At 63.2% G+C, this 53,350-nt stretch carries 59 protein-coding genes and 1 riboswitch (2 of these 60 running past the window's edge); of the genes, 25 read left to right on the forward strand and 34 right to left on the reverse strand.

Annotation, left to right across the window (positions count from 1 at the left end; translation table 11 throughout):
* The 5 genes from phrB to AC788_RS13980 form a co-directional block, all read right to left on the reverse strand.
* Positions 1-1,009: the 5' portion of a deoxyribodipyrimidine photo-lyase gene (gene phrB / locus AC788_RS13960; RefSeq protein WP_049861192.1), read on the reverse strand. The gene continues 413 nt to the left of window position 1, outside the view; 1,009 of the gene's 1,422 nt are visible here — the first part of the coding sequence; its start codon is at positions 1,007-1,009; its stop codon lies off the left edge, out of view.
* 20 nt (positions 1,010-1,029) lie between these two features.
* The gene (locus AC788_RS13965) at positions 1,030-1,941 is read right to left on the reverse strand and encodes a MerR family transcriptional regulator (protein ID WP_049861193.1); all 912 of its coding nucleotides are present in this window, start codon (positions 1,939-1,941) and stop codon (positions 1,030-1,032) included.
* Positions 1,931-2,893 carry a YbgA family protein gene (locus AC788_RS13970; RefSeq protein ID WP_049861194.1) on the reverse strand — a complete coding sequence of 321 codons (963 nt, stop codon included), beginning with the start codon at positions 2,891-2,893 and terminating at the stop codon, positions 1,931-1,933. Before AC788_RS13970 ends, AC788_RS13965 begins: the two co-directional genes overlap by 11 nt.
* Positions 2,894-3,018: 125 nt before the next feature.
* Complete coding sequence (locus tag AC788_RS13975; RefSeq protein WP_049861195.1) at positions 3,019-3,243, reverse strand: TIGR02450 family Trp-rich protein; 225 nt, start codon at positions 3,241-3,243, stop codon at positions 3,019-3,021.
* On the reverse strand, positions 3,240-4,271 hold the full coding sequence (locus tag AC788_RS13980; RefSeq protein WP_049861196.1) for an NAD(P)/FAD-dependent oxidoreductase: 1,032 nt from the start codon (positions 4,269-4,271) through the stop codon (positions 3,240-3,242). Before AC788_RS13980 ends, AC788_RS13975 begins: the two co-directional genes overlap by 4 nt.
* 207 nt (positions 4,272-4,478) lie before the next feature.
* Here AC788_RS13980 and AC788_RS13985 point away from each other — a divergent pair, with 207 nt between their 5' ends.
* Both AC788_RS13985 and hemH read left to right on the forward strand, forming a co-directional pair.
* Positions 4,479-5,381, forward strand: coding sequence for a TIGR01777 family oxidoreductase (locus tag AC788_RS13985; protein ID WP_049861197.1), 903 nt, complete (start codon positions 4,479-4,481; stop codon positions 5,379-5,381).
* 34 nt (positions 5,382-5,415) lie between these two features.
* Entirely contained in the window at positions 5,416-6,441 is a 1,026-nt protein-coding gene (gene hemH / locus AC788_RS13990) for a ferrochelatase (protein ID WP_049861198.1), read from the forward strand.
* Positions 6,442-6,489: 48 nt separating this feature from the next.
* Here the strand turns inward: hemH and AC788_RS13995 are convergent, their stop codons facing one another.
* Complete coding sequence (locus AC788_RS13995) at positions 6,490-7,752, reverse strand: uracil-xanthine permease family protein (protein WP_049861199.1); 1,263 nt, start codon at positions 7,750-7,752, stop codon at positions 6,490-6,492.
* Positions 7,753-7,755: 3 nt separating this feature from the next.
* Positions 7,756-8,394 carry a uracil phosphoribosyltransferase gene (gene upp / locus AC788_RS14000; protein ID WP_049861200.1) on the reverse strand — a complete coding sequence of 213 codons (639 nt, stop codon included), beginning with the start codon at positions 8,392-8,394 and terminating at the stop codon, positions 7,756-7,758.
* A 172-nt stretch (positions 8,395-8,566) separates the two neighbouring features.
* Between upp and AC788_RS14005 the strand changes: the two genes are divergently transcribed.
* From AC788_RS14005 to AC788_RS14015, 3 genes are all read left to right on the forward strand, one after another.
* On the forward strand, positions 8,567-9,124 hold the full coding sequence (locus AC788_RS14005) for a hypoxanthine-guanine phosphoribosyltransferase (protein WP_049861201.1): 558 nt from the start codon (positions 8,567-8,569) through the stop codon (positions 9,122-9,124).
* A gap of 272 nt (positions 9,125-9,396) precedes the next feature.
* Entirely contained in the window at positions 9,397-9,876 is a 480-nt protein-coding gene (locus tag AC788_RS14010; RefSeq protein WP_049861202.1) for a hypothetical protein, read from the forward strand.
* Positions 9,877-9,943: 67 nt separating this feature from the next.
* Positions 9,944-10,231: a PA4642 family protein gene (locus AC788_RS14015; RefSeq protein WP_049861203.1), complete on the forward strand. Its 288-nt coding sequence runs from the start codon at positions 9,944-9,946 to the stop codon at positions 10,229-10,231.
* A 279-nt stretch (positions 10,232-10,510) separates the two neighbouring features.
* Here the strand turns inward: AC788_RS14015 and mqo are convergent, their stop codons facing one another.
* The gene (gene mqo, locus AC788_RS14020) at positions 10,511-12,022 is read right to left on the reverse strand and encodes a malate dehydrogenase (quinone) (protein WP_049861204.1); all 1,512 of its coding nucleotides are present in this window, start codon (positions 12,020-12,022) and stop codon (positions 10,511-10,513) included.
* A gap of 596 nt (positions 12,023-12,618) precedes the next feature.
* Entirely contained in the window at positions 12,619-12,852 is a 234-nt protein-coding gene (locus AC788_RS14025) for a hypothetical protein (protein ID WP_049861205.1), read from the reverse strand.
* 170 nt (positions 12,853-13,022) lie between these two features.
* Here AC788_RS14025 and AC788_RS14030 point away from each other — a divergent pair, with 170 nt between their 5' ends.
* A complete protein-coding gene (locus tag AC788_RS14030) occupies positions 13,023-13,616 on the forward strand; it encodes a YajG family lipoprotein (RefSeq protein WP_049861206.1) in 594 nt (197 codons plus the stop codon).
* 76 nt (positions 13,617-13,692) lie between these two features.
* Here the strand turns inward: AC788_RS14030 and AC788_RS14035 are convergent, their stop codons facing one another.
* Together AC788_RS14035 and AC788_RS14040 are read right to left on the reverse strand one after the other, a co-directional pair.
* Positions 13,693-13,899 (reverse strand): hypothetical protein, encoded by a 207-nt coding sequence (locus AC788_RS14035; RefSeq protein WP_043192943.1) that lies wholly within the window; start codon positions 13,897-13,899, stop codon positions 13,693-13,695.
* A 110-nt stretch (positions 13,900-14,009) separates the two neighbouring features.
* Positions 14,010-15,176, reverse strand: coding sequence for a 1-acyl-sn-glycerol-3-phosphate acyltransferase (locus tag AC788_RS14040; RefSeq protein WP_049861207.1), 1,167 nt, complete (start codon positions 15,174-15,176; stop codon positions 14,010-14,012).
* 130 nt (positions 15,177-15,306) lie between these two features.
* On the opposite strand from AC788_RS14040, the gene AC788_RS14045 reads away from it, so the two are divergent.
* The 4 genes from AC788_RS14045 to AC788_RS14060 all read left to right on the forward strand — a co-directional run bounded on the left by AC788_RS14045 (position 15,307) and on the right by AC788_RS14060 (position 17,411).
* Positions 15,307-15,489, forward strand: a complete 183-nt coding sequence (locus AC788_RS14045; protein WP_049861208.1) for a CPXCG motif-containing cysteine-rich protein — start codon at positions 15,307-15,309, stop codon at positions 15,487-15,489.
* The gene (locus tag AC788_RS14050; RefSeq protein WP_049861209.1) at positions 15,489-15,749 is read left to right on the forward strand and encodes a putative signal transducing protein; all 261 of its coding nucleotides are present in this window, start codon (positions 15,489-15,491) and stop codon (positions 15,747-15,749) included. Before AC788_RS14045 ends, AC788_RS14050 begins: the two co-directional genes overlap by 1 nt.
* Before the next feature lie 22 nt (positions 15,750-15,771).
* Positions 15,772-16,392 carry an SOS response-associated peptidase gene (locus tag AC788_RS14055; RefSeq protein WP_049861210.1) on the forward strand — a complete coding sequence of 207 codons (621 nt, stop codon included), beginning with the start codon at positions 15,772-15,774 and terminating at the stop codon, positions 16,390-16,392.
* A gap of 197 nt (positions 16,393-16,589) precedes the next feature.
* A complete protein-coding gene (locus AC788_RS14060; RefSeq protein ID WP_049861211.1) occupies positions 16,590-17,411 on the forward strand; it encodes a M48 family metallopeptidase in 822 nt (273 codons plus the stop codon).
* Between the two features lie 110 nt (positions 17,412-17,521).
* Here AC788_RS14060 and AC788_RS14065 read toward each other — a convergent pair whose 3' ends face one another.
* The 3 genes from AC788_RS14065 to AC788_RS14075 form a co-directional block, all read right to left on the reverse strand.
* Positions 17,522-18,106 carry a TMEM165/GDT1 family protein gene (locus AC788_RS14065; protein ID WP_049861212.1) on the reverse strand — a complete coding sequence of 195 codons (585 nt, stop codon included), beginning with the start codon at positions 18,104-18,106 and terminating at the stop codon, positions 17,522-17,524.
* A 22-nt stretch (positions 18,107-18,128) separates the two neighbouring features.
* Positions 18,129-18,314: riboswitch (yybP-ykoY riboswitch) on the reverse strand.
* A 42-nt stretch (positions 18,315-18,356) separates the two neighbouring features.
* A complete protein-coding gene (locus AC788_RS14070) occupies positions 18,357-19,352 on the reverse strand; it encodes a class I SAM-dependent methyltransferase (protein ID WP_049861213.1) in 996 nt (331 codons plus the stop codon).
* A 48-nt stretch (positions 19,353-19,400) separates the two neighbouring features.
* Complete coding sequence (locus tag AC788_RS14075) at positions 19,401-20,360, reverse strand: 2-hydroxyacid dehydrogenase (RefSeq protein ID WP_049861214.1); 960 nt, start codon at positions 20,358-20,360, stop codon at positions 19,401-19,403.
* Positions 20,361-20,504: 144 nt separating this feature from the next.
* Between AC788_RS14075 and AC788_RS14080 the strand changes: the two genes are divergently transcribed.
* From AC788_RS14080 to AC788_RS14095, 4 genes are all read left to right on the forward strand, one after another.
* Positions 20,505-21,134, forward strand: coding sequence for a LysE family translocator (locus AC788_RS14080; protein ID WP_049861215.1), 630 nt, complete (start codon positions 20,505-20,507; stop codon positions 21,132-21,134).
* A 96-nt stretch (positions 21,135-21,230) separates the two neighbouring features.
* On the forward strand, positions 21,231-23,105 hold the full coding sequence (locus tag AC788_RS14085) for a DUF1302 domain-containing protein (RefSeq protein WP_049861216.1): 1,875 nt from the start codon (positions 21,231-21,233) through the stop codon (positions 23,103-23,105).
* Positions 23,106-23,130: 25 nt separating this feature from the next.
* Entirely contained in the window at positions 23,131-24,495 is a 1,365-nt protein-coding gene (locus AC788_RS14090) for a DUF1329 domain-containing protein (RefSeq protein WP_049861217.1), read from the forward strand.
* A gap of 143 nt (positions 24,496-24,638) precedes the next feature.
* A complete protein-coding gene (locus tag AC788_RS14095) occupies positions 24,639-25,349 on the forward strand; it encodes an OmpA family protein (protein WP_049861218.1) in 711 nt (236 codons plus the stop codon).
* Between the two features lie 54 nt (positions 25,350-25,403).
* On the opposite strand, the gene AC788_RS14100 is transcribed toward AC788_RS14095, so the two are convergent.
* Together AC788_RS14100 and pta are read right to left on the reverse strand one after the other, a co-directional pair.
* Positions 25,404-26,297: an acyltransferase gene (locus AC788_RS14100; protein ID WP_236690525.1), complete on the reverse strand. Its 894-nt coding sequence runs from the start codon at positions 26,295-26,297 to the stop codon at positions 25,404-25,406.
* 10 nt (positions 26,298-26,307) lie between these two features.
* Complete coding sequence (gene pta / locus AC788_RS14105) at positions 26,308-28,404, reverse strand: phosphate acetyltransferase (protein ID WP_049861220.1); 2,097 nt, start codon at positions 28,402-28,404, stop codon at positions 26,308-26,310.
* 226 nt (positions 28,405-28,630) lie between these two features.
* On the opposite strand from pta, the gene AC788_RS14110 reads away from it, so the two are divergent.
* A complete protein-coding gene (locus AC788_RS14110; protein WP_049861221.1) occupies positions 28,631-29,116 on the forward strand; it encodes an FKBP-type peptidyl-prolyl cis-trans isomerase in 486 nt (161 codons plus the stop codon).
* A 148-nt stretch (positions 29,117-29,264) separates the two neighbouring features.
* On the opposite strand, the gene AC788_RS14115 is transcribed toward AC788_RS14110, so the two are convergent.
* Both AC788_RS14115 and cysZ read right to left on the reverse strand, forming a co-directional pair.
* Positions 29,265-30,449, reverse strand: coding sequence for a glycosyltransferase family 4 protein (locus AC788_RS14115; RefSeq protein ID WP_049861222.1), 1,185 nt, complete (start codon positions 30,447-30,449; stop codon positions 29,265-29,267).
* Positions 30,450-30,554: 105 nt separating this feature from the next.
* On the reverse strand, positions 30,555-31,283 hold the full coding sequence (gene cysZ, locus AC788_RS14120; RefSeq protein WP_049861223.1) for a sulfate transporter CysZ: 729 nt from the start codon (positions 31,281-31,283) through the stop codon (positions 30,555-30,557).
* Positions 31,284-31,601: 318 nt separating this feature from the next.
* On the opposite strand from cysZ, the gene trxB reads away from it, so the two are divergent.
* Positions 31,602-32,564, forward strand: a complete 963-nt coding sequence (gene trxB / locus AC788_RS14125) for a thioredoxin-disulfide reductase (RefSeq protein WP_049861224.1) — start codon at positions 31,602-31,604, stop codon at positions 32,562-32,564.
* Positions 32,565-32,755: 191 nt separating this feature from the next.
* Here trxB and AC788_RS14130 read toward each other — a convergent pair whose 3' ends face one another.
* The 5 genes from AC788_RS14130 to AC788_RS14150 form a co-directional block, all read right to left on the reverse strand.
* Positions 32,756-33,097: a HopJ type III effector protein gene (locus tag AC788_RS14130; protein WP_049861225.1), complete on the reverse strand. Its 342-nt coding sequence runs from the start codon at positions 33,095-33,097 to the stop codon at positions 32,756-32,758.
* Complete coding sequence (locus AC788_RS14135; RefSeq protein ID WP_049861226.1) at positions 33,090-33,386, reverse strand: DUF1244 domain-containing protein; 297 nt, start codon at positions 33,384-33,386, stop codon at positions 33,090-33,092. Before AC788_RS14135 ends, AC788_RS14130 begins: the two co-directional genes overlap by 8 nt.
* A gap of 27 nt (positions 33,387-33,413) precedes the next feature.
* Entirely contained in the window at positions 33,414-33,785 is a 372-nt protein-coding gene (gene folX / locus AC788_RS14140) for a dihydroneopterin triphosphate 2'-epimerase (protein ID WP_049861227.1), read from the reverse strand.
* 59 nt (positions 33,786-33,844) lie between these two features.
* The gene (folM, locus tag AC788_RS14145; RefSeq protein WP_049861228.1) at positions 33,845-34,546 is read right to left on the reverse strand and encodes a dihydromonapterin reductase; all 702 of its coding nucleotides are present in this window, start codon (positions 34,544-34,546) and stop codon (positions 33,845-33,847) included.
* Positions 34,547-34,613: 67 nt separating this feature from the next.
* Entirely contained in the window at positions 34,614-35,180 is a 567-nt protein-coding gene (locus tag AC788_RS14150) for an antibiotic biosynthesis monooxygenase (RefSeq protein WP_049861229.1), read from the reverse strand.
* 206 nt (positions 35,181-35,386) lie between these two features.
* Between AC788_RS14150 and AC788_RS14155 the strand changes: the two genes are divergently transcribed.
* Positions 35,387-36,334: a MerR family transcriptional regulator gene (locus tag AC788_RS14155; protein ID WP_049861230.1), complete on the forward strand. Its 948-nt coding sequence runs from the start codon at positions 35,387-35,389 to the stop codon at positions 36,332-36,334.
* Positions 36,335-36,345: 11 nt separating this feature from the next.
* Here AC788_RS14155 and AC788_RS14160 read toward each other — a convergent pair whose 3' ends face one another.
* Together AC788_RS14160 and AC788_RS14165 are read right to left on the reverse strand one after the other, a co-directional pair.
* Positions 36,346-36,951, reverse strand: a complete 606-nt coding sequence (locus AC788_RS14160; RefSeq protein WP_049861231.1) for a PilZ domain-containing protein — start codon at positions 36,949-36,951, stop codon at positions 36,346-36,348.
* Between the two features lie 57 nt (positions 36,952-37,008).
* The gene (locus tag AC788_RS14165) at positions 37,009-37,476 is read right to left on the reverse strand and encodes a PAS domain-containing protein (RefSeq protein WP_049861232.1); all 468 of its coding nucleotides are present in this window, start codon (positions 37,474-37,476) and stop codon (positions 37,009-37,011) included.
* A 135-nt stretch (positions 37,477-37,611) separates the two neighbouring features.
* Here AC788_RS14165 and AC788_RS14170 point away from each other — a divergent pair, with 135 nt between their 5' ends.
* Entirely contained in the window at positions 37,612-38,064 is a 453-nt protein-coding gene (locus tag AC788_RS14170) for a flavodoxin (protein WP_049861233.1), read from the forward strand.
* Between the two features lie 3 nt (positions 38,065-38,067).
* On the opposite strand, the gene AC788_RS14175 is transcribed toward AC788_RS14170, so the two are convergent.
* Complete coding sequence (locus tag AC788_RS14175; protein ID WP_049861234.1) at positions 38,068-38,343, reverse strand: YebG family protein; 276 nt, start codon at positions 38,341-38,343, stop codon at positions 38,068-38,070.
* Between the two features lie 227 nt (positions 38,344-38,570).
* Here AC788_RS14175 and AC788_RS14180 point away from each other — a divergent pair, with 227 nt between their 5' ends.
* A complete protein-coding gene (locus AC788_RS14180) occupies positions 38,571-39,011 on the forward strand; it encodes a phosphate-starvation-inducible protein PsiE (RefSeq protein ID WP_049861235.1) in 441 nt (146 codons plus the stop codon).
* A gap of 16 nt (positions 39,012-39,027) precedes the next feature.
* Here the strand turns inward: AC788_RS14180 and AC788_RS14185 are convergent, their stop codons facing one another.
* The 5 genes from AC788_RS14185 to AC788_RS14205 all read right to left on the reverse strand — a co-directional run bounded on the left by AC788_RS14185 (position 39,028) and on the right by AC788_RS14205 (position 44,143).
* Positions 39,028-39,363 carry a DUF3509 domain-containing protein gene (locus tag AC788_RS14185; protein WP_049861236.1) on the reverse strand — a complete coding sequence of 112 codons (336 nt, stop codon included), beginning with the start codon at positions 39,361-39,363 and terminating at the stop codon, positions 39,028-39,030.
* 219 nt (positions 39,364-39,582) lie between these two features.
* A complete protein-coding gene (locus tag AC788_RS14190) occupies positions 39,583-39,993 on the reverse strand; it encodes an HPF/RaiA family ribosome-associated protein (protein ID WP_049861237.1) in 411 nt (136 codons plus the stop codon).
* A 239-nt stretch (positions 39,994-40,232) separates the two neighbouring features.
* On the reverse strand, positions 40,233-42,593 hold the full coding sequence (gene fecA, locus AC788_RS14195; protein WP_049861238.1) for a TonB-dependent Fe(3+) dicitrate receptor FecA: 2,361 nt from the start codon (positions 42,591-42,593) through the stop codon (positions 40,233-40,235).
* Between the two features lie 105 nt (positions 42,594-42,698).
* Complete coding sequence (locus tag AC788_RS14200) at positions 42,699-43,607, reverse strand: FecR domain-containing protein (protein WP_236690526.1); 909 nt, start codon at positions 43,605-43,607, stop codon at positions 42,699-42,701.
* A gap of 41 nt (positions 43,608-43,648) precedes the next feature.
* On the reverse strand, positions 43,649-44,143 hold the full coding sequence (locus AC788_RS14205; RefSeq protein ID WP_049861326.1) for a sigma-70 family RNA polymerase sigma factor: 495 nt from the start codon (positions 44,141-44,143) through the stop codon (positions 43,649-43,651).
* Between the two features lie 220 nt (positions 44,144-44,363).
* Between AC788_RS14205 and AC788_RS14210 the strand changes: the two genes are divergently transcribed.
* From AC788_RS14210 to AC788_RS14220, 3 genes are read left to right on the forward strand one after another with little or no spacing between them, the layout of a single operon-like run.
* Complete coding sequence (locus tag AC788_RS14210) at positions 44,364-44,669, forward strand: DUF3649 domain-containing protein (RefSeq protein WP_049861240.1); 306 nt, start codon at positions 44,364-44,366, stop codon at positions 44,667-44,669.
* Positions 44,666-46,246: a PepSY-associated TM helix domain-containing protein gene (locus tag AC788_RS14215; protein ID WP_049861241.1), complete on the forward strand. Its 1,581-nt coding sequence runs from the start codon at positions 44,666-44,668 to the stop codon at positions 46,244-46,246. The genes AC788_RS14210 and AC788_RS14215 overlap by 4 nt, the downstream gene beginning before the upstream one ends.
* Complete coding sequence (locus tag AC788_RS14220; protein ID WP_049861242.1) at positions 46,246-46,572, forward strand: DUF3325 domain-containing protein; 327 nt, start codon at positions 46,246-46,248, stop codon at positions 46,570-46,572. Before AC788_RS14215 ends, AC788_RS14220 begins: the two co-directional genes overlap by 1 nt.
* Before the next feature lie 35 nt (positions 46,573-46,607).
* On the opposite strand, the gene AC788_RS14225 is transcribed toward AC788_RS14220, so the two are convergent.
* The gene (locus tag AC788_RS14225; protein ID WP_049861327.1) at positions 46,608-47,480 is read right to left on the reverse strand and encodes a helix-turn-helix domain-containing protein; all 873 of its coding nucleotides are present in this window, start codon (positions 47,478-47,480) and stop codon (positions 46,608-46,610) included.
* A 134-nt stretch (positions 47,481-47,614) separates the two neighbouring features.
* On the opposite strand from AC788_RS14225, the gene AC788_RS14230 reads away from it, so the two are divergent.
* Positions 47,615-48,562: a DMT family transporter gene (locus AC788_RS14230; RefSeq protein WP_049861328.1), complete on the forward strand. Its 948-nt coding sequence runs from the start codon at positions 47,615-47,617 to the stop codon at positions 48,560-48,562.
* Here the strand turns inward: AC788_RS14230 and AC788_RS14235 are convergent.
* Both AC788_RS14235 and AC788_RS14240 read right to left on the reverse strand, forming a co-directional pair.
* A complete protein-coding gene (locus AC788_RS14235) occupies positions 48,552-49,526 on the reverse strand; it encodes a 2-hydroxyacid dehydrogenase (RefSeq protein ID WP_049861243.1) in 975 nt (324 codons plus the stop codon). The two genes, AC788_RS14230 and AC788_RS14235, sit on opposite strands and share 11 nt — an antisense overlap.
* Before the next feature lie 70 nt (positions 49,527-49,596).
* The gene (locus tag AC788_RS14240) at positions 49,597-50,544 is read right to left on the reverse strand and encodes a LysR family transcriptional regulator (RefSeq protein WP_049861244.1); all 948 of its coding nucleotides are present in this window, start codon (positions 50,542-50,544) and stop codon (positions 49,597-49,599) included.
* 177 nt (positions 50,545-50,721) lie between these two features.
* Here AC788_RS14240 and AC788_RS14245 point away from each other — a divergent pair, with 177 nt between their 5' ends.
* Positions 50,722-52,224, forward strand: coding sequence for an efflux transporter outer membrane subunit (locus AC788_RS14245; protein WP_049861245.1), 1,503 nt, complete (start codon positions 50,722-50,724; stop codon positions 52,222-52,224).
* Positions 52,221-53,350, forward strand: partial view of an FUSC family protein gene (locus AC788_RS14250; protein ID WP_049861246.1) — the 5' portion only. The gene runs 1,036 nt beyond the window's last position; 1,130 of the gene's 2,166 nt are visible here — the first part of the coding sequence; it begins with the start codon at positions 52,221-52,223; the stop codon falls past the right edge of the window. Before AC788_RS14245 ends, AC788_RS14250 begins: the two co-directional genes overlap by 4 nt.

Consider the following 53,350-nt stretch of genomic DNA (forward strand, 5'->3'; position numbering starts at 1 on the left):
GCTGGCGCATGGCCACATCGACGATGGGAATGCCTGTGCGGCCTTCCTTCCACGCCTGCAACTCACCGGGTGCATTGCGCCAGGGCAGGGCGGCGTACTCTTCGCGGAACGGCCGGTGCATCGACACTCGCGGATAGCCGACCATGATGTGCCGGTAGAACTCGCGCCAGATCAGCTCGCCGATCCAGGTCACGGCGCCGACGTTGCCGCTCTCGAACTCGCCACGGTTGCTGTTGAGCGCCGCATGCAGACACTGGCGCGGGGAAACCACGCCTGAGGTCAGGTACGCCGAGATCTGGCTGGTCCCAGGGTGGGCCGGTAGATCACGCTCGACCTTGTAGTCTTCGATCGGTTGGTCGGTGAAGGTGTCCAGGCGCTTGTGCGCTTCCTTTTCACCGGCAGGCCACCGCTTGCGCAGTGCTTCGTCGGGCGTGGCGAACCCTTTGATCTGGTCGGGAACCTTGTCTGCGGCGATGTGCACCGGCTTCTGCGCGCGAGGCTTTTTTGCCAGCGCCGGGACGGACTGATGCAGGCGTTCGTAGCAGACCTTGCGGAACTGGCTGAAGACCTGGAAGTAGGTGCCGCCTTTGGTCAGCACGCTGCCCGGTGTAAACAATGCTTGATCGAGGTAGCGGTGCAGGGGGATGTCTGCCTTGGCCAAGGCGGCTTCCACTGCTTCGTCGCGGCGGTTTTCATTGACGCCGAATTCGTCGTTGCAGTGCACGGCTTCGATCTTGTGCTCGGCGCACAGCGCGGCAATCACCTTGGGCGCCTTGTCCCAGGTATCTGCCTCACGCAGCAGCAGTGGAATGTGCAAGGCCTTGAGGCTGGCACTCAATTCCTTGAGATTGCGCAGCCAGAAATCGACCTTGTTCGGCGAGTCATCGTGTTCCAACCATTGCTTGGGGCTCAACAGGAACACGGCCACGGTCGGGCCCTGCTCGCAGGCGGCCGCCAGGGCGGGGTTGTCGTGCACTCGCAGGTCGCTGCGCAGCCAGATCAATTGCATGGGGGCCTCATCGTTCGAATTCAGGGTTGCCAGTCGGCCAATACGCCGGACGCCTGCAGCGATTGCTGGGCGTGCAACGGATCGGTCGCCAGGTTCAGGTCGGCCATCGGGGGAGGGCTGTCTCCGGTAGCGGCGCGATGGATGAGCACGGCAGAGCCCACCAGCCATTTGGGGCAGGCGCAGCCGACCAGCAGTCGACCCAGCGTGGCCAGGTTGAGCGCCTTGTCGGCGTAGACCATCAGGGCGCGGGCTTGGAGTTTGTCGCAGGCCAAGGCCAGTTCACCTGCCGGCAGCGGCGCGTCGAACACCTGCACCGGGCAATCGCTGCTGCTGACGAGCCAGGCGCCCAGCCACAGGTACGGGTCCGGCGTGACGTCGGCCTGATTGACCAGCACCACGGGCGCACCGCCGAGTTGGCGGTTGTTGTGATAGATCCGCGTGCCCAACTTGCTGCGCAGCCAGCCGTGGAAAAACACCTTCTCCATCTGCCCACCGAACTGGCCGGCCCAGCGTTGCTCGAGATCGTTCAGCAACGGCAGCAACAGCTGCTCGCACAGGGTTGCCGGTGGATACAGCGCCATGGCCTGGTTGAACAGATCATCCAGCGGCCGCTCGGCCATGTCGCTGATGGCCTGGGCCAGTGTCTGGCGCAGTTGCTGCCAGTCGTTCTGCACCTCGGGCCTTGCATCGCGCGGCGCGTCGAGCAACTGTTTGACCTGGCTGACGGCGACGCCCCGGTTGAGCCAGGTCAACACATGGTGGATCCGGGCGATCTGCGCTGAGTCGTACAGACGATGGCCCTTCGCCGTGCGGTGCGGCACGATCAGGCCGTAGCGCCGTTCCCAGGCGCGCAGGGTGACCGGGTGCACACCGGTCTGCCGGGTGACCTCACGGATCGGCAGCCAGTCGGTGCCGTTGGCGTCAAATGGCATTGCGCAGGCTCAGGTTTTCGGGGTGCGGCTGCAGGTAGGTCTGCTGGGCAATGTAAGGGTCCGGATGAATACGGAACAGGTGCTTGAGCAAGGTCATCGGCACCACAAGCGGAACGATGCCCTCGCGGTACTGATTGATCAACTGTTGCAGCTCCTGCTTGTCCTGCGCATCGATATCGCGCTTGAGGTAGCCACTGATGTGCTGCAAAGCGTTGCTATGGGTGCCACGCGTGGCACAGCGTTTGAGCGCCTGCATCAGCTCGCTGAAATAGCGCGGGCCGATCTGCTCGGCGTCACCGCGGCCCATGCTGCCCAACAGTTTGCCCAGCACCTTGTATTGCAGCGGGTTGTTGGCCATCAGTTGGTATTTGAAGCGCGAGTGGAATTCCGTCAGGCCACGGCGCGTCAAGCCTTCAGTCAGCAGCGCTTGCCATTGGGCATAGGCGCCTACACGCACCAGGAAATTTTCCCGCAGCACCGGGTCGCACAGGCGACCTTCTTCTTCCACCGGCAGGTCCGGGTGGCGCGCACAGAAGGCCTGGGCATAGATGCCACGACCACCTTCGCGCTGGGGGGCGCCGTTGTCGCGGTAGATCTTCACCCGTTCGAGGCCGCAGGAGGGTGACTTCTGCATGAAGATGTAGCCGCACAGATCGGTCAGCTCACCGGCCATCTGTTCGCCGTAGGCAGCCAACGGGGCGGTGACGTTGATGTCACGGTGCACGGTACCGACCGCTTGGGTGTGATCCTTGTCACCGACCAGGCGAATCGGCTCGCGGGGCGTCCCCAGACCGATGGCAACCTCGGGGCAGACCGGGACGAACTCGAAGTGCTCGACCAGAATCCGGCTGCACCAGCGCGATTCCTTGTGCCCGGCGTTATAGCGCACAGGCGCACCGAGCAGGCAGGCACTGATACCGATCTTGGGTTTGCTGACGCTGGGCTCTTGCATGACGGACCTCTTCTGAAACCTGTACATACTGACAACGCTGTACAGCATAGTTTCATCATAAATCCGGATTTGTACAGGCTAAATTCTTTGTACAGGTATTCGCAGGCGGAAAGCGGGGCTGCCTCTCACCGCCAGCCCATCTTCCAGGTCTGCATGTCCTGCAGCGCTTGCCACGGCAAGCGCTGGCCACGGTGGGTGAGAACCGCTTGCAATTCCACTTCCAGCACGACGCCGTCGTCGTCGCAGAACACTTCGCTGACCAGAAAGTGTTTCTCGCGGTTGACCGGGCGTACGGCGGTCCACTTCGACAGCATCAGCTTGCGCGGATTGAGCCGGTGTCGAGCGTTCATTGCAGATGCTCGAGCAGGCGCCGCGCGGCCTCCTGGCCGCTGAGCCAGGCGCCCTCGACGCGGCCCGACAGGCACCAGTCGCCACAGACGTACAGGCCCAGGTCGGGATCGGCCAATGCACCCCATTCATGGGGCTGGGCCGGGCGCGCGTAGAGCCAGCGATGGGCCAGGCTCAGGCTGGGTGGGGGCATCGGGCAACTGACCAGTTCGGCGAAGGCACCGTGCAGCTGTTCGATGACTGCCTCGCGGGACAGGTCGATATGCTGCTTGCTCCATGCGCTGGTGGCATGCAGCACCCAGGTGTCGCTGCTGTCCTCGCGTCCTGGCTTGCTGCCACTTCGCGCCAGCCAGTCCAGCGGGCTGTCCTGCACAAAGCAGCCTTGCATCGGGGTATCCAGCGGCGTATCGAAGCTCAGTGCCACCGACCAAGTCGGGTCCATCTTGACCCCGGCCACCTGCGTGGCGAGCTTCGGTGCGCTGGCCAGTAAGGCAGTTGCCTGAGGCGCGGGCACAGCGAGCACGACGTGGCTGTAGGGCCCATGGCTGGTGCCCTCGGCATCGAGCAGTTCCCAGAATTCTTCGCCCTTGAACACCTCGGCGATTCGGCAGGAAAAGAACGCGGGGAGGTCGGCAGCCATGGCTTTAGTAATGGCGCTCATGCGTGGTGCACCGACCCAACGAACCTGTTCGTCGGGCGATGGGCTCAGGCGACCTTGCTTGGCGTTGTACAGCGAAGGTGACCACGGCTGTACGCAGCCTTCGGCCTGCCATTGCTGGACCTGCGCCACGAAGCGCCTGTCGCGAGCGGTGAAATACTGTGCGCCCAGGTCGATAGAGCCCACATCGCTGCGCTTGCTCGACATGCGGCCGCCCACGCCCCGTGCCTTGTCGAAGAGATGCACGGTATGACCGGCCTTGCGCAAAGCCTGCGCAGCCGACAGCCCGGCCATGCCGGTGCCGATGATCGCGATGGGGACAGGCGCGGCAGATGAACTTCCAGCAGATAAACTCCCAGCAAATAAACTCATAGTGCCCTCGTAACAGCTTCGTAAGCGCTATGCACATGTGTGTTCGGAACAAACAAACCTGTACAAAAGTCTTAATAAGTATAAGTTAACGGGATCCTTTTCGCTCAGGTGTCCTATGGTTCATGAGAGAGCCCCGTGTAGGGAAAGTGCCTCTCTCTTGAAAATAGACTAGCGCTGCAGACGCAACGCCACATTGGAGAAAACCTTATGCACATATTGCTGACCGGCGGCACCGGGCTCATTGGCCGCAAGCTTTGCCAGCACTGGGTGGGCCAAGGGCATCAGCTGACCGTGCTCAGTCGCCAGCCGGGGCAGGTCAAACAGCTGTGCGGGGCCAGTGTGCGCGGCGTGGCGCAGCTTGAAGAAATCGGCGACGAAACGGTCGACGCGGTAGTCAACCTGGCCGGCGCGCCGATTGCCGATCGGCCCTGGACGGCCAAGCGCCGTGCGTTGCTGTGGAGCAGCCGGATCACCCTGACCGAGCGTCTGTTGGCCTGGCTGGAAAGCCGCGCGCAACGCCCCGAAGTGCTGATTTCCGGCTCGGCGGTAGGCTGGTATGGCGACGGCGGCGAACGCGAGTTGAATGAGACGTCGCAACCGGTCAAGGAAGACTTTGCCAGTCACCTGTGCATCGCCTGGGAAGAAACCGCCCTGCGCGCCGAAGCCTTGGGTATCCGCGTGGTGCTGGTGCGTACCGGGCTGGTATTGGCCAGCCAGGGCGGCTTTCTCAAGCGTCTGACACTGCCGTTCAAACTCGGGCTCGGTGGCCCGATCGGCAGTGGTCGGCAATGGATGCCGTGGGTTCACATCGACGATCAAATCGCCCTGATTGATTTTCTCTTGCACAAGATTCAGTGCCGCGGTCCCTATAATGCCTGCGCGCCGGAACCGGTACGCAATCGCGAATTCGCTCGGCAACTGGGACGTGTGCTGCATCGACCGGCTTTTCTGCCGCTGCCATCGCTGCTGCTCAAGGCCGGACTCGGCGAGCTGTCGGGACTGCTGCTCGGCGGCCAGCGTGCGCGCCCGGTGGCGTTGCAGGCGGCCGGGTTCACGTTTCGCTACAGCGAACTCTCTGCCGCGCTGACCGAACTGTCCCGACGGCTTTGAGCTCTAACCACAGAATCTGGAAATAGGATGCTGCATGACCGATCACGCCCTGCTGCTGGTCAACTTGGGATCGCCCGCATCGACCCAGGTGGCCGATGTACGTAGCTATCTCAACCAGTTCCTGATGGACCCCTATGTCATCGACGTGCCCTGGCCGGTGCGGCGGCTGATCGTGTCGCTGATCCTGATCAAGCGCCCCGAGCAGTCAGCCCATGCCTATGCCTCGATCTGGTGGGACGAAGGCTCGCCACTGGTGGTGCTGACCCGGCGCCTGCAAGCGATCATGACCGAGCAATGGCGCCATGGCCCGGTGGAGGTCGCCATGCGTTATGGCGAGCCCTCGCTGGACACGGCATTGTCGCGTCTGGCCGGGCAGGGTGTGCAGAAAGTGACCCTTGCGCCGCTTTATCCCCAGTTCGCCCAGAGCACCGTGACCACGGTGATCGAGCAGGCTCGCAAGGTGGTGCGCGAGCGCAAGCTGGCGATGCAGTTCAGCGTGTTGCAGCCGTTCTATGACCAGCCCGAATACCTGGATGCACTGGTGGCCAGTGCCAAGCCCTACCTGGCGCAGCCCCATGATCATCTGTTGATGAGCTTCCATGGCTTGCCCGAGCGGCACCTGACCAAGATCGACCCGACCGGCAGCCACTGTCTACGTACCGCCGACTGCTGCCAGAATGCTCCACCTGAAGTGCTTGCCGTCTGCTACCGCGCCCAGTGCCTGCGCACGGCCAGCGCTTTCGCCGAGCGCATGGGGCTGGCCGAAGGCAGCTGGTCGGTGTCGTTCCAGTCCCGATTGGGCCGGGCCAAGTGGATCGAACCGTACACCGAGGCACGTCTCGACGAATTGGCCAAACAAGGCGTAAAGAAGCTGCTGGTGATGTGCCCGGCCTTCGTTGCCGACTGCATCGAGACCCTTGAGGAAATCGGCGACCGTGGTCGCGAGCAGTTCTGCGAGGCGGGCGGCGAGGAGTTGGTGCTGGTGCCGTGCCTCAACGATCACCCGCAATGGGGTGAAGCCTTGAATACCCTGTGCGAACGGGCGCCGTTGATGCTGTAACGAAGGAATGGAAAGCCGGGAGCGCCGCTGCGGTGCTCCCGGCCAGGCTCAGGCTTGAGGTGTCTTCTTCCAGTCGCCGTGCCCTGGCAATAGCAGGTTCAAGGCAATGGCCACCACGGCGCACAAGGCAATGCCCTTGAGGCCGAAATCGTCAGGCCCGGTCCCGGTGCCGACCAGCACGCCACCGATACCGAATACCAACGTCACCGAGACGATCACCAAATTGCGTGCCTCGGCCATGTCGACCTTGTGGCGAATCATGGTGTTCAGGCCCACAGCGGCGATGGAGCCGAACAGCAGGCACAGGATGCCGCCCATCACCGGCACCGGAATGCTCTGCAGCAGCGCGCCGAATTTGCCCACGAAGGCCAGGCTGATCGCGAAGATCGAGGCCCAGGTCATGATCTTGGGGTTGTAGTTCTTGGTCAGCATGACCGCGCCAGTCACTTCCGCGTAGGTCGTGTTGGGCGGGCCGCCGAACAGCCCGGCAGCGGTGGTGGCGATGCCATCGCCGAGCAGGGTACGGTGCAGGCCGGGCTTCTTCAGATAGTCACGTCCGGTCACACTGCCTACGGCGATCACGCCACCGATATGCTCGATGGCCGGCGCCAGCGCTACCGGAACGATGAACAGGATGGCCTGCCAGTTGAACGCCGGCGCAGTGAAGTGCGGCAGCGCCAGCCACGAGGCTGCAGCGATCTTGGCCGTATCGACCACACCGAAGGCGAACGACATGCCGAACCCGACCAGTACCCCGGCGATGATCGGCACCAAGCGAAAGATACCCTTGCCGAATACGGCCACGATGATGGTGGTGAGCAGCGCCGGCATCGAGATCCACATGGCGGTGGTGTAGGGGATCAGCTCGGTGCCGTCGCCGGCCTTGCCCATCGCCATGTTGGCGGCAATCGGCGCCATGGCCAGGCCGATGGAGATGACCACCGGCCCGATCACCACCGGTGGCAGCAGGCGATCGATGAAGCCGGTGCCCTTGATCTTCACTGCCACTCCGAGAAAGGTGTAGACGAAGCCAGCGGCCATGATCCCGCCCATGGTCTCGGCCAGGCCGAACTGGCCTTTGGCCAAGATGATCGGCGTGATGAAGGCAAAGCTCGATGCCAAAAACACTGGCACCTGACGACCCGTCACCAGTTGGAACAGCAGCGTACCCAACCCGGCGGTGAACAGCGCCACGTTCGGGTCCAGGCCGGTGATCAGCGGCATCAATACCAGCGCGCCGAATGCCACGAAGAGCATCTGCGCGCCGGACAGTACTTGCCGCCAGAGCGGATCGTTGAACTCGTCCTGCATGGGTCAGGCGTCCTTCTGCTTGGTGCCGAAGATCTTGTCGCCGGCATCGCCCAGGCCGGGGATGATGTAGCCGTGTTCGTTCAGGCGTTCGTCGATCGAGGCGGTGTAGATCTGCACGTCGGGATGCGCCTTCTCCACGGCGGCGATGCCCTCGGGAGCAGCCACCAGCACCATGGCGCGGATTTCCTTGCAGCCGGCCTTCTTCAGCAGGTCGATCGTGGCAACCATCGAGCTGCCGGTGGCCAGCATCGGGTCGATGATCATCGCCAGGCGCTCGTCGATCTCGGGTACCAGTTTCTCCAGGTAGGTGTGCGCTTCGAGCGTGTCTTCGTTGCGTGCAACGCCGACGGCGCTGACCTTGGCGCCCGGAATCAGACTGAGCACGCCGTCGAGCATGCCGATGCCGGCGCGCAGGATGGGCACCACGGTGATTTTCTTGCCGGCGATCTTTTCGACCTGCACCGGGCCGGCCCAGCCTGGGATCTCGTAGTTTTCCAGGGGCAGATCCTTGGTAGCCTCGTAGGTGAGCAAAGCTCCGACTTCCTGGGCGAGTTCGCGGAAGTTCTTGGTGCTGATGTCGGCACGGCGCATGAGGCCGAGCTTGTGGCGGATCAGCGGGGGGCGGATCTCACGGATAGGCATGGGGAAAGGCTCCGAACGGGCAAAAAAACGGCGGTAGATTAATCTATTGTATCGAGGTGTCCTATAGACATGCTGCACGTTAGTACATGAAACCTTGGATTGTGCTTGATTCGTGCCGGGTGTGTGCGTACCTTTGCCCGCTTTTCTTCCACCGCCCCCCTTGGAGAGCGCCATGTCCGCTGATCTCGAGCACATCCGTCAAGTCATGCGAGAGGCCGACTGCCTATATACAGAAGCCCAGGTCGAGGCCGCCATCGCCAAGGTTGGCGCGCAGATCAACGCTGAACTGGCCGAGCGCAATCCGGTGGTGTTCTGTGTGATGAACGGCGGACTGATCTTCTCCGGCAAGCTGCTGACTCACCTCAATTTCCCGCTGGAGGCGTCGTACCTGCACGCCACCCGCTATCGCAACGAAACCCGCGGTGGCGACCTGTTCTGGAAGGCCAAGCCGGAAATCTCCTTCATCGACCGCGACGTGCTGATCATCGATGACATTCTCGATGAGGGCCATACGCTCAGCGCAATCATCGATTTCTGCAAGCATGCCGGCGCGCGTGCCGTGCACACGGCGGTGCTGATCGATAAAGACCACGACCGCAAGGCCAGCCCTGACCTCAAGGCCGACTTCGTGGGCTTGCCGTGCATCGACCGCTACATCTTTGGCTATGGTATGGATTACAAGGGCTACTGGCGCAACGCCGCTGGCATCTTTGCCGTCAAAGGCTTGTAAAGCCCGCAGCACCTCATGCGCCGCCGACGCGGCTCGCGCCGCTGCTACAGAAACACCGCGATCCCCTGTGGCAGCGGCGCAAGCCGCGTCCCGCGCCGCTGCTACAGAAACACCGCGATCCCCTGTGGCAGCGGCGCAAGCCGCGTCCCGCGCCGCTGCCACAGAAACACCGCGATCCCCTGTAGCAGCGGCGCAAGCCGCGTCCGGCACCGCAACGGATTCAAACCTCTGCTACATGCTAAAGTCAGCGGCTCTTTCACAAGGAGCCGCTCATGCGCCTGATCGTTGCCACCATTGCCTTGCTGACCTGCCTGCCGCTGGTCGCCGCGCCTGCGCATGGGCCCCTGCACGAACAATTCCTGCCGCCGGATGAACAATCCCTGCGTCAGGGCGATCCGCAACAACAGCTACTGCAGGTGACCAGCTACTCGGTGGTCATGGGCAACCAGCGGCTTTCCAACCAGCAACCCATCCCCGTGACCGCACCCATGCTGCTGCGCCTGAAAGGCAAGGCGCTCAGCAAGGACGCAAAGCTGGCCGAAGTACTGATCACTTTCGACGGCGAAAGCAAAAGCCTGAAGCGGCCGGCCTTCGACGAGGCCAGCGGTACCCTGGCCTTGACCTATCCACTGAGTCAGTACCGAATCCTGCTCGATCTGCTGCGCAACGATACCGTCTATGTGCAATTTCTCAGCTATCCGAATGGCCATGTCTGGGCCGATCTGCATACCGCAAGCGTACGCGCGCGTTGAGCCCATGGCGGTGCCGAAGGTAGACTGCCAGCCCCGTGAATGACCGTGATAGCCAATGGAGTCGGTAATGCGTAAAGACAAGAAGCAATTGATTGGCGACGAGATCGGCGATGAGCAGATCAAGCTGTTCCTGAATTTCGAGCCGGTCGATGCCACCTCGCCGTCGCTGCACAAGCTGATCAAGGCGTATCGTGGTTTGCGTGTCGATGATTTCGCGCGCTTTCTGGTGTTCTTCAAGGAAGCCGGCTACGAGTTGGACGGCAAGGACGAACACGGCAACGATTTTGTCGCGTTGATTCGCGATCAGCGCAACGCCCCGGAATACATCGACCTGATCCAGCAGGCCCAGGCCTGACGCGCGACCCCCTGTAGCAGCGGCGCAAGCCGCGTCGGCGGCCAACGCGGTGCATCTGGAAGAACGCAATCCCCCCGGACGCGGTGTATCAGGAACACCGCGGCGCACCCGGACGCGGCTCGCGCCGCTGCTACAGGGGCGGAGCAAGCCGCGTCGGCGGCACATGCGGTGTATCTGGAAAAACGCGGTGTCCCCGGACGCGGCTTGCGCCGCTGCTACAGGGGCAGCGCAAGCCGCGTCGGCGGTATACGCAATGGACCGGCAGGAACACGCCGGGGCTCAGGCGTAATACTGCACACCGTCGGTTTTCTCGGTAAGTTCGAGCGCCACGTCGCTGTCATGGCTGACACGACGATAAACCTCGGCATCCACTGCCAGCACCTTTTCGCGCGCCGGGAAGATTTCCGCCAGCTTGGTCGCCCAGGCCGGTGAGCGCGTCTGCTCGGGGAAGCAGCGTTCCAGCAGGTCGAGCATGATCGACACGGTCACCGACGCCCCAGGAGAGGCGCCCAGCAGCGCCGCCAGCGAGCCATCGGCTGCGGACACCAGCTCGGTACCGAATTGCAGCACGCCGCCTTTCTTCGGATCCTTCTTGATGATCTGCACGCGCTGGCCAGCTACTTCCAGGCGCCAATCCTCGGCACGGGCTTCGGGGTAGAAGCGACGCAACGATTCCAGACGCTGCTCCATGGACTGACGCACTTCGCTCATCAGGTACTTGGTCAGGTCCATGTTGTCCCGTGCCACGGCCAGCATCGGGCCGATGTTGGCCGCGCGTACCGAGAGGGGCAGGTCGAGGAACGAGCCATGCTTGAGGAACTTGGTGGTGAAGCCCGCGTACGGCCCGAACAGCAGCGACTTGTTGCCATCGACCACGCGGGTGTCCAGGTGCGGCACCGACATGGGCGGCGAGCCCACGGCGGCCTGGCTGTAGACCTTGGCCTGGTGCCGCTTGACCACCTCGGGATTGTCGCAGCGCAGCCACTGGCCGCTTACCGGGAACCCGCCGAAGCCCTTGCCTTCCTCGATACCGGACATCTGCAGCAGCGGCAACGCCGCACCACCGGCGCCCAGGAACACGAATTTGGCATCGACTTCGCGAGTGTTGCCACTGTTGACATCCTTGACGGTGACCGTCCAGCCACTGCCCGTGCGGGCAAGGCCGGTGACTTTCTTGCAGTACTTGACCTGCGCGCCCGGCGCACTGGCCAGGTGGGCCAGAAGCTTGTTGGTCAGGGCGCCGAAGTTGACGTCGGTGCCGCCCATCACACGGGTGGCGCTGATGTGCTGGTCGGCAGGCCGCCCCGGCATCATCAACGGCATCCATTCGGCCATCTTCGCCTTGTCTTCGGTGTATTCCATGTCCGCGAAGGCGTGATGGGTCTTGAGCAGTTCATAGCGCTTCTTGAGGAAGGCCACACCCTTGTCACCCTCGACATAGCTCAGGTGCGGTACCGGACTGATGAACGAGCGCGCCGAACCGAAGCTGCTCTTCTTGCTCAGGTAGGCCCAGAACTGCTTGGACACCTCGAACTGGGTGTTGATCTGTACGGCTTTCTTGATATCGATGGAGCCATCGGCGGCTTGCGGCGTGTAGTTGAGCTCACACAGACCGGCGTGGCCGGTACCGGCGTTGTTCCACGGGTTGGAGCTTTCCGCGGCACCGGAATCCATGAGCTCGACGACTTCCAGCTTCAATGCCGGGTCGAGTTCCTTGAGCAGTACGGCCAAGGTGGCACTCATGATGCCGGCCCCTACCAATACCACGTCGACTGCTTCGTTTTGCGCCATTTAACGCGTCTCCAAAATCTTCAGCACCCATTGACAGCATGGGACCCCGGTACGTCTGTGCAGGCCTGGGTCGCCATGTCCGAAACTTCGCAACTGCATCGCTGAATGGCCTGTGCCGACGGGTTCGTCGGGCATGGCCCATGAACTCACGTCTGGCCCGCCAGCGCCATAGGACCAAGGTTCATGGAACCCGGTCGATACGCGCGCTCAGCGACCGAAACCCTTCATGCGAAGCGTTCGATCCTTCCTCGTTGGGCTGTTCGGGACGCAGATAGTGCTGGTACAGATCCAAGACTTTTCATTTGCTCGCCACACTCTTGTGAAGTTGTGAAACCCGTTTTTTCACGCTCTTTTGGAGTCGTGAACCTCAAGAAGGCTGCTTGAGAAACCGGCAGCGGCAGGGGTGGCGCAAGCAAATGGAAACGCCAGCGCGTGACCTGCGTGGGCGGCTCTCTGTGGGCGGTGCGGAAGCCAAGACGAGTGCGTTGGCGGTGATGCGAGGCCCGATCAGGAGACGTCCTTATAATCGGGGGAAGATTATAGCGATGAAACGTGGCGAGTTGATCGTTATTTACAGGCTTTTGGTGACCGGGCAGTCAGGCATGCACGGCTCGAATGCCGCCAGCCCCCGTGGCATGGGCGCTGACGCGGGCATGGGCGGGCAATGGCTGGCCCAACCATTGTGGGCGAATATCGCCAACCTCGACCCAACCGTCGCCGCTGGGGGGCAGTTGGCACTGTTTGAAGGCGCGGCACAGACCCTGCCGGTCGAGCGCGACGTAGCAGCGGTAGGGCTGGCTGGCCCGGAACAGAGACTTGAGAAAACCCATGAGTGTTTCTCCGTGCGGTGGACTGTGGAGCCGATACTGCCCAAGGACGGTGACAGGCTGATGACACGCCGCGCATCGCCGTTGCATGCGCATGTTTCATGGCTGGTCCATTGCCTGCAGGCCCCGCTATACTCCCGGCTTATTCACTGCCCGTTGCCGGAGAGATGCGCATGTTGCACCGCCTGTTGTTCACCATGATCACTGTGACCAGTCTGACGTTGGTCGGTTGTGCCAACAGCCCGCAACAACTCAGCCCGCAGCCGCGCCTGACCTCGCAGTTCGCCGCCGTCGGCCAAGGCCAGGCCGTGGCCGTGCGCGTCGTCGATGGCCGACCTTCGCCCACCCTGGGCACCCGTGGTGGCCTGTATCCGGAAACCAGCGCGGTGAGCGTGGCCCCCAACGACGTATTGCCCAAGCTGCAGGCCCAGGCCGAAGCAGCCGTTCGCCTGCTGGGCTTCACGCCCACTGCGAACAACGGCAGCGCGCCGACGCTGACCATCACCCTGGCCGAGCTCAAGTACCAGTCGCCCAAGGACAAGATGTACGTCACCGAAGCCAACATCGGCGCAACCTTCAAGGCCGACGTCACCAACGGTGGTCGCCACTACAGCGGCCGCTACGGCGCTTCGCTGAACCAGCGCTTCGGCATGGCGCCGAATCAGGAAACCAACACCAAGCTGGTCAGCGACGTCCTCAGCGACGCACTGACCCGCGTGTTCAAGGACGCCACCATCGGCCAGACCCTGTCCCAGCGCAATTTCTGACAGCGTCGGCCAGGCATGAAAAAGCCCGCGTTCATCGCGGGCTTTTTTGTGGGTCGGGTTTTATCGGGTGCAGCATTCAGGCAGCGCGCATGTGAAAGTCGAGCAGGCTGATACCGGTGCCCAAGTCCAGCTCCGGCCAGTCGCCATGTTGATGACCGCCGAGCGCGCAGTACACCAGCCACTGTCGATCCTGGACATTGAAGGCCAGGGCGTCGATCAGGGCTTCCTGCTCGTCGCTGGCGGCAATGTGGTAGAGGCGATCCTGGTTCAGGGCGTGCAGCATGACGGGCATCCAAAGCGTGTTGGGTAAGGGTGCAACACGATGCCTGCTTTGCATGAAGGGGGCGTGACGGACTCATGACCGTCCCGTTACGCCCCTTGCACTGGTCGACCCTAAAGCGGCAGTCCCGCCTTGACCCGGTACTGGTTGCGCACCGGCGTGGCGTATTGCAGCACCAGGAATGGTCGTTGCTCCACCGGGCATTCGCGCAGCCGGCGCAGCCATTCGGCGCGGGCCTTTTCCAGCTCGGCGGCGGGAAACACATCGGCCGCCGCTGGCACCTGTAGTTCAGGGTCGGCATCGGCCCACTGCGCATAGGCCAGGTAGTGCACCGGGAACAGGCGATAGCCGCCCAGGATCTGTCGATCGATTTCCGTGGCCAGCTGCTTGGTGTCTTCGAACAGCTCGGTGATGGGCGGTGCGAAGTTGATGTGCACCCGGCCCTTGTAGCCGGTGATGCCCTGGGCAATGCTGACGTCGTCCTCGCCAGGCGCCTTGTTGTAGGCGCCTTTGGTCGCGCGAATGTACAGCTCGCGCGCCTTGGCCTGGTCACAGGGGTCGTATTCGTAGCTGATCGACACCGGTGTCAGGTTCAGCGCCTTGATCGTTTCGCCGAAGGGCTCGTCCTTGCGGCTCATGTGGAACATCTTGAGGATCGCCGAATCGGTACGGTCGTCACCGTCCTTGGCCCGGCCCTCGGCCTGGGCGATCCAGATCGAGGCGACGTCGTTGCGGATCGAGTGGTTGATGTAGGCAGACAGCAGTTGGTAGGACGCCAGTTTTTCCCGGCGCCCGACCAGCGAGCGATGGACGATGAAGCTCTTGTTCAGGCGCATCAGGTCGCTGACGAAGGGCTTCTGCAGCAGGTTGTCGCCAATGGCGATGCGCGGCGTCGGCAGCCCGGCGTGATAAACCGCGTAGTTGACGAACGCCGGATCCATGACGATATCGCGATGATTGGCCAGGAACAGATACGCGCTGCCGGACTTGAACTGCTCGACGCCGGTGTAGGTCACACCGTCCGTGGCGCGGTCGATGGTGTGGTCGACGTAGAACTCGACCTTGTCCTGCAAGGTCGCCACGTTGGTGACATCCTTGAACTCGCGGCGCAGGCGCCGCGCGATCAGTGGCTTGAGCAGCCAGCCAAAGGTCTTGGCCTGACGCGGGAAGCGGAAGTGGGTGAGGATATCCAGGAATGCCGGGTCGCTGAGCAACCGTGCCAGAACGGCAGGTACTTCAGCGTCGTCGTACGGTCGGATGGCATCGAATTCGCCCATCATGCTCTCTTGTTGGAAACGGCTAAGGTAAAGGTACAGGCGCAAGGTTGTGGGCAAAGGGTAGGGGCCCATGTAGCCAACGGCCTGCAAACAGAGTGGCGATTATACGCACAAGTGAGCCGTGGAGGCCGCGATGCTGGAAACCCAAGATTACGATTGCCCCTATTGCGGCGAGCCAGCCGAGGCGGTGCTCGACCTGTCCGCTGGCGATCAGGACTATATAGAAGACTGCCCGGTTTGCTGCCGCCCCATCGTCTTCGCCCTGCAGACCGATGGCGAAGACTGGTCGCTGCACGTGCGCAGCGAGAACGAGTGATGCAGCGCATTTACGAGCCCGCCAGCCTGCTGGAGGCACAGATGCTTCTGGGCATGCTGGAAAACGAAGGGGTGGGTGCGCATCTGGCAGGGCGGGATCTGGTCGGCGGGATGGGCGATCTGCCTGCCATGGGCCTGCTGGGTTTGCTGGTGGCCGACGAGCAGGCCGATTACGCACGGCAGCTGATCGGTGAGTACAATGCTGCGCTGCCCATGTCGGGTGATGAGCCCGACAGTTTTCCCGGGGTTCTGCTGTGCTAGACCCCTCAAGAGTTTTTTCCTGATGTGTGGACGTTTTGCCTTGTTTCGCTGGTCACCCGGTTTCGCTGCGCAGGAGGGCTTTCCCGAAGGCCAGCAGGCGCAATGGAACATATCGCCGGGTGACTCGGTGCTGATCCAGCGCCGCGAAGGTGAGCGCTCGACTCTGGCCAAGGCACGCTGGGGGCTGACCCCGCCGTGGTTGACCGACCTGTCGCGGACCCCGGCCCACGCGCGTGCCGAGACGGTGGCCGAACAGCCGATGTTTCGCGAGGCCCTGCGCCTGCGCCGCTGCCTGATTCCGGCCAACGGCTTCTACGAATGGCGGGGCAAAGTGCGCAAACGGCCGTTCTGGCTGACGCCGGGAGAGGGGTCGTCGCTGTTTTTCGCGGGGATCTGGGAAGCCTACCCGGTGCAGGAGCAGGTCTGGCTGAGCACGGCAGTGGTGACTCAGCCGGCGATGAGCCAGCGTCGGCCGCTGATCCTCGATGCCGCGGGTCAGGCGGCCTGGCTGGATCCGGAAACGCCCATGGCCACCCTGCAGTCGCTGCTTGCCGCGCCCCAGGCTGCACTGCGCGAACGCCCCTTGGCGAACCTGGTCAACGACCCCAAACTCAATGCTCCGGAATGCCTCACCCCGGCGTGACGTCTTTCCAGGGACCGCGTCGCTCTTTTCGCGGCCACTGACCGCTCCTACGGGGGAGGGGAAGGGGGCGGTGTACCCGTAGGAGCGGTCCGCGGCCGCGAAGCAGTCACCGCAGTGCATCAGGCCGAGCACCTGCGCAGGTGTCGTGTCCGATATGCACCGTGTAGGATACCGCCAGGTTTACCAGGAGAGTCCCAATGGGCAAGTTCTTCATTCCGGCCACCCTGGCCGTCAGCGTGCTGCTGGCCGGTTGTCAGGCCGTCAATACCACCAGCTCCGGCGCCGTGGGTGTCGATCGCAAGCAATACATGTTCAGCATGTTGTCCACCGATGAAGTGAACAAGATGTACGCACAGTCCTACCAGCAGACCTTGACCGAGGCCAGCGGCAAGGGTGTGCTCGACAAGACCAGCGCCGAGGCCAAGCGCGTGCAGGCGATCGCCGATCGGCTGATCGCCCAGGCCCCCAAGTTGCGCCCGGATTCGGCGCAGTGGCAATGGGAAGTGAACCTGATCAAGAGCGACGAGCTCAACGCCAACTGCGGTCCCGGCGGCAAGATCATTGTCTACACCGGCCTGATCGACACCCTGAAACTCACCGACGACGAAATCGCCGCCGTGATGGGCCATGAAATCGCCCACGCCCTGCGCGAGCACGGTCGCGAAGCGATGTCCAAGGCCTATGGCATCCAGATGGCGCGCAGCGGGGCAGGGGCCTTGCTGGGGTTGGGCGAAGACAGCCTGAAACTGGCTGATACCGTGGTCAACTACAGCCTGACCCTGCCCAATAGCCGCAGCAACGAGAACGAAGCCGACCTGTTCGGCCTGGAGCTGGCGGCGCGTGCCGGGTTCGACCCCAACGCCGCGATCACCTTGTGGAACAAGATGACCGCAGCGGCAGGCAGCAACTCGCCACCAGAATTCATGAGCACTCACCCGGCATCGGCGAGCCGGATTTCTTCATTGCAGGCGGCGATTCCCAAGGTCATGCCGTTGTATGAGCAGGCGAAGAAGTCCTGATGTATCGCGTCGCCTGATTCGCGGGCAGAGACCCGCTCCCACAGAAGAACCTTGATACCGAGGTCCCCTTGTGGGAGCGGGTCTCTGCCCGCGAAGGCCTCACCGCCAATCTAAACCCAGCCGCTGACCTTCATCGCCTGATACACCGCAACGAACGCCAGAATGAAAAACGCCCCCGAGGCCAATCGGCGGATCAACGTCAGCGGCAGTTTGTCGGCAGCGAAATTACCCGCCAGCACCACCGGCACGTTGGCAATCAGCATGCCCAGCGTGGTGCCGATGATGACCATCAGCAAGTGCGGATACTGCGCGGCCAGCATCACCGTCGCGACCTGGGTCTTGTCGCCGATCTCGGCTATGAAAAACGCGATCAACGTGGTCATGAACGGCCCGTAGCGGCGTGCGGTGTTGGCTTCGTCGTCGTCGATCTTGTCCGGTATCAGGGTCCACAGCGCGGTGGCGGCAAAGCTTGCGGCCAGGATCCAGTGCAGGGCGACATCGGAGAAGAAGCTGCTGAACCAGGCGCCCACCGCACCGGCTGCTGCATGGTTGGCCAAGGGGGCGGCGACGATGCCAGCGATGATCGGCCAGGGCTTGCGGAAGCGCGCCGCAAGGATCAAAGCGAGCAACTGGGTCTTGTCGCCGATTTCGGCCAAGGCCACCAGCCCGGTAGGGACAAGTAGGGATTCCAACATCAGGAGCGTTCCTATGGGGGCGGGTCGACACGGCTATGACACGAACAGCCTCCCCGCCCCGGGTAAGGTGTACGTGTCATAGGTCTTGTCAAACCCGGGCCGTCTGTGCGGCCGCTGGGTCGCACGCGCCATGGCCTGAGGGCCAAGTATGTTGACGCGTGCCTGGCGAGCTGGCGCTCGCGGGAGACTACTCCCCTAGGACGGTGCGGATTCTGCCTAGGCGATCACGATAGGGCAAGAAAATATTTCGCTATTTGACGGCGCGATAAATCTTGAAACCGCGACCCTCGGCCACTGTCTGGCAGCGCCCGAAAGCGCCTTCGATCAGCGGCTGATAGCGCAGGAAACTATTGGCAACCAAGCGAAGTTCGCCGCCTTTTTTCAGATGTTGGCTTGATTTTTCCAGCAAGTTTTCTGCGGCGTGATAGCTGGTATGAACGCCCGAGTGGAACGGTGGGTTGCTGATGATGGCATCCAGATGCAGCGGCGCGGCATCGATACCGTCACCGGTGATGACGCAGGCTTCCAGCCCATTGGCCGCCAGGGTCAGACGGCTGCTGGCCGTGGCGAAGGCATCGACATCGAGCAACGTCAGCTGGTTGTCCGGGTAGCGACGTTTGAGGCTGGCACCTACCACCCCGGCACCGCAGCCGAAATCCAGCAGATGGCCGCGAGGCAGGCCGTCGATGTGTTCGAGCAGCAGCTCGGTGCCGCGGTCCAGTCGACCGTGACTGAACACGCCCGGTAGGCTGATCACGGTCAACGGCTCGCCGGCGATGTCCAGTTGATAGCGCTGCGCCAGACTTTCCAGTTCCACGGCCTGCGGCGCCTGTTCGACCGTCACTTGCCACAACTGACAATGGCGTGCGCTGTCCAGCTTGCGCGGCTTGCCGAAGGCGTGCAGCAGCTTCGCCGCACCTTCGATGCCACCGCGCTTTTCGCCCACCAGATACAACTCGCGACCTTGCAAGCGGGCGGCCAGGGCATTGAGCAGATAACTGGTCAGCTCGCGCGACTTGGGCAGGAACACCACCGCGCCTTCAAACGCCGTCTCAGGGGCATTCACCCCGAAATGGCTGCGGCCTTCGAAGCGCGCGTCCAGCGCCGCCTGATCGCCGGCGTGCCAGCACCAGCCGGCGGCGTTCGGCAACTGGCCGAAGAGGTCATCGGCAGGCAGCCCGGCCAACAACAGCTGACCTTGGAACAAGTTGGCCTGACGAAGCAGCACTTCACTGCGCGGGTCCATGGGAGGGCTCCTGGCAAAAGCGCGGATTCTAACAGACCACGGCCCTTGTCAGACGCTGCGGATGGGCTGGCCGGCGAAGAAGGCCGTGGCGTTTTCCGCCAGTTGGCCAATGATCCGCTGGCGTGCCTCGACACTGCCCCAGGCACTGTGCGGGGTGACGATCAGGCGCGGGATATCGTCGGCCAGCAGGGGGTTGCCGTCCACGGGTGGCTCCACACTGAGCACGTCGGTGGCCGCTCCGCCCAGGTGACCACGGCGCAGGGCATCGGCCAGGGCCTGCTCGTCGATGATGCCGCCGCGCGCGGTGTTGACCACGAAGGCATTGGGCTTGAGCAGAGCCAGTTCCGGCGCGCCGATCATGTGTCGGGTGTGCTCGTTGAGCGGGCAGTGCAGGGTCAGGGCATCGACCTGCGGCAGCAGCTCATGCAGCGGCAGGCGATCGGCGCGTGGCGGTCGACCGGGAATCTGCCCCAGCAGCACGCGCATACCGAAAGCCTCGGCCAGCTTGGCGACCGCGCCGCCCAGTTCGCCATGGCCCAGCAGGCCGAGGGTCTTGCCGTCGAGTTCGACGATGGGGAAGTCCAGCAGACAGAACTGCTTGGCCCGCTGCCATTGGCCGGCCGCGATCTCGCGCTGGTAATCGGGCAGTCGGGTCGCCAGGGCCAGCAACAGCATCAGGGTGTGCTGGGCCACCGAGGGGGTGCCGTAGCCTTGGCAATTGCACACGGTGATACCGAGCTTGCGCGCCGCTTCCAGGTCGACGTTGTTGGTGCCGGTGGCCGACACCAGCACCAGTTTCAGATCCGGGCAGGCCTGCAGGGTCGCGGCGTCCAGGTCGATCTTGTTGCTGATGGCTACCGTTACGCCGCGCAGGCGCTCGACCAGTTGCTCAGGCGTCGTGCTGGGGTAGAGCTGCAGGTCGTCGAAGCAGGCCTTGAGCGCGGCAGGGTCCAGGTCACCCAGGTCCAGGGAGCTGTAGTCGAGGAAGGCGGCACGGTGAGCGGGCATGGGTGAACCTCATGAAGTGGTTGTGGATGTTCTACCATAGCTGCCGGATGAAAATCTTGTGGCCTGGCCTGCTGACGTGAGGTAGCGTCCGGGACTGCTTGAGGTCATCACCGTGTTTGCCACTGCCGCTTGGAGCCTGCTGTCATGTACTGGACCGAATTTCTCACCGTTGCCTTCATTCACCTGCTAGCGGTGGCCAGCCCGGGACCGGACTTCGCAGTGGTGGTGCGAGAGAGCGTCAGCCACGGCCGCCAGGCCGGGCTGTGGACGGCGCTGGGTGTGGGCACGGCGATCTTCGTGCACGTGGGGTATTCGCTGCTGGGCATCGGCCTGATCGTGTCCCAGTCCATCGTGCTGTTCAATGCCTTGAAATGGGCCGCCGCCGCGTACCTGCTGTACATCGGCTTCAAGGCCCTGCGCGCCAAGCCGGCGCCGCTCGGCGAGCCCACCCACAGTGCGGCACCGGTACAGCGCACACCCAAGGCCGCGTATGTGGCCGGGTTCATGACCAACGGTTTGAATCCCAAGGCCACACTGTTCTTTCTGTCCTTGTTCACCGTGGTCATCAGCCCCCACACGCCACTGGTCATCCAGGCCGGTTACGGCGTCTACCTGGCGCTGGCCACGGCGCTGTGGTTCTGCATGATCGCCCTGCTGTTCAGCCAGCGTCGGGTCCGCGAAGGCTTCGCCAGAATGGGGCACTGGTTCGACCGCGCCATGGGCGTGGTTCTGGTGGCGCTGGGCGTGAAGATCGCCTTGAGCGAAATACGCTGAATCGGCATGGCATGCACGCCGGATAGCCCGCCTTGCTGGCTATAATGGCCAGGCAGCAGCCCTTGCCAGCACCACAACGAACATGGAACAGCGTCGATGAATTCAGTACACCTGCCCTGTCGCCGGGCCAGATTACCCTTGGCGGTCGGTCTGGCGACGCTTGCCGGGCCGGCGCTTGCCGTCAGCTTCAACATCGGCGAAATCGAAGGCCAGTTCGATTCCGCGCTGTCGGTCGGCGCCAGTTGGTCCACCGCTGGCGCGAACCGCAACCTGATCGGCGTCAACAACGGTGGGTCGGGCCTGTCGCAGACCACCGACGACGGCCATCTGAACTTCAAGAAAGGCGAAACCTTTTCCAAGATCTTCAAGGGGCTGCACGACCTGGAGCTGAAGTACGGCGACACCGGCGTGTTCATTCGCGGCAAGTACTGGTACGACTTCGAGCTCAAGGACGAAGGCCGACCCTTCAAGGACATCAGCGACAGCAACCGCAAAGAAGCCGCGCAGTCCTCCGGCGGGCAGATTCTCGACGCGTTCGTCTACCACAACTACGCCATCGGCGATCAACCGGGCTCCGTGCGCCTGGGTAAGCAGGTGGTCAGCTGGGGCGAGAGCACGTTCATCCAGAACGGCATCAATGCGCTCAATCCGATCGACGTCTCGGCCTTCCGCAGGCCCGGTGCCGAGGTCAAGGAGGGGTTGATCCCGGTCAATCTGTTCTACGTCTCCCAGAGCCTGACCGACAACCTTTCCGCCGAAGCCTTCTACCAGCTCGAATGGGACCAGACGGTAACCGACAACTGCGGCACGTTCTTCGCCCAGGCAGACGTCGCCGCCGATGGCTGCAGCGATAATCTGCGCCTTCTGGCCAAGCGCTCGAGCCTGCCGGCTGCGGCCCTGCCAGCGCTGACCGCCGCCGGTGTGGATGTCAACGAGGAGGGCGTGCGGGTGCGCCGCAGCGGGGACCGCGATGCGCGCGACAGCGGCCAGTTCGGCGTGGCGCTGCGTTACAACTACGATCCGCTGGACACCGAATTCGGTGCCTACTTCATGAACTACCACAGCCGCCTGCCGCTGTTCAACGCCACCGGGGCATCGGCCGCGACCTATGCGGCAGCGTCACGGGCCGGCGCATTGGGCCCGTTGCTGGTGGCGGGTGACTCCAGCTACTTCTACGACTTTCCCGAGGACATCCGCCTCTACGGGCTGAGCTTCGCCACCACGCTGCCCACTGGCACGGCCTGGAGTGGCGAGGTCAGCTACCGGCCCAATGCGCCGGTGCAACTCAACACCACCGACATTCTCTTTGCCGGTGTGCGTCCGCTGGGCGGCGCGTACAGCAACGCGTCAGTGCTCGACGGCACGCCCGGAGAAGACCTGAAAGGCTACCGCCGCAAAGAGATCACCCAGCTGCAAACCACCCTGACCCATTTCTTCGATCAGGTCATGGGCGCCGAGCGGCTGACGGTGGTGGGCGAGGTGGGGGTCACCCATGTCGGCGGTCTGGAGAGCTCTTCGCAGATGCGCTATGGGCGTGACGCGATCTTTGGCCCCGGCGCCTTGCCTGCCACCGGTGGCCTGGACACCTGCGCCGCCATCCTCAACACCGGCACCATCGCCGGGGCCGGGCCGGGCACCTCGGCCAGTAACCGCTCGCGCAATTGCACCAATGGCGGCTTCACCACCAGCACCTCGTGGGGGTATCGCGCCCGCGCCATCTGGGACTACAACAGCGTATTCGCCGGGGTCAACCTGCGGCCCAGTATCGCCTGGTCGCACGATGTGTCCGGCTACTCGCCCAGCCCCGGCGGCAACTTCGAGGAAGGCCGCAAGGCGGTCAGCCTCGGGCTCGATGCCGAGTACCAGAACACCTACACGGCGAGTCTGTCGTACACCAATTTTTTTGACGGCAAGTACACCACGGTGGATGACCGCGACTTCGTTGCGCTCAGCTTCGGCGTGAATTTCTGAGCCACCCTGTTCGAGACGATCGGCCATGAATACAAGAACGATGCTGATGCAGGCCGGGATCTTCGGTCTGTCCCTGTGGGCCGGCGCTGCCATGGCAGCGGTCAGCGCACAGGAGGCCGACCAACTGGGTACCCGCCTGACCCCTCTGGGCGCCGAGAAGGCCGGCAATGCCGACGGCTCCATTCCGGCCTGGTTGCCGATGCCGCGCACCGCCGGTACGGTCGACAGCAAGGGGTTTCTCTCCGACCCCTACGCCAGCGAGAAGCCCCTGTTCACCATCACCGCGCAGAACGTCGAGCAGTACAAGGCCAAGTTAGCGCCTGGCCAGTATGCGATGTTCAAGCGCTATCCGGACACCTTCACGATGCCGGTCTACCCCTCCCATCGCGGAGCGAGTGTGCCGGACGAGGTCGCGAGTGCGATCAAGGTCAACGCGACCCATGCTCGGCTGATCGGTGACGGCAACGGTGTGGAAGGCTTTCAGATGGCCACCCCGTTCCCCATTCCCAAGACCGGCATCGAGGTCATCTGGAATCACATTATCCGTTACCGTGGCGGCAGCGTCTCACGGCGCGTGACCCAGGCCACGCCGCAACCCAATGGTTCCTACAGCCTGGTGTATTTCCAGGACCAGTTCGTGTTTCGCGACAGGATGAAGGATTTCGATCCGCAACATCCCGGCAACGTACTGTTCTATTTCAAGCAGGACGTGATCGCGCCGGCGCGTCTGGCGGGCACCGTGCTGTTGGTCCACGAGACCCTGGATCAGGTGGCCGAACCGCGTCAGGCGTGGATCTACAACGCCGGTCAACGCCGTGTGCGACGCGCACCGCAGGTGGCCTACGACGGTCCGGGCACCGCAGCCGATGGTCTGCGCACCTCCGATAACCTGGACATGTTCAACGGCGCTCCGGATCGCTACGACTGGCAACTGGTAGGCAAGCAGGAGATGTTCATCGCCCAGAACAGCCACCGGCTCGACTCGCCCAACCTCAAGTACGCGGACATCCTCAAGGCCGGCCACATCAACCAGGACCTGGCCCGCTACGAGCTGCGCCGGGTATGGCACGTGGTCGCCACGCTCAAGCCCGGTCAGCGGCACATCTACGCCAAGCGTGACTTCTACTTCGACGAGGACACCTGGCAGGCGGCCGTGATCGATCATTACGATGGCCGTGGACAGCTGTGGCGCGTGGCCGAAGCGCACGCGCAGAACTACTACGACCAGCAGGTGCCCTGGACCACCCTGGAGGTGCTCTATGACCTGCAGTCGGGACGTTACCTGGCGCTGGGCATGAAGAACGAGGAAAAGCAGTCCTACGACTTCGGCTTCACGGCCACCACTTCCGATTTCACCCCGGCGGCGCTGCGCCAGGACGGAGTACGCTAGCAGGCTGCAGGCCATGGCTGACGAGGGCTGTCGGCGCGACACGGGAATCTTTCCCGGTTTTTGCCCTCCAAGTCAGTCACACGTTCATGACCCGTCGCCGCATTTTTCCGCAGATTTCCGCCTTCATGTAGTAGGAGTTGCCCATGTTTACCTCGCGTCGCTTGATCACTGCCGCCGCTGCCATCGCCCTGTTGTCCGGGTGCGCGTCGCAGAATCCGTATGAAAACCAGGGCCAGGCCCAGGGTTCGTCGGGCATCAGCAAAACCGCTAAGTATGGCGGGCTGGGTGCACTGGCCGGCGCCGTGGCCGGTGCCGCCATCGACCACAACAACCGTGGCAAGGGCGCGCTGATCGGCGCTGCCGTGGCCGGCGCCGCTTCGGCAGGCTATGGCTACTATGCCGACCGCCAGGAAGCCGCGCTGCGTGAAAGCATGGCCAACACCGGTGTGGAAGTGCAGCGCCAGGGCGATCAGATCAAGCTGATCATGCCGGGCAACATCACCTTCGCCACCGACTCGTCGAACATCTCCAGCAGCTTCTACACCCCGCTGAACAACCTGGGCAATTCGTTCAAGCAGTTCAACGAGAACAACATCGAGATCGTCGGCTACACCGACAGCACCGGCGGCCGTCAGCACAACATGGACCTGTCGCTGCAGCGCGCCCAGGCGGTCAGCAACTACCTGACTGCGCAGGGCGTGGATGGCTCGCGCCTGTCGGTACGCGGCGCAGGTCCCGACCAGCCGATCGCCAGCAACGCCGACGCCAACGGCCGTGCCCAGAACCGCCGTGTCGAAGTCAACCTCAAGCCGATTCCCGGCCAGCAGTACTCGCAGCCGGCCCAGCAGCAGTAATCACTGCAAGGCTTGCAAAAATCCCGCTCTGGCAGCGGGATTTTTTATGGGCGATCAGTCTTTCTCAGGCTGCTCCAGCTTGAGTCGCTCCAGCGTTGCGTCCTTCTGTGTCCACAGCGTATTCACCCAGCTCTGAAACAGCGCACGGTACGTCTCGTCCTGGTCATAGCTGTGGCCGATGAATTGCTCGGGGATCGGCAGTTCCTCGAACAGCACGTGGATTTCGCCCACTCGGCCGCACAGCAGGTCCCAGAATCCGGGTGCGCCCTGTGGGTAGTAGATCGTCACGTTGACCATCGACTGCAACTGCTCGCCCATGGCATCGAGCACGAAGGCGATGCCTCCAGCCTTGGGCTTGAGCAGGTGGCGAAACGGTGAGGCCTGCTGGGCATGTTTGGTCCGAGTGAAGCGGGTGCCTTCGGCGAAGTTGAAGATGGCGGTCGGCTTGCCGCGGAAGCGGGCGCAGGCGCGGCGGGTGGTGAGCAGGTCTTCGCCCTTCTTCTCCGGATGCTTGGCCAGATAGGCCTTGGAATAGCGCTTCATGAACGGGAAACCGAGCGCCCACCAGGCCAGGCCGATGACAGGTACCCAGATCAGCTCGCGCTTGAGAAAGAACTTCAGTGGCCGGATGCGTCGGTTGAGCACGTATTGCAGGACCAGGATATCCACCCAGCTCTGGTGGTTGCTGGTCACCAGGTAGGAATGCTGGTAGTCCAGCCCCTGCAAGCCCTCGACCTTCCAGCCAATGCCGCCGAGCAGGTTCATCCAGGCCTTGTTGTTGCTGATCCAGGCTTCGTGGATGTGGCGCATCAGTTCATCGGTCAGGCGCTGCGCCGCCGCGAAGGGCAGGCACAGCTTGATCAGGCTGACGATGAACAGCGGCGTGCAGCAAACGATGGTGTTAAGGGCCAGCAGCAGGGCGGCGCACAGCCCGGTAAGAATCTGCAAGATGATGTTCCTAGAGGTCGAGGGTGCGGTTGGCCTGGATGGCGGTCAGGGCAATGGTGTAGACGATGTCGTCGACCTGGGCGCCACGCGGCAGGTCGTTGACCGGTTTGCGCAGCCCTTGCAGCATCGGCCCCAGGCTGACGCAATCGGCACTGCGCTGGACCGCCTTGTGGGTGGTGTTGCCGGTGTTCAGGTCGGGAAACACGAACACCGTCGCCCGGCCAGCGACCTGGCTGTCCGGAGCCAGCTGGCGTGCGACGTTTTCGTTGGCGGCGGCGTCGTATTGCAGCGGGCCGTCGATCAACAGATCACGCTGGGCCTCCTGCGCCAGCTGGGTCGCCTCGCGGACTTTCTCCACTTCTTCGCCGCTGGCCGAGTTGCCGCTGGAATAACTGATCATCGCTACCCGCGCGGCGATCCCGAACGCTTCGGCCGAGTCGGCGCTTTGCAGGGCGATTTCCGCCAGTTCGGCAGCGCTGGGGTGGGGGTTCATCACACAGTCGCCATATACCAGCACCTGATCGGGAAACAGCATGAAGAACACCGACGACACCAGGCTGCAGCCCGGTGCGGTTTTGATCAACTGCAGAGCCGGGCGGATGGTGTTGGCGGTGGAATGGAGAATGCCCGAGACCAGACCGTCGACTTCATCCAGAGCCAGCATCATGGTGCCGATCACCACGTTGTCTTCCAGCTGCTGCTCGGCCATGGGCGCATTGAGGCTCTTGCTCTTGCGCAGCGCCACCATCGGCTCCACGTAGCGACCGCGAATCAGGTCGGGGTCGAGGATCTCCAGCCCTTCAGGCAGCTCGATGCCCTGGGCACTGGCGACCGCCTGCACGTCGGCGGGCTTGGCCAGCAGCACGCAGCGGGCAATGCCGCGGGTCTGGCAGATGGCCGCTGCCTGGATGGTCAACGGATCGTGGCCTTCGGGCAGGACGATGCGCTTGTCGGCCTGCTGCGCGCGCTGGATCAGCTGATACCGGAACACGGCCGGTGACAGCCGCAGCTCCCGTGGCGTGCCGCAGCGCTGGTGCAGCCACTGGGCATCCAGGTGGCCGGCAACGAAATCGGTGATGATCTCCGCGCGCTCGCGGTCATCGATGGGGATCTCCTTGTTCAGCTGGTTCAGGCGCGTGGCGGTGTCGTAGGAACCGGTGCTCACCGACAGCACCGGCAAACCGGCCTGCAGGGCGCCCCGGCACAGTTCGAGGATGCGTGGGTCGGGCAGGGTGTCGCTGGTCAGCAGCAGCCCGGCCAAAGGCATGCCGTTCATGGCCGCCAGGCTCACGGCCAGGATGATGTCGTCACGATCGCCTGGGGTCACCACGAGAACGCCCGGCTTGAGCAACTGCACGGTATTGAGCACGGTCCTGGCGCAGATGATGATCTTGTTCATCCGCCGCTGCTCGTAGTCACCGGCGTTGATCACCTGGGCGCCGAGCAGTTCGGCCACGTCACGGGTGCGCGGCGCGTTCAGGTCGGCCTGGTAGGGGATGCAGCCGAGCAGGCGAAAATCACCGCTACGCAGCAGGGGCGAGTGCTCCTTGAGGCGCGCGGCGAACGCCTCCATGCCTTCATCGGTACGCACCTTGTTGAGGATGACGCCCAGAACCTTCGGGTCGCGTGGGCCGCCGAACAACTGCGCCTGCAACTCGACCCGGCCGGAGAGCTCGGCAAGCACCTCGTTTTCGGCACTCGACACCAGCACCACATCGGCATCCAGGCTTTTCGCCAGGTGCTGGTTGACCCTGGCGGCATAACTGGCGTTGCGGGTCGGCACCATGCCTTCGACGATGACCACGTCGTTGCCGGCGCAGGCTTGCTGATAAAGCGTCAGGATCTCTTCGAGCAGCTCGTCGAGCTGGCCATCGCCCAGCATGCGCTCGACGTGGGCCAGGCCCAAGGGCTTGGGCGGCTGCAGGCCATGGGTGCGGGCAACCAGCTCGGTCGAGCGTTCCGGGCCCAGGTCGCCGGGGTGTGGCTGAGCGATGGGCTTGAGAAAACCGACCTTCAGGCCGGCGCGTTCCAGGGTCCTTACCAGCCCCAGGCTGATGGAGGTCAGGCCTACGCCAAAGTCAGTCGGCGCGATGAAGAAAGTTTGCATGCGAGCTTCTCGGGTGAGCTTTGGGCTGCACGCTACAAGCTTCACGCCACGGCCCGCAAGTAGAAACGAATCGCGCCGTGCACAGTCATAATTTCATGGCGTGTGCCAAGACCCTCACGGGCTGGGCACATTGCTTCGGGTCATCCACTGGCCGAGTGGGTTCGCTTTCAAGCCAACCCTTGGTTACACTTGGTCGTTCTACATTCTTATGCAAAAGGTCTTCCTCATGCTGATCGCCGCCAACAAGGCTGTCTCCATCGAATACACCCTGACCAACGACGCTGGTGAGGTTATCGACAGCTCCGCCGGCGGCGCGCCGCTGGTTTATCTGCAGGGCGCTGGCAACATCATTCCTGGCCTGGAAAAGGCTCTGGAAGGCAAGCAGGTCGGCGACGACCTGGACGTGGCGATCGAGCCCGAAGATGCCTACGGCGAGTACGCGGCCGAACTGGTCAGCACCTTGTCGCGCAGCATGTTCGAAGGCGTCGACGAGCTGGAAGTGGGCATGCAGTTCCACGCTTCCGCACCCGATGGCCAGATGCAGATCGTGACCATTCGCGACCTGGACGGCGACGACGTCACCGTCGACGGCAACCACCCGCTGGCCGGTCAGCGCCTGCACTTCAAGGTCAAGGTCGTCGACATCCGCGACGCCAGCCAGGAAGAAGTCGCGCACGGCCACGTGCACGGCGAAGGTGGTCACCACCATTGATCTGAGCAGGGTGCTCTTAGGAGCTATCAGGCGCAGATGCAAACAGGGGGCACGTCAGCGACGTGCCCCCTGTTTTTTTTGGCCCCTTGTAGGAGCGGTCATCGGCCGCGAAGGGTCAACGCGGTCTGGCTGACACGCAGCGTACGGTTCAGCCCCGGGGACTCGTTACAGTCCTTGCAAAGCTTGCCGAAGGTATCGGCGCGCAGGCGCTCGTCAGCTGTTGCTCGAACTGCTCGACGATCGCACCCCAACCCTGAAGTCGGGCATGTCGCCGCGCGTTGAGGCGGACCCTGCGCAGGTTCTCTTCGTCTTCCAGCAACCAGCCAGCGGCTTCCAGAAAGGCCGCCTCATCACCAGGCATGGCCAGCGCGCCGCTGTGGCCGTGGCGAATGTGCTGCGCTGCCGCAGCTTCATCGTAGGCCACCACGGCCAGCCCCGATGCCTGCGCTTCCAGCACCACATTGCCGAAAGTCTCGGTGAGGCTGGGAAACACGAAGATGTCGCCACTGGCGTAATGCTCCGCCAGCGCTTCGCCACGCAACGCCCCACAGAAAATCGCCTCGGGTACCTGCCGCTGCAGATCGCTGCGCCGAGTGCCATCGCCGATCACGATCAGCCTGATAAGTCGCTGCGGATGCTGCGCCTGCAGGTAGGCAAGCGTGCGCGCGAGCAGGTCCAGGTTCTTCTCCTGCGCAAGACGTCCGACATAGAGCACAGCAAGGTCGCCCTCGCTCAGGCCCCAGCGATGGCGCAGGGCCGTGCTCCGCCGCCGAGGATGAAACAGCTGGCTGTCGACGCCGCGCGCCAGCAGATGCAAACGCTCGAAGCCGCGCCGCTGCAACTCCAGACGTTGGCTGGTGCAGGGCACCAGGGTCATGCAGGTGCGACGGTGAAACCAGCGCAGATAATGGGTCACCAGACGTGCCAGCAGCCCCAGCCCGCAGTGCGCGGCGTATTGCTGAAAGTTGGTGTGGAAACCGCTGACCACCGGAACTCCCAACCGTCGGGCGGCACGCAGCGCGCTCAAGCCCAACGGCCCGGGCGTCGCGACATACACCACATCGGGCCGCCTTGACCGCCAGCGCCGCACCAGCCGCCCCATGGACGACTCGCCCCACTGCAGCCCAGGGTAGCCAGGAATCGGCCAGCCGCGACACAGCATCACATCCTCGTCCGGCGCACTGTCCTGCACTTGCCGTGGCCGCACCACATGCACATGGTGTCCACGGCCGCGCAATCCCTGACACAAATGATCGAGCGTGCTGGCAAGCCCGTTGATCTCGGGGGTGAAGGTTTCGGTGATGAGGGTGATATGGAGTGGGAGCGCTGTCATTCAGACAGTTTCGGGGACTTGTATTGCGTTGGTGTGGCGCATTCGTGAGGAATTCATGACGCCATCGCCAGCGGTGCGAGCCGTGATCGGTCGCACCGCAAAGACTCACCCCCGCTCACGCACCCAGAACAACGTCGCCCCTGCCACCGCGGCCGGCATCATCAGGACGTTGACCCCCGGAATCAGCAGCGCCAGGTACACGATGCCGCCGAAACTCAGGCTGCGCCAGCGCTTCTGGCGTAGCCAGGCGAGCATGTCCTGCCAGCTCATCTTGTGGTTGTCGGCGGGGTAGTCGATGTATTGGATCGCCATCATCCACACACCGAACAGTAGCCACAGTGGCGCGGCGATGATGTTCAGCATGGGGATGAACGACAGGACGAACAGTGCCAGCGCACGGGGCAGGAAATACCCGAGCTTGCGGGCTTCGCGGGCCAGTGTGCGCGGAATCATCTCGAGCAGCTCGGCCCAGCGAAAGGGCGGGAATTCATCCTTGCCCCGCGCCACCACCTCGACCTTTTCCGACAGGAACCCGTTGAACGGGGCGGCGATGATATTGGCCAGCGTGGTGAAGCTGAAAAACACCATGAACGCCACCAGCACGGCGAACAGCGGCCAGAGGATGAAGCTGAGGAAGCCCAGCCAGTGCGGTAGGCTCTGGATCAAGTGATCGACCCAACCGCTGAACAGGTGCCCAGCGAAGTAGATCAAGCCCACGAACAACACCAGGTTGATGCCCAGTGGCAGCAGCACGAACAAACGCAGCCCGGGAGACAAGACCATTTTCAGGCCTTCGCGCAGGTATTGCGGGCCGGACAGTGCAGGGACAGGCATGGACAACTCCAGGACAATGAAAACGTGCTGACAGTACCGGCTTTGCACGGGCGCGGGAACCACGGCAATGGCTGGTAACAACCTGACGCGATCCTCGCCAGTCGAAGATGTCCGCATAGAAGAGGGCTATGGATCGGATTGCCAAAGGGTATTTCCCTAATCGGGCCTACGTCGTTAAGCTTGGCGCATTCGATTTTCAACCCTTCCTTTTGAAGTTTACGGGCTGGCGGCATTGAACCTTCCCCAAGGTGTCTTGCCAGTCCTTTTTATTCCAGCCGTACCGGATCGGCTTCAACGTCCGGCAGTCAGGAGTTAGTCATGTCTCAAGTTCGTCATTCCCGCGTGATCATCCTGGGTTCCGGCCCTGCCGGTTACAGCGCCGCTGTCTACGCTGCCCGCGCCAACCTCAAGCCGTTGCTGATCACCGGCATGCAGGCAGGCGGCCAGCTGACCACCACGACTGAAGTCGACAACTGGCCGGGCGACCCCCATGGTCTGACCGGGCCGGCACTGATGGAGCGCATGCGCGAGCATGCCGAGCGTTTCGAAACCGAGATCGTCTTCGATAACATCAACGCCGTTGATTTCGCTGCCAAGCCGTTCACCCTGACCGGCGACAGCGCGACCTACACCTGCGATGCGCTGATCATCGCCACTGGCGCCAGCGCACGCTACCTGGGCCTGCCGTCGGAAGAAGCGTTCATGGGCAAGGGCGTTTCGGCCTGCGCGACCTGCGATGGCTTCTTCTACCGCAACCGCGAAGTTGCGGTGGTCGGCGGCGGCAACACTGCGGTCGAGGAAGCCCTGTACCTGGCCAACATCGCCAGCAAGGTCACCTTGGTGCATCGTCGCGATACCTTCCGTGCCGAGAAGATCCTGATCGACAAGCTGCATGCCCGCGTGGCGGAAGGCAAGATCGAGCTCAAGCTCAACGCCACGCTGGAAGAAGTGCTGGGCGACAACATGGGTGTGACCGGTGCGCGTCTGCGCAACAACGACGGCATTGCCGAAGAGCTGAAAGTCGATGGCGTGTTCATCGCCATCGGCCATACGCCGAACACCTCGCTGTTCGAAGGCCAGTTGGCCCTCAAGGACGGCTACATGGTGGTGCAGGGTGGCCGTGAAGGCAACGCGACTGCCACCAGCGTCGAGGGTGTATTCGCGGCCGGTGACGTGGCAGACCATGTATACCGTCAGGCAATTACTTCAGCCGGTGCTGGCTGCATGGCGGCGCTGGATGTGGAGCGCTATCTGGATGGGCTGGCCAACGCTTCGTTCTAAGCTGAAACCGCGGCGCGGCTTTCGCGGGTAGAACCCGCTCCCACAGTGGACCGCATCGCCTCTGGCAGTTGTTTCTAGCTACAAAGGGTGATGGACCGAGCCCTGTGGGAGCGGGTTCTACCCGCGAAGAGGCCCTTGAGCCAAACACAAAAAAACCGACCTTGCGAGGTCGGTTTTTTCATGCCTGTCGATCAGCCCAGGCGTGCCAACGGCAGTTCGGAGAACGTCACCCCTGCCAGGCCATGCTCGATCAGGTTGCGGATATTGCCGTGATCGCTCCCGTCGGGCGTCGCCACCACCGAGCGGTAGTGTTCGCCGAACGCCAGCAATGCCTCTTCATCGCTCAGCCCTTCCAGCAGGGCCAGGCCCAACGTCTTGCACGAGCCTTCATTCTGGCCGGCCGCATTGTCCAAAGCACCGTTGCGGAAGCCCTGCGGTGTATAGGCATAGTGCTCGGCGACGAACGCCAGTGTCGTTGCGAACTGATGTTCGCCGCTGGCCAGGCTGGTGCGCAGCGCTTTCACATCATGCATTGGGCGTCCCCTTGGCGAAGGCCGCCTGCTGTTCGGCGCTGGCTTCCTGCTGGTACTGAGCCTTCCACTGCGCGTACGGCATGCCATAGACCACTTCGCGGGCCTCGTCCAGGCTGACTTCGACCTGCTGCTCGTCGGCTGCGGCCTTGTACCATTTGGACAGACAGTTGCGGCAGAACCCGGCCAGGTTCATCAGGTCGATGTTCTGCACATCCTTGCGCTCGTCCAGGTGCTTGACCAGACGGCGGAAGGCTGCGGCCTCCAGTTCCAGACGTTGCTGTTCGTTCATGTCGCTCTCCAGCTGGGCGGCAACCGGTCAACGGCTGCCAGCGAGGGTAATCGAAACCGATTCGGCGAAGCGCAGCGCATGGGGCTTGTCGACTTCCACTTCGGCGTAGCGCACGGCGGTGTTCTGCATGACCAGGTCGAGAATTTCCTGGGTCAGGCGTTCGAGCAGGGCGAAACGATTGCCCTCCACGTGCTGAATCACCGCCTTGGTGATGGTGCGGTAGTTCAGGGCGTGCTCGATATCGTTGTCGCGCACCGCTTCGAGTGCCGGGTACAGGACGGTGAGGTTGATCAGCACGTCCTGTTTGTTGACGATTTCGTCTTCGTTGATACCGATGAAGGTGCGCAAGCGCAGGTCCTTGACCCGGATACGTGCCATTCCTGGCTGCAATGGTGCCATCGTTGTGTGCTCCGCAGAATGTTCGGGGTCAGCGCCGTGTCCGGGCTGGCAGGCAGGCGCTATTTTACGTGCCTGCCGCCGTTGACGGTCAAGGTGGTGCCCGTGACGTAGGGGTTTTCCAGCAGGTAGCGCAGGCTCTGGTAGATGACCTCGGCACCGGGCTCGATGCCCAGCGCCGATTTGGCCAGCGACTTGTAGCGATAGTCGGCGTCGTCGTCCGGGTTGAACAGGATCAGCGCCGGGGCAATGCCATTGACCTTGATCGCCGGGGCGAAGCGCGCGGCGAACGACAGGGTCAGGTTGTCCAGGCCCGCCTTGCTGGCGCAATAGGCCATGTGCTTGGCGCTGCCCTTGCGCGTCACGTCGTCGCTGATGTGGACGATGTCGGCCGGGCTGGAGGCGCGCAGCAGGTCGGCGCAGTGCAGGTTGATCAGGTAGGGCGCCAGCATGTGCACGTTGACCATCTGTTGGAACGCAGCCGCCTCGTCTCCCGCACTGTCCGCGATCCAGGCCGACGCGTTGTGGACGATGGCGCGCAGCTGCGAAGTCTGCGCCTTGAGCGCATCGATGAACGCTAGAATACCAGCCTCGCTACCGAAGTCGGCATGGATGGTGACCGCCCCCATCTCGCGCAGATGAGCGACGGTTTCGCGCTCCTGACGGTAGCTGATGATGACTGGCTGACCTTCGCCCAACAGGCGTTCGGCGCAGTGCAGGCCGATGCGCTGGCTCGCACCGGTGATGAGGATCGGGTGGGGCATGTGGCGGGCTCTTCGTCGGCAGGTTGCTGCGCTGATTTATACCACAAAGCGCAGCAGGGCCGGCCGATCAGGCCACTTTGGCCTTGGGCAGCGGGGCGCGGGCTGGGGTGGCGTGCAACCAGTTGCGCAGCAGGCGCGTGGACAAGGGAATGAAGAAGAACACCATGATTGGGGTCAGAGCCAGGGTGCTGAGCATGATTCTGGGCACCAGGCTGATCTCGTTCAGCACGTGGCCGAACAGGAAGTTGAAGATCAGCGACACCGGAAAGAACGCCAGCCAGATGGCCACGGCCTGTTTCCAGCGCGGTGGACGCTGCAGGCCGCTGTCGCCGAACCAGCCTTCGGTGCCGCTGACGCGGTGCACATGGGGTTGGGCGAACAGGTCGCTGCCACGGCCCAGCCACGAACGACGGGAAGCCGAATGCTCCCAGGCATGCAAGGTGGTTTCATCGGCGAAGCGGAAGATGATCTGGAATTCGTCGTCGCCTGGCGCGGGTGCCAGAACGCCTGAACCCAGGTAGCCCGGAAAGTCGGTGGCAAGCTGTTCGCCTTCGTGCAGCCAGGCGATCAGGTCCTGATATTTTCCATCGGCCACGCGGCGCGCGACCATCAAGGTAACGGGGGAGGTAGACATTGTGTATCTCCAGACAGTCTGGTGCTCCGGGTAGGAGCCTCCATCGAATGCAGCGCCGGGGTGGTGGGCTGCATTTGAAATCAAGCAAGTATTATTCCCGAAAACGGTCGGTTGCACATCTACCGTCCGTTGGTTCATCCGCAAACCTCTATGTACCCACAGCGGTTACACTGTCGGTTCATGTTCCTGGCAGCGGTTGACTAGCAATGAGCGAATCCGGCACCCGATTGCCTGGCGTGCAAGATGCAGCGCTGGACGAGCTGTACCCCATTCGCGAGGTGGCGCGACTGACCGGAATCAATCCCGTCACGTTGCGTGCCTGGGAGCGTCGCTATGGCTTGGTGCAGCCAACACGCACCGAAAGCGGGCACCGTTTGTACTCGTTGGCCGATATCGAGGAGGTGCGCAGCATCCTGGGCTGGATCGAGCGCGGGGTGGCGGTGAGCAAGGTCGGCAAGATTCTCGCCCGTACCCAGCAGACCGAAGCACCACCGCCCAGCGCCCGCGACGAGCCGGGTGAATGGCAGCAGTGGCAGGAACGGGTCCGCCAATGCGTGCGCGAATTCGCCGAACCCAGGCTCGATCAGGTCTATGGTCAGGTGTTTTCCAGTTACCCGCTGGCCGTGGCCTTCGAGCAGGTGCTGATGCCGGTATGGCAGGAACTGCTCGTGCACCAGGGCCACTTCGGCCAGGCCAGCGAATGGATCTTCCTCGATACATTCCTGCGTGCGCGCACGCTGCAACGCCTGCGCCTGACTGCCGATCAAGGACAGGACAGCCGCGTGGTGCTGGTGGCCATACCCGATCAGTGCCGCGAACTCGAGCTTCAGGTGACTGGCCTGCTATTAAGCGGACCGCAAGTGGACGTGCAGTTTCTGGGCTTGGGCCAGCCGCTCGAAGAGCTGAGCCTGGTCTGCGAAAAACTCGCCCCACAGGCGCTCGTGCTGTTCTCCAACCGCCCGCCGGCGCCGGCGCTGATCCGGCAGTTGAAGCGATTGAACAACGCCTTGAGTTGCCCGCTGCTATTGGCCGGTGAGCTGTCCGAGACGGTTCAGGAAAGCCTTCAGTCTCCGGAAATCGTGTGTCTGGGCAGCGATGGGCGCCTGATGCAGCGGCGTCTGCAGCAGTACTTGGCGGGCCATCTGGACAGCTGATTGGATCGGCGTCAGCTATGAAGTTGCGGATGCACCAGACGGTGCTGCTGCAGGATGAACTGACGCAGCGATTCGATCGCCCGGGCGTCGCTCTGGCTGAGGCGGTAGGCGAACAGGCCGTGCTCGGCCTCGCGAATCATCGAGCCGCGCAACGGAATCGGCGCGTAGCCTTCAGGCGTGAACCACAGCTGGAACCTGGCCGGCGCCTTGGCCCCCTGGCGGGCCTCGAGCAGGGCACCCTTGAAGGAAATGTCGCGAACCCAGAAGTCGCTGTCACGTCCTTCGCCATCGCGCAGCACGATAGGTTCGGTCAGACTCAACCGCCATGGACGCAGCATCGGCCCGTCTTCATAGATACTCGGCGCCCCCAGTTCCAGATGGGCCGCCTGAAAATCGTCCTCCACGATCTGCAGCGGAAAACTGATCTGCTGATTCTCCAGGTGCGCCTCGATGGTGACCTGCTCATGGGAGGCCAGGCGCATCAGCAGCTCGCGCACCTGTGGCCCACCCTTCACCGAAACATTGAGAAGGGTATCGCGCACGTTGAGCTGCGGATTGGCCTGCATGGCCCGCAGGAAATCCAGCTCGTCCTGGGTCAGCAATACATCAGGCGGCATGGCGCACGCTCGCGGTGAATGAAAATTCGATGAAGCCTCGAAAAATGTTCATCGTCGTCACACTGGACTCGAAGGGGCAGAAGTTTCGAGTTCGGCGACGCGTCGTTGCAGCGCTGCAACCTGCTGTTCCAGTTCGACGATACGCTGCTGCGCCGCGACCTCGCGGCTGACATCCTTCTGGATCCCGATGTAGTACATCAGTTGGTCACTTTCGTTATGGACCGGCGTGATCGACAGCTCATTCCAGAAACAGCTGCCGTCCTTGCGATGGTTGCGCAGCACCTCGCGGCACGCCACGCCCTGATCGATCGCCTCGCGCACGCGCCGACGGGCCGGCTGGTCACGATCGTCACCCTGCAACAACCGGCAGTCCTGGTAGAGCATTTCCAGCGAGCTATAGCCGGTCATGCGTTCAAAGGCCGGATTGACGTAGATGAGGATATTGTCCTCGCCTTCCTGTTCGGCGACGACGATGCCGTCGTTCGACGCATCGATCACCCGTTGCAGCAGCTTTGCATTGATCATGTGAGAGGTTCCCTACCGTACAGCCTAGTCTAATTCATACAGGCCGCAGGAGGAGGACCAGAGCGCGAGATCTTGCCTTTCAATGCGCGAACGGGCTGTTAAGATCATGCCTTTGAATGGTTCGAGACAGTCATCATGAAAGTTGCCATCCTCAGCGGTTCGGTCTATGGCGCGGCCGAGGACGTCGCTCGGCATGCCGAACAGCTGCTCAAGCGACAGGATATCCAAGCCTGGCACAACCCCAGAGCCACTGTGCAGGAGATTCTGGCGTTCGCACCCCAGGCGCTGCTGGCGGTGACATCGACCACTGGAATGGGGGAACTGCCGGACAACATCATGCCGCTGTACGCTCAGCTGCGCGACCAGCTGCCGGCGGCATTGCGCGGATTGCCCGGTGGCGTCATTGCACTGGGCGACTCCAGCTACGACCTCTATTGCGGCGGTGGCGAGCAGATGCGCGAGCTGTTCGCCGAACTGGGCATCCATGAAGTGCAGGGGATGCTGCGCCTGGATGCCAGCGAAACCGTCAACCCGGAAGCCGACGCAGAACCCTGGCTGGCGCAGTTCGTGGAAGCGCTGCGCAGCTGACCATCAGTCCTGCTCTGCGCTGTCGGCCGTGGCCGTGAGCAGCTCATTCAATGCATCGGGCTGGCTCTTGAACGCCTTGGCGAAGATGTCGCGGTTTTTCGCCATGTAGATCCCGGCGTCTTCGACCTGCTTGTCGTCGAGCGACGGCACGGCTTTCTTCAGGACGTCTGCGAGCAGCTCGGCCAGCTCGAGCATTTTGTCGTGACGATCGGCTTCAGCTTTGTCCATAAACAGGCGCTCCAGATCTCGGCTGCTGCGGTATACCACTTCGACGGCCATTGACCACCTCATATGCCTAGGGGAATTTGGTTCAGTACAACTACTGTTCGTTTATACAGTGTAAAGCATAAGGCAAATTTCTGCGCTTGAACAGCCGTGCCGACGAGGTGCCCTGCGACAGTCTGGCTGCTTCTCATCAGCCGGGGCTGGCCCTTATGCTGCATGCGCTAAACGAGCATAGGCGCTCGGGCGCCGCTCTCAATCGGTTCGCATAAGGAACACAGGCAATGAAATGGGCTGAAAAGCTTCGAGGGAGCCTGCACGCTCAGGCCGATTCGCTGGGCAATCTGTGCGTGGAGTCCTTCCACTACCTGGCACTGTTCGGGATCGGTGCCATCACCGCCTGGGCGGCCGTCAGTGCTTTTCTGGGAATGGTGGAGAAGGGCAGCGTAAGCGTGGATGACATCCTGTTGCTGTTCATCTACCTGGAGCTGGGTGCGATGGTGGGGATCTATTTCAAGACCAACCACATGCCTATCCGCTTTCTGCTGTATGTGGCCATCACCGCCCTGACACGCCTGCTGATCGGCGATGTCTCGCACCATAACGCACCGGATGTGGGCATCATCTACCTGTGCGGCGGCATCCTGCTCCTGGCGTTCGCCATCCTGGTGGTGCGCTACGCCTCGTCGCGCTATCCGTCGGTGAAAGAGAAATCGGACAGCTAGGCCGAACAACGGTCTATCAGAGGCTGGCGGACACCGGTGCGGTCTGCGTGGTGGCAGCGTGCAGGGCCGGCTTGCCGCCCAGCTTTTCGACGTTGCCGGCATCGGTCATTGCCGCCAGCATCTGCATGGCGCTGCCGCCTTGCTCGATGGCCATGCCGAACTTGATGCTTTCGATCAAGCGGCGCATGCGCTTGGGGTCGTTGCGCTGCTCGGCGGTGATCATCCGCTTGGCGGCGACACCTCGCTCGTTGGACAGGGTCAGCATGATGCTGCCATCCAGGCGCTGGATGCTCAAATTGACGCGGTATTCGGGCTGGAACGCGTCGCTCAGGGCTTGGAATGGATTATCCATGAGGTACTACCTGTCATAGTCGAGCTTTGTTAATGGACTGGACGATTAGTTGCTGGTTCCAGACCGCTGGTCGGCTTCATACTTCATCCTTTGCTATATGTAACCGCTGTTTACTTCGCTGCCATTCGATGTAGCAATCGCCGTGCCCGGATCGTGAAACTTATTTACAGACAATAAAAAAGGCGAGCTCGTGGCTCGCCTTTTTTCGTAGGGCAGGACTCAGGACTTGCTGTTGAGCACCTGCTCGTTTTCCAGAAACTCCTCTTCGAGCAGCGCCTCGTTCGGGCCGTCGGGGATGGTGTGCGTGTTGGCTGCACGCTTATTGCGCAGCCTGCCGAACAAATGCTCCAAGGCATGGCTGAGCTTCTCGGCAGCGCCGTCGATCGCCAGCTCCAGCGTTTCTGCCTTGTGGGTCACGGAGATGGGCTGATGCCCCTTTGGACGTGCTTCCATCTGGCAGCGCATGTCGTCAGGGCCGGATTTCTGGCCATTTTCGTCGGCCAGATGGACCTCCACGCGGGTGAGGTCTTCCTGGTAATGCTCGACTGCGCCTTCCACTACGGTGCGTACCCACTCCTGCAGGCGGGCGTCGCCTTGAATATGGTTATCGCTATTGACCTGGATCTGCATAGTTCATCCCTTATTCGGCTTTCTCGCTTGAGATTCGATGACTGATTATCATCGCCTCTTGAAGTACAAGGTCAGGGAGTTGAAGAAACAATTCAACCCCTTGATGAAGATAAATATTCAGTAACTTTTCCGAACTTTTCATGAAATAAGTGCGAAGCCTGATATTTCTGGTCCTGCGGACACCGCCCGCGTCCCGCTGTAGCAGGGGATGCACCTGCTGCAGGAGCTGGCCGACGGCGTCAGAAGGCGACCGAGGTCTGCACGTACACCGTGCGTGGTTCGCCCACGTATTTGCCCTTGTTGTTGTCGTCGAAGGAGCGGGTGTAGTACTGGTGGTTGAAGATGTTCTTCACACCCACCGCCACGTTGAGGTCGGACAGCTGCGGCCCGAAATCGTAGCCGGCGCGGGTGCTGAAGAGCATGTAGCCGGGAATGCGTCCGGTGCTGCCATCGGCGCTTTCGGCCTGGGTGTTGGCGTTGTCGGCGAACTGGCTGCTCTGGTAGGTGCTGTCCAGGTCGAGCTTCCAGGGGCCTTGGGTGTAACCAACGCCCAGGGTGCCCTTGTGGCGTGAGGAAAACGGTACGCGGTTACCCTTGTTCGGCCCATCTTCGCGGATGGTCGCATCCACGAACGCATAGCTGGCGTGGACGTCGAAGCCGGCCAGGGCCGGGCTCAAGTCGTCCAGGGCGTAATTGATGCTGGTCTCGATGCCCTGATGCCGGGTTTCGCCACGCGCGATCACGGTGTCGTTGGTCTGGTTGCTGTCGTACTGGTTATCGAAGTTGATCAGGAATGCGCCGATTTCCGCACGCAGGTTGCCGTTGTCATAGCGTGTCCCCAGCTCCCAGGTGCGGGCCTTTTCCGGTTTCACTTCGCCGCCGGTCACGCGGTTGGGCATCTGGCTGTATTGCACGCTGCCGAACGAGCCTTCGGTGTTGGCGTACAGGTTCCAGTTTTCGTTGACGTGGTAGAGCACGTTCAGCGCCGGCAGGGCGGTGGTGTAGTCGCCCTGGTATTTGACGTTGCTCAGGTTGTTGGTCTGCTGCGAATCGATCATCTCGTAGCGGATGCCCGGTGTGAACGTCCAGCGGCCGATGTCGATACGATCGTCGATGTAGAGGGCGTGAGCCTGGGTGCCGCCGCGGGTGTCGCGGTCGTTGCGGCTGTCGGTGCTCGGCAGTTGCTGGTTGGCGCTGATCGGTGTGCGGTAGCGCAACTCGTGGCCCGCCTCGCTGATGTAGCGGTAGCCCACGCTCATCTCGTGCTGGGTCTGGCCCAGATCGAAGCCTTGGGAGAAACGTGTTTCCACACCCCGTACCCAATACTCGCGAGGCGACAGCGAGAGGAAATTGCCCTGGTCCAGGTAGCCACTGCGCAGGGTCTTGGTGAAGAAGGTGTTGGCGGTGAACTCGCGGCGATCTTCCTGATAGCGATAGCCGAAATTGACCATGGTGCGCCGGCCCCAGAACTTGTCGTAGCGGCGCGTCGACTGGTAAGGGTCGGCCTTGTAGTCGGCCGCGCTGAGGCCGCCGGGCATGTCGGCTTCACCTTCGTAGTACTGGGCCTCGGCATTGAGGCTGTTGGCTTCGTCGATCTGGTACTTGCCCTTGAGGATCAGGTCGTCGATCTGGGTATCGCTGTGTTCGCGCCAGTCACTGCCGCGCACGCCGGAGTAGAGGAGGGCGCCGCCCAAGCCGTTGTCGGCGGTGCCACCTGCCAACAGGTTGCCCGTGGTCTTCAAGCCGTCCTGGCTCGACGAGGGGCTGCCCTGGGTCTGGAAACCCCCTTTCACGGTCGGAGCATCGGGAATGGCACGGGTCACGAAGTTAACGATGCCACCGACGTTCTGCGGGCCATAGCGCACGGCGCCGCCACCGCGGACCACGTCGACGGCGTCCATGTTGCCCATGCTGACCGGTGCGAACGACAGCTGCGGCTGGCCATAGGGCGCAAACGGCACCGGGATGCCGTCCATCAACACCGTGGAGCGGGTCGCCAGCCGTGGGTTGAGTCCACGGATGCCGAAGTTCATCGCCATGTCATGGCTGCCCGTGCCGTTGTTCTGCGGCGCGTTGACCCCCGGTATGCGGTTGAGAACCTCACGCGCGCTGGTGGCACCGGTGCGTTCGAAGTCTTCGCGACGCACGACGTCGCGCGCGCCGGGGTGTTCGAAGACGTTGGTCTGCTCGGCGGCGCCGAGCCAGTCGCCCACCACGCTCGAGGCGCCCAGCTCGACGGCGGCACCGGGACTGCCGGGTTGTGCCAGTGAGGCGGGCTCCAGGCTGTAGGCACCGTCACCCAGAGCGCGCGCCTGCAGGCCCGTGCCTTCGAGCAGCACCGCCAGTCCCTGTTCCACGGTGTACGCGCCTTGCAGGCCAGGGCTGGGCTGGTCTGCCAGGGTGGTCGAGCCGAACGAAATCAGTACGCCGGCCTGACGGCCGAACTGGGTGACTGCGCTTTCGACCGAGGCGGGCGCGATCTGGTATTCGCGAGTGGTGCCATCGGCGGCCACGGCGTGCGGCAGTTGAGCAACGCTCACGGCAGTGCCGAGCAACAGGCAGCGCAGGGCGCGGGCGAGCGGGGTGGGCAGGTTGGACATGCGGCGTTTCCAGGCAGAATGTTGGGAGAGTTACCCTGTCTGTCACGCGACCAAGGCAAAACGGCTCACGAAAGATGTAAAAAACTTTCGGCAGCGTACGGGTGACTAGACGCGGGCTTGCACCGTGACCCAATAGCGGGTGAAACGGCGGACTTTCACCGGCAATGCGGCCTCCAGCGAATCGAGAATCTTCTCGGTGTCGCCCAGGGGGAAACTGCCCGACAGCAACAGGTTGGCCACCGACGTGTCGCAGTCCAACTGGCCACGGCGATAGCGGCCCACTTCGGTCAGGAAGTCGCCCAGGCGCATGTGCGCGGCGATCAGCATGCCGTCGACCCACGCACCGCTGTTGGCGTCCAGTGGCCGCGCGGCAGTGAAACGCTGGCGATCGAACTCGACCTGCTGGCCGCCGGCCAGGCGCAGCGGACCGTCCTGCAACCCTGTGGGCTGAATGGCGAGCGCACCACGCAAGGCCTGCACCTGGGTGCTGCCCGGCAACTGGCGAACGTTGACCTGCGCGCGGTCAGCGGTCACCAGCCCCTGATCGGTGCTGATGCGCAGGGGCCGTGCATCGGCCCCTGCGGTGAGCATGATTTCGCCTTCGAGCAGGCGGATCAAGCGCTGACCTGCGTCGAAGCGTACGTCCACCGCGCTGGTGGTGTTGAGGTTGATTCGGCTGCCGTCGTCCAACTGCAACTGGCGACGCTGGCCCAGCGGGCTGCGATAGTCGGCCACCAGCGGCGGCAGCCAATGCTGTTGACGCAGGGCCAAGGTGGTTGCCCCAGCCATCCCGAGCAGGAGGAGCGTCTTGAGTGCGCGCCGACGGCCTGGCGAGTAGGGCGAGCCCACGGTGGCCTGCGCCAAGGGACCGGGCAGGCCGGCAAATTGTTGATTGACCTTTTGGATGTGCTCCCAGGCGCGGCGGTGTTCGCCGTCGGCGTGCAGCCATCGCTGCCACGCCTGCTGCTGCCGCGGGTCGAGCGCCCCCTCCTGCAGTTCAAGCCACCATTGCACGGCCTGCTCGGCCACGTGTGGGGAAAACGTGCGCGCCTCGTTCACAGTGCGAAGTAGCAGCGCATGGCTGCCTTGTGCAGGTAGCGCTTGACCGTGGCCAGGGAAATGCCGAGTTCGTCGGCGATGTCCTGGTAGCCCAGGCCATCGACCTGCGCCAGCAGAAAGGCGCGCTTGACCAGCACCGGCAGGCCATCGAGGAGTGCATCCAGCTCCAGCAGGGTCTGCAGGATGATCGCTCGGTGCTCTTCGCTGGGCGCGAGCGGCTCTGGCATCTGGCTCAGGGCTTCCAGATAGGCACGCTCCAGATCCTGACGGCGGTAGTGATTGAACAGCACACGCTTGGCGACTGTAGTGAGAAAGGCGCGGGGCTCGCGGATGGGAGCGATTTCACGCGCACTCAACAGGCGCATGAAGGTGTCCTGGGCAAGGTCGGCGGCATTGTCCGGACAGCCCAGGCGGCTGCGCAGCCATTCGGTCAGCCAGCGGCGATGAACGAGGTAGAGGCCCTCGACCGATTGCGAGGCAGGGGAAGTCACAGCGGTCACCGCGAACACTCCGGCGCCATGGGGTGCGCAGCAGAATAAGAATTGTTCGTATCTTACGGGTGTACCCGTAGTTGGGCAAGCCAGCACGCACCGCACGGGTCCGGAAAAGCGTTGCAATGCACGATAAATGCCAGTGATCTTTGCACATGAGAATATTTATCATTATTATCAGCGCGATTGCGCGATGCATCCGTACGTTCGAAGGTCATTCATGAGAAGCAGAATCGGCGGGGTGTCGACCTCGTATCGTTGGGCCGTGGCCTCCCGTGTCTTGGCTGCCGTCTTTGGCGGCTATGTCCTGGCGGCCCTGGCGAGCGTGTGCATCGCCTGGCTGTTGCCCATGGCGCGCGGCGAAGCCGTGGTCAGTGCCATGATGCTGTCGTTCCTGGTGTACCTGGTGGCCGTGCTCTGGTGCTTCGCCTCGCACAGCGCCAGCCGGGCCTGGATCGGCCTGGCCAAGCCAGGTCTCGTCCTGGCCGCGCTGGCAGCGCTTCTGCACTGGCAGCATCTGCCGTGAGAGAGGGCTTTCGCCAGGCGATGGCGTGGCTGCATACCTGGGCGGGGCTGGTGTTCGGCTGGTTGCTGTTCGCCATTTTCCTCACCGGAACCCTGTCCTATTTCAAGGACGAGATCAGCCACTGGGCCCAGCCCGAAGTGCCGGTGCGAGCGGTCGATGCCCGTGCCAGCCTGGCGCAGGCGCAGGCCTACCTGCAGGCCAACGCCGGGCAGTCGCCACGCTGGTTCATCAGCCTGCCGGATGCCCGCGAGCCTGCGCTCTCGGTCATGTGGCAGGATCCGAACAAGAGCGGGCGCGGTGCCTTCACCCGTCATACGCTGGACGCGCAGACCGGCCAGCGCGTCGAGGCACGCGACAGCCGCGGCGGCGACTTCTTCTACCGCTTCCACTACCAACTGCAGATGGGCTACCCCTGGGGGCGCTGGCTGAGTAGCCTGGCGGCGATGGTCATGCTGGTGACGCTGGTCACCGGGATCATCACCCACAAGAAGATCTTCAAGGAGTTCTTCACCTTTCGCCCCGGCAAGGGCGCGCGTTCCTGGCTCGACGGGCACAACGCAATCGGCGTGCTGGTGCTGCCCTTTCACCTGATGATCACCTACAGCAGCCTGGTGATCTTCATGACCATGCTCATGCCAGCGAGCATCGTCAGCCGCTACGATGGCGATACCCAGGCGTTCTTCAACGAAATCTATCCCGGCAATCAGCGGTTGGCCGCCGCCGGGCAGCCCGCGCCGCTGGTGGATCTGGGCGTGCTGTACGAGCGTGCTTCGCAGCAATGGCCTGGAGGCCGGATCGGCCGCGTCGCTGTGCAACTGCCGGGCGATGCCAATGCCCAGGTCCAATTCAGTCGTCATGAGGGTGATACCGTGAGCCGTGACGCGGGTGCGGCGATCACCTTCGCCGGCGCCACGGGCGCGGTGCTTGAACTGCCGCGCGACGGCGCCACGCCGATGGTGGTGGCGGGCACCTTCTATGGCTTGCACATGGGCCTGTTCGCCGGGCCCGTGTTGCGCTGGCTGTATTTCTTCTGCGGCCTGGGCAGTACGTTGCTGATCGGCACGGGGCTGGTCATGTGGTTGGGCAAGCGTCAGCTCAAGCACGCCCGTAGCGGTGTGCGGCCCTTCGAACTACGCCTTGTGGAAGTGTTGAACGTCGCCAGCATGGCGGGACTGGTGTTGGCGGTCGCAGGTTTCCTGTGGGCCAACCGGCTGCTACCGGCGACCTATCCGGAGCGTGCCGGTATCGAGGTCGACAGCTTCTTCATCGTTTGGCTGCTGAGCATCGTGCATGCCGCTGTGCGCAGTGGCAGCAAGGCGTGGATCGAGCAATTGGGCCTGGCGGCCATTGCCTTGGCAGGGTTGCCGTTGTTGAGCTTGGTGACCACCGACCATGGCCTGCCGACGTCCATCGCTGCGGGCGACTGGGTACTGGCCGGCGTCGATCTCAGTGCCCTGGGGTGCGGTCTGGTGCTGGCCTGGGTGGTCATGAAGATCCGGCGTCGCACAGCCCTGGCAGCATTGCCGATCGCACGCGCGGCCCGTACGCGTGCGTCCACGCCCAGCGAGGTGCACTGATGTTGGCAGCAGGCCTGCTCAGCTATGCCGGTTTCAGTGCCTTGTGCCTGGCCATGGAGCGCCATCACCAGGAAATGCTCGGGCGTCGGCCCAGCCCGTCGCGCAAGGTGCAGCTGCGGGTTGCGGGTTGGGCGCTGCTGGCTCTGTCGCTGTGGGTCTCGGTGCTCAGCGCTGGCTGGGCGATGGGGCTGGTGCGCTGGACGGCGGTGTTGATGGGCAGCGCGGTGTTTCTGGTGTGGTTGCTGCCGTACCGGCCCCGCTGGGCGCTGGTACTGGCAGCCGCGGGCCTTTTGCTCGGGCTGCTGGCGGCTGCGGCACGCTGGTAGCGTCCGCTGTTCGACACCGCGTTTTGGCGCTGCCGTCAGGTAAAGGCCAGGCGATACTCGCCCGGCGACACCCCGCCTGCCTGGCGAAATCGGTTGCTGAAATGGCTGGCACTGGCGAAGCCACAGGCCAGCCCCACCTCACCCAATGGCAGCGGCGTCTGGCGCAGCAGCGAGCGGGCACGAGCAATCCGCCTAGCCAACACGTACTGATGCGGCGGCAAGCCGAAGCTGGTGCGAAACATCCGCGCGAAGTGGTACTCGGACAAGCTGCACAAGGCCGCCAGTTGGCCCAGGCTCAGCGGCTCGGCCAGCTGCGCTTCGATGAAGTCACGCAGCAGGCGCCGCTGATGAGGTGCCAGTCCACCCTTGAGCCGTAGCTGCGGGCGCGCGGACACTTGGCTGAGCAGGGCATGGGCGAGCATTTCATGGGCCAAGGTGCTGGTCAGCACACGCTCGCCCGGCTCGGTCCAGTTGAGCGCGATCAAGCGTGCAAAACGCTGCGCCTGCGCCGGATCTTCCAGGAACGTGTTCTCCCGCAGCTGCATTTCCCGCGGTTCGCGGTCCAGCAGGGTCACGCAGCCCAGCGCGAACTGTTCTGCGCTGAAATACAGATGGGCGAGACGAATGTCGCCGTTGATGACCCACGCCGACTCATGTCCGGCGGGCAGAATGCACTGCTTGCCGGGCGCGCCTTTCTCCCACGGTCGATCGCGGCGAAAGGTGCCCGTGCCGCCGCCGATGTAGCAGGACAAGGTGTGATGGGTCGGCGCCTGATATTCCTGGGCGTCGTGGTGGTTGCGCCACAACGCGGCTACCATCGAATCGCCCAGCTCGGCGCTGTGCTCAAGGCGCGCGTGGCGCGAGTTGTGTAGCGCCTGAAACACTTGCAGGTTCAGCAAAGCCGTCATGATCGATACCCCCGTGCCCATGGTACTGCGTCGCGCACGGGCCGCCAGTACGGTGACGGAAAAAGCGCAAGTTCGTGCAAGCCGTCAGCGGCCGCCGCTCGGACAATGCGCCTCTGACCCAGGAGGGCATCGCCATGAATCTTTCGCTGTATCTGCTTACCGTCTTGATCTGGGGAACGACCTGGATTGCGCTCAAGCTGCAACTGGGCGTGGTCGAGATTCCCGTATCCATCGTCTACCGCTTCGGCCTGGCCGCACTGGTGCTGTTCGCGATCCTGCTGGCCACGCGGCGGCTGCAAGTGATGAACCGCCGTGGCCATCTCATCTGCGTGGCGCAGGGGTTGTGCCTGTTCTGCGTGAATTTCATGTGTTTTCTCACCGCCAGCCAATGGATCCCGACCGGGCTGCTGGCGGTGGTGTTTTCCACGGCCAGCTTATGGAATGCGCTCAACGCACGGATCTTTTTCGGCCAGCGGATCACCCCTAACGTCATCGGTGCAGGGGCTTTGGGCTTTCTCGGTCTGGGTCTGTTGTTCTGGCCCGAGCTCTCGGCTCACGACGCCAGCCCGCAGACCTTGCTTGGCCTGGGGTTGGGGCTGTTGGGTACGCTGTGTTTCTCGGCGGGCAACATGCTCTCCAGCGTGCAGCAGAAGGCCGGGCTGCGGCCCTTGACCACCAACGCCTGGGGCATGCTGTATGGCGCTCTGCTGCTCACCGGCTATTGTCTGTTGCGAGGCACGCCTTTCGGCATGGAGTGGAGCCTGCGCTACGTCGGCTCGCTGCTGTACCTGGTGATACCCGGTTCGGTGATCGGCTTCACGGCCTACCTGACCCTGGTAGGGCGCATGGGCGCCGACCGCGCCGCCTACTGCACGGTGCTGTTCCCCGTGGTGGCGTTGAATGTCTCGGCGTATGCGGAAGGCTATCAATGGACCGCGCAGGCGCTCGGTGGGCTGGTGCTGGTGATGCTGGGCAACGTGCTGGTGTTCCGCAAGGGCAGCAGACCTGCGACGCCTGCGCCGATGGCGACGCAGGGCGCTCAGGTTCACGGTACCCAGGTACGGGTACGGACTAGCCCTTGAAGGTCTGCGGATTGACCAGGTCCTGAGGGCGCTTGCCGAGCAAGGCGGCAGTCAGGTTGTCGATGGCGCGATACGCCATGGAGTCACGAGTCTGCGCCGTGGCCGAGCCGATATGCGGCAGCGTCACGACGTTGCCGAGCTCGAACAAGGGCGATTCGGCCAGGGGTTCCTTCTCGTAGACATCCAGGCCGGCGCCGCGCAGGGTGCCTTCGCGCAGGGCCTGCACCAGCGCCGCTTCATCGACCACCGGTCCGCGAGAGATGTTCACCAGAATGGCGCTCTTCTTCATCTGCGCCAGCTCGGCGGCACCGATCATGTGCCGGGTCTTGTCGCTGAGTGGCACCACCAGGCAGACGAAATCGGCTTCGGCCAGCAGTTGCTCGAGGCTGCGAAACTGCGCGTTCAGCTCCTGTTCGAGGTCGGGCTTGCGGCTGTTGCCGCTGTACAGGATGGGCATGTCGAAGCCGAGGTGGCCGCGGCGCGCCACGGCAGCGCCGATATTACCCAGGCCGACGATGCCCAGGGTCTTGCCGTATACATCGGTGCCGAACAGGTCGGCACCGACACTGGCTTTCCAGTTGCCGGCCTTGGTCCAGGCATCCAGTTCGGCCACGCGTCGCGCGCTGCTCATGATCAGCGCAAAGGCCAGGTCGGCCGTGCTCTGGGTCAGCACGTCGGGCGTATTGGTGAGCATGATGCCGCGTTCGTTGAAGTAGCCGACGTCGTAGTTGTCGTAACCCACCGAAACGCTGGAGACCACTTCGAGCAGGGCGGCATCGGCGAGTTGCTTGCGGCCCAGCGGCCGACCGGCGCCGATCAGGCCATGGGCCTTGGGCAGGGCTTCGTTGAATTGGGCGGCGATGTCACCGGCCTTGGGATTGGGCACGATGACGTCGAAATGGGCTTCGAGCCGCTCGACCATGGCGGGAGAAATGCGGCTGAACGCGAGGACGGTTTTTTTCATTGGGGTTGTGCTCGTCGGGAGGTGAATGTGAGCACGCTAACATTCCCGATCGAGCAGAAACAATCCCGCTTCAGTTGGCGATCTGCAGGTCGAAGGTCTGCAGGTCGGCGTCGTGGGCCGCGAGGATGTCGGGCAGCGAACCGCGCAGGTATTCCACCCAGGTCTTGATCTTCGCGTCCAGGTATTGCCGGGACGGGTAGATGGCGTACAGGTTCAGCTCCTGCAGGCGGTATTCGGGCAGCATGCGTACCAGGGTGCCGTTGCGCAGGCCGTCGATGGCCGCATAGATGGGCAGTACGCCCACGCCCATGCCACTGCTGATGGCGGTCTTCATGGCGTCGGCCGAATTGACCTGGAACGGCGCGTTGCTGATGTTGACCATCTCCTGGCCATCGGGACCCTGGAACAGCCACTTTTCCAGCTGCACCACCGGGCTCACCAGGCGCAGGCAGGCATGTTCGCGCAGGTCGCCGGGCGTGCGCGCCGAGCCGTTCGCCTTCACGTATTCGGGAGAGGCGCAGACGATGCTGTAGGTGATGCCCAGGCGTTGCGACACGAACCCGGAGTCCGGCAGCTCGCTGGCCAGGACGATGGACACGTCATAGCCTTCGTCGAGCAGGTCGGGCACGCGGTTGGCCAGGGTCAGGTCGAAGGTCACGTCCGGATGAGTGCGCCGGTAGCGCGCGATGGCGTCAATCACGAAGTGCTGGCCGATGCCGGTCATGGTGTGCACTTTCAACTGCCCCGAAGGCCGTGCATGGGCGTCGCTGGCTTCGGCTTCGGCTTCGGCGACATAGGTCAGGATCTGCTCGCAGCGCACCAGGTAGCGTTTGCCGGCTTCGGTCAGGGCGATGCGTCGGGTCGTGCGGTTGAGCAGGCGGGTTTGCAGGTGTGCTTCGAGGTTGGACACCGCGCGCGATACGTTGGCGGTGGTGGTGTCCAGTTGTGCGGCGGCGGCGGTGAAACTGCCCGCTTCGGCCACGCAGGTGAACGCACGCATGTTTTGCAAGGTGTCCATGATTCGGTCTCTGGTTCGACGGACAAATTGTCGCATGAAGCCACAATTATACAGAAGGATTATCACCGGTTCGGTAATAAAGAATCGCAGGAAATCCAGCTTATCGGCGTCCCGAAGCGGCCCTAGAATGCCGGTCCAGACCCCTCCGCAGTTCGACCTCTCCCGGAAATCGCCGCAGTGCCCCGCCGCCTCATCGAAGAGCTGAAAATCCTCAGTGTCTGGACCTTTACCCTGGCCTTGACCGGCTGCATCAGCACCGCCGGTATCGCCCCTCGCAGCGAAGCGCTATCGGCCGACGCGCTGGCCACCGATGCCGCCATTCAAACCGCCGCCCAGGACGCGCAATGGCCGCAGAGCCAATGGTGGCGCGCTTATGGCGACCAGCAACTCGATGATTGGGTCAACCTGGCCTTGCTGGGCAGTCCGAGCATGGCCATCGCCGCCGCACGGGTGCGCCAGGCCAAGGCGCTGGCGGGTGTGGCGGAGTCCGTCGAGTCGCTGCACATCGACGCCAGCGCCGCGCTGAAACGCCACAACTGGCCGGCCGATCCTTTCTACGGGCCGGGCGACCTGTCCGGGCAGACCACCTGGGACAACAATGCCGGCCTGGGCTTCACCTATGCCCTGGACCTGTGGGGGCGCGAACGCAGCGCCAGCGAGCAGGCCCTCGACCTGGCTCACATGAGCGCCGCCCAGGCGCGCCAGGCCCAGTTGGAGTTGGTCAACAACGTGGTGCAGGTGTACATCCAGCTGTCGTTGCACTACGCCCAACGCGACATCGTGCAGCGCACGCTGGCGCAGCAGGAGCAGATCCTGGAACTGGCGCAACGGCGCCTGCACGGTGGCCTCGGGACGCACCTGGATGTCAGCCAGGCCGAGGCCCTGTTACCCGAGACGCATCGGCAGGTCGATGCCCTGGACGAACAGATTGCCCTGGCGCAAAACCAGCTGGCGGCCCTGGCTGGCAAAGGGCCGGGGCAGGGCAACCAACTCCAGCGCCCGAGCCTTTCCCTGCAGGCCCCGCTCGGCCTGCCGTCGACGCTGCCGGCGCAATTGCTGGGCCAGCGGCCGGACGTGGTCGCCAGTCGCTGGGCGGTGGCCGCGAACGCTCGGGGTATCGAAGTCGCTCATGCCGGCTTCTATCCCAACGTGGACCTGGTCGGCAGCCTGAGCTACCTAGCCACCGGCGGCGGCATGCTCGAATTTCTGGCCGGACGCAAGCTGGCCTACAACGTCGGGCCCGCCCTGAGCCTGCCGATCTTCGATGGCGGCCGGTTGCGCGCGCAGCTGAGCGACGCCTCGGCCGGCTACGATCTGGCCGTGGCGCGCTACAACCAGACTCTGGTGGAAGCGCTCAGGCAAATCTCCGATGAACTGATCCGTCGTGCCTCGATGGACAAGCAGCAGGCCTTCGCCGACGAATCGGTGGCCGCAGCGCAGCACAGCTACGACATTGCCCTGATCGCTTACCAGCGGGGCCTGACCGGCTATCTTGAGGTGCTCAACGCCCAGACCCTGCTGTTGCGCCAGCAACAGGTCGAGCAACAGGTGCAGGCCGCGCGACTGGCGGTCCATGCACAATTGGTCACGGCATTGGGCGGCGGTCTGGGCGCAGGTGCCGACGGCCCTGATGCCGAACGTCTGCACGCACCCAAACCACTGGCGGTGATCGATCGATGATCACCTGGCTGGGCCGCCTGCAATGGCGCCGAGGTTTCTTCGAGTGGGCACGCAGTGATGGCGTCACCTGGATCTACATCTTCAAGGTGTTGCTGGCCGCGTTCACCACACTGTGGCTGGCCATGCGCCTGGAGCTGCCGCAACCGCGCACGGCGATGATCACCGTGTTCATCGTCATGCAGCTGCAAAGCGGGCATGTCTTCGCGAAAAGTTTCTACCGTCTGCTGGGTACCCTGGCGGGCTCGGCGGTCACGGTGGTATTGATCGCGCTGTTCGCCCAGAACACCGAGCTGTTCCTGCCCAGCCTGGCACTGTGGGTCGGCCTGTGCTCGACCGGCGCCATGCGCTGCCGCAACTTCCGCGCCTACGGCTTCGTCCTGGCTGGGTACACGGCGGCGATGGTCGGTCTGCCGGCGCTGGCCCACCCGGACGATGCCTTCATGGCAGCAGTCTGGCGGGTGCTGGAGATTGCCCTGGGCATTCTGGTTTCCACAGCAGTCAGCGCGGCGATTTTTCCACAGTCGGCCAGCGCGTCGATGCGCAATGCCTTGTATCAACGCTTTGCCGTCTTCGCCCGATTCGTCACCGACGGCCTGCGCGGGCACAGCGCACGTGAGCAGTTCGAAGCCGGCAACGTGCGCTTCATCGCCGAGGCCGTGGGCCTGGAGAGCCTGCGCAGCGTGACCGCCTTCGAAGACCCGCACATGCGTCGGCGCAACGGTCGGGTCAGCCGTCTGAACAGTGAGTTCATGGCCGTGACCACCCGTTTCAATGCATTGCACCAGTTGCTCGAACGTATCCGCGCGCGTGGCCATGGTGATGTCGTGACCGCCATCGAGCCGGCATTGCAGGCACTGGCGCAGGTACTGGACGATTTTTCCAGGCAGGCCCTGACCGACGCTGATGCCGCGCGCCTGGCTCAGCGTATGGCCTTGTACAAGGACGCGCTACCGGCCCAGGTGCGCAGCCTGCGCGAGGTGTTCGAACACAACGGCCCGGACGATGAAGACCTGCTGGATTTCCATACCGCGTTCGAGTTGCTCTATCGCTTTGTCGAAGAGCTGCACAGCTATGCCCAGACTCACGCCTCGCTGGTCGAGCATCGGCATGCCCGCGAGCGCTGGGA

It is taken from the genome of Pseudomonas sp. RIT-PI-a (assembly GCF_001187875.1).
Taxonomy (GTDB): Bacteria; Pseudomonadota; Gammaproteobacteria; order Pseudomonadales; family Pseudomonadaceae; genus Aquipseudomonas; species Aquipseudomonas coleopterorum.

Excerpts from the sequence above, each read along its gene's own strand:
- AC788_RS13965 (WP_049861193.1), bottom strand. The coding sequence starts at position 1,941 with ATGCCATTTGACGCCAACGGCACCGACTGGCTGCCGATCCGTGAGGTC.
- AC788_RS13970 (WP_049861194.1), bottom strand. The coding sequence starts at position 2,893 with ATGCAAGAGCCCAGCGTCAGCAAACCCAAGATCGGTATCAGTGCCTGC.
- AC788_RS13975 (WP_049861195.1), bottom strand. The coding sequence starts at position 3,243 with ATGAACGCTCGACACCGGCTCAATCCGCGCAAGCTGATGCTGTCGAAG.
- AC788_RS13980 (WP_049861196.1), bottom strand. The coding sequence starts at position 4,271 with ATGAGTTTATTTGCTGGGAGTTTATCTGCTGGAAGTTCATCTGCCGCG.
- AC788_RS13985 (WP_049861197.1), top strand. The coding sequence starts at position 4,479 with ATGCACATATTGCTGACCGGCGGCACCGGGCTCATTGGCCGCAAGCTT.
- hemH (WP_049861198.1), top strand. The coding sequence starts at position 5,416 with ATGACCGATCACGCCCTGCTGCTGGTCAACTTGGGATCGCCCGCATCG.
- AC788_RS13995 (WP_049861199.1), bottom strand. The coding sequence starts at position 7,752 with ATGCAGGACGAGTTCAACGATCCGCTCTGGCGGCAAGTACTGTCCGGC.
- upp (WP_049861200.1), bottom strand. The coding sequence starts at position 8,394 with ATGCCTATCCGTGAGATCCGCCCCCCGCTGATCCGCCACAAGCTCGGC.
- AC788_RS14005 (WP_049861201.1), top strand. The coding sequence starts at position 8,567 with ATGTCCGCTGATCTCGAGCACATCCGTCAAGTCATGCGAGAGGCCGAC.
- AC788_RS14010 (WP_049861202.1), top strand. The coding sequence starts at position 9,397 with ATGCGCCTGATCGTTGCCACCATTGCCTTGCTGACCTGCCTGCCGCTG.
- AC788_RS14015 (WP_049861203.1), top strand. The coding sequence starts at position 9,944 with ATGCGTAAAGACAAGAAGCAATTGATTGGCGACGAGATCGGCGATGAG.
- mqo (WP_049861204.1), bottom strand. The coding sequence starts at position 12,022 with ATGGCGCAAAACGAAGCAGTCGACGTGGTATTGGTAGGGGCCGGCATC.
- AC788_RS14025 (WP_049861205.1), bottom strand. The coding sequence starts at position 12,852 with ATGGGTTTTCTCAAGTCTCTGTTCCGGGCCAGCCAGCCCTACCGCTGC.
- AC788_RS14030 (WP_049861206.1), top strand. The coding sequence starts at position 13,023 with ATGTTGCACCGCCTGTTGTTCACCATGATCACTGTGACCAGTCTGACG.
- AC788_RS14035 (WP_043192943.1), bottom strand. The coding sequence starts at position 13,899 with ATGCTGCACGCCCTGAACCAGGATCGCCTCTACCACATTGCCGCCAGC.
- AC788_RS14040 (WP_049861207.1), bottom strand. The coding sequence starts at position 15,176 with ATGATGGGCGAATTCGATGCCATCCGACCGTACGACGACGCTGAAGTA.
- AC788_RS14045 (WP_049861208.1), top strand. The coding sequence starts at position 15,307 with ATGCTGGAAACCCAAGATTACGATTGCCCCTATTGCGGCGAGCCAGCC.
- AC788_RS14050 (WP_049861209.1), top strand. The coding sequence starts at position 15,489 with ATGCAGCGCATTTACGAGCCCGCCAGCCTGCTGGAGGCACAGATGCTT.
- AC788_RS14055 (WP_049861210.1), top strand. The coding sequence starts at position 15,772 with ATGTGTGGACGTTTTGCCTTGTTTCGCTGGTCACCCGGTTTCGCTGCG.
- AC788_RS14060 (WP_049861211.1), top strand. The coding sequence starts at position 16,590 with ATGGGCAAGTTCTTCATTCCGGCCACCCTGGCCGTCAGCGTGCTGCTG.
- AC788_RS14065 (WP_049861212.1), bottom strand. The coding sequence starts at position 18,106 with ATGTTGGAATCCCTACTTGTCCCTACCGGGCTGGTGGCCTTGGCCGAA.
- AC788_RS14070 (WP_049861213.1), bottom strand. The coding sequence starts at position 19,352 with ATGGACCCGCGCAGTGAAGTGCTGCTTCGTCAGGCCAACTTGTTCCAA.
- AC788_RS14075 (WP_049861214.1), bottom strand. The coding sequence starts at position 20,360 with ATGCCCGCTCACCGTGCCGCCTTCCTCGACTACAGCTCCCTGGACCTG.
- AC788_RS14080 (WP_049861215.1), top strand. The coding sequence starts at position 20,505 with ATGTACTGGACCGAATTTCTCACCGTTGCCTTCATTCACCTGCTAGCG.
- AC788_RS14085 (WP_049861216.1), top strand. The coding sequence starts at position 21,231 with ATGAATTCAGTACACCTGCCCTGTCGCCGGGCCAGATTACCCTTGGCG.
- AC788_RS14090 (WP_049861217.1), top strand. The coding sequence starts at position 23,131 with ATGAATACAAGAACGATGCTGATGCAGGCCGGGATCTTCGGTCTGTCC.
- AC788_RS14095 (WP_049861218.1), top strand. The coding sequence starts at position 24,639 with ATGTTTACCTCGCGTCGCTTGATCACTGCCGCCGCTGCCATCGCCCTG.
- pta (WP_049861220.1), bottom strand. The coding sequence starts at position 28,404 with ATGCAAACTTTCTTCATCGCGCCGACTGACTTTGGCGTAGGCCTGACC.
- AC788_RS14110 (WP_049861221.1), top strand. The coding sequence starts at position 28,631 with ATGCTGATCGCCGCCAACAAGGCTGTCTCCATCGAATACACCCTGACC.
- AC788_RS14115 (WP_049861222.1), bottom strand. The coding sequence starts at position 30,449 with ATGACAGCGCTCCCACTCCATATCACCCTCATCACCGAAACCTTCACC.
- cysZ (WP_049861223.1), bottom strand. The coding sequence starts at position 31,283 with ATGCCTGTCCCTGCACTGTCCGGCCCGCAATACCTGCGCGAAGGCCTG.
- trxB (WP_049861224.1), top strand. The coding sequence starts at position 31,602 with ATGTCTCAAGTTCGTCATTCCCGCGTGATCATCCTGGGTTCCGGCCCT.
- AC788_RS14130 (WP_049861225.1), bottom strand. The coding sequence starts at position 33,097 with ATGCATGATGTGAAAGCGCTGCGCACCAGCCTGGCCAGCGGCGAACAT.
- AC788_RS14135 (WP_049861226.1), bottom strand. The coding sequence starts at position 33,386 with ATGAACGAACAGCAACGTCTGGAACTGGAGGCCGCAGCCTTCCGCCGT.
- folX (WP_049861227.1), bottom strand. The coding sequence starts at position 33,785 with ATGGCACCATTGCAGCCAGGAATGGCACGTATCCGGGTCAAGGACCTG.
- folM (WP_049861228.1), bottom strand. The coding sequence starts at position 34,546 with ATGCCCCACCCGATCCTCATCACCGGTGCGAGCCAGCGCATCGGCCTG.
- AC788_RS14150 (WP_049861229.1), bottom strand. The coding sequence starts at position 35,180 with ATGTCTACCTCCCCCGTTACCTTGATGGTCGCGCGCCGCGTGGCCGAT.
- AC788_RS14155 (WP_049861230.1), top strand. The coding sequence starts at position 35,387 with ATGAGCGAATCCGGCACCCGATTGCCTGGCGTGCAAGATGCAGCGCTG.
- AC788_RS14160 (WP_049861231.1), bottom strand. The coding sequence starts at position 36,951 with ATGCCGCCTGATGTATTGCTGACCCAGGACGAGCTGGATTTCCTGCGG.
- AC788_RS14165 (WP_049861232.1), bottom strand. The coding sequence starts at position 37,476 with ATGATCAATGCAAAGCTGCTGCAACGGGTGATCGATGCGTCGAACGAC.
- AC788_RS14170 (WP_049861233.1), top strand. The coding sequence starts at position 37,612 with ATGAAAGTTGCCATCCTCAGCGGTTCGGTCTATGGCGCGGCCGAGGAC.
- AC788_RS14175 (WP_049861234.1), bottom strand. The coding sequence starts at position 38,343 with ATGGCCGTCGAAGTGGTATACCGCAGCAGCCGAGATCTGGAGCGCCTG.
- AC788_RS14180 (WP_049861235.1), top strand. The coding sequence starts at position 38,571 with ATGAAATGGGCTGAAAAGCTTCGAGGGAGCCTGCACGCTCAGGCCGAT.
- AC788_RS14185 (WP_049861236.1), bottom strand. The coding sequence starts at position 39,363 with ATGGATAATCCATTCCAAGCCCTGAGCGACGCGTTCCAGCCCGAATAC.
- AC788_RS14190 (WP_049861237.1), bottom strand. The coding sequence starts at position 39,993 with ATGCAGATCCAGGTCAATAGCGATAACCATATTCAAGGCGACGCCCGC.
- fecA (WP_049861238.1), bottom strand. The coding sequence starts at position 42,593 with ATGTCCAACCTGCCCACCCCGCTCGCCCGCGCCCTGCGCTGCCTGTTG.
- AC788_RS14210 (WP_049861240.1), top strand. The coding sequence starts at position 44,364 with ATGAGAAGCAGAATCGGCGGGGTGTCGACCTCGTATCGTTGGGCCGTG.
- AC788_RS14220 (WP_049861242.1), top strand. The coding sequence starts at position 46,246 with ATGTTGGCAGCAGGCCTGCTCAGCTATGCCGGTTTCAGTGCCTTGTGC.
- AC788_RS14225 (WP_049861327.1), bottom strand. The coding sequence starts at position 47,480 with ATGACGGCTTTGCTGAACCTGCAAGTGTTTCAGGCGCTACACAACTCG.
- AC788_RS14230 (WP_049861328.1), top strand. The coding sequence starts at position 47,615 with ATGAATCTTTCGCTGTATCTGCTTACCGTCTTGATCTGGGGAACGACC.
- AC788_RS14235 (WP_049861243.1), bottom strand. The coding sequence starts at position 49,526 with ATGAAAAAAACCGTCCTCGCGTTCAGCCGCATTTCTCCCGCCATGGTC.
- AC788_RS14240 (WP_049861244.1), bottom strand. The coding sequence starts at position 50,544 with ATGGACACCTTGCAAAACATGCGTGCGTTCACCTGCGTGGCCGAAGCG.